A 43626-nucleotide genomic window follows, 5' to 3' on the forward strand; every position below is an offset into this window, starting at 1 on the left:
CCCCCCCCCCCCGGCCCCCCCCCCCCCCCCCCCCCCCCCCCCCCCCCCGGGGAGGCACTTTGCCGGTCCTCGCCCCTCACCCCAACCCCTCTCCCCTGAGGGGAGAGGGGCTCGTAATGTATCTCTCATCATCGGGGGTGCCTCACCACCCTGATGCATGAGAGTTAACGTGGATCAGCCCTGGGTGATCAGGGTGTTCAGGCGCTTCACGAAGCCCGCCGGATCCTCCAGCTGGCCACCCTCGGCCAGTACGGCCTGATCCAGCAGCAGGCTGGACCAGTCCTTGAACCGGGCCTCGTCCGTCTCCTCGCCCATACGCTGGATGAGACGGTGGGTGGGGTTCACCTCCAGCACCGGCTTGGTGTCCGGCAGGTTCTGACCCGCCTGCTTCAGCAGTTGCTGCATGTACAGGGCCATCTCGTCCTCGGACAGCACGATGCAGGCCGGGGAGTCGGTGAGGCGATGGGAGAACTTCACCTCCTTGACACGCTCGCCCAGGGCCTCCTGGATGCGCGGCAGCAGGTCCTTGACCTGTTCCTCGGCCTCCTGCTGGGCCTTTTTCTCTTCTTCCGTCTCGGTATCGCCCAGATCCAGGTCGCCCTTGGCCACGGACTTGAGGGACTTGCCCTCGAACTCGTGCAGGTGCGAGACCAGCCACTCATCCACCCGGTCGGAGAGCAGCAGCACCTCGATGCCCCGCTTGCGGAAGACCTCCAGGTGCGGGCTGTGCAGGGCCGCCGTGTGGCTGTCAGCGGTGATGTAGTAGATGGTGTCCTGCCCTTCCTTCATGCGGCCGATGTAGTCGGCCAGGGAGACGTTCTGGGAGGCCTCGCCGGTGTGGGTGCTGGCAAAGCGCAGCAGGCGACCGATCTGCTCCCGGTTGGCGTAGTCCTCGGCGGGACCTTCCTTGAGGACGCGGCCGAAGGCGTCCCAGAAGGTCTGATATTCCTCGGGATCCTTCTTCGCCAGGTCTTCCAGCAGCCCCAGGACCTTTTTCACTGAACCGGAGCGAATGCCGTCGATCAGCCGGTTATTCTGCAGGATCTCCCGGGAAATATTCAGTGGCAGATCGTTGGAGTCCACCACTCCGCGCACGAAGCGCAGATAGGTGGGCATCAACTGCTCGGCATCGTCCATGATGAACACCCGCTGCACGTAAAGCTTGATGCCGTGACGACGGTCCCGGTCCCACAGGTCGAAGGGGGCACGCTTGGGGATGTACAACAGCGAGGTGTATTCCTGGCGCCCTTCCACCCGGTTGTGGGTCCAGGTGAGCGGCTCCTCGAAGTCGTGGGCCACGTGCTTATAGAACTCCTTGTACTCCTCGTCGGAGATGTCCGATTTGGAGCGGGTCCACAGGGCCGAGGCCCGGTTGACCGTCTCCCACTCGTCCAGGGCCTTGCCGTCGTCGTCCCGCTTGCGCATGGCGATGGGCAGGGGGATGTGATCGGAGTAGCGGGTGATGATGTGGCGCAGGCGGAATTCATCCAGGAATTCGTCCTCGTCCTTTTTCAGGTGCAGGACCACTTCGGTGCCCCGCCCGGCCTTCTCCACCGTCTCCACGGTGAACTCGCCGCTGCCATCGGATTCCCAGCGCACGCCGTGCTCGGCGCCCATGCCGGCGCGGCGGGTGGTGAGGGTCACCCGGTCGGCGATGATGAAGGACGAGTAGAAACCCACACCGAACTGGCCGATGAGGTGAGCATCCTTCTTCTGGTCGCCGGTGAGGCGGCTGAGGAACTCCCGGGTGCCGGAGTGGGCGATGGTGCCGATGTTGTTGATCACATCATCCCGGCTCATGCCGATGCCATTGTCGCGCACGGTCACGGTGCGGGCGTCCTTGTCGTACTCCACCTGGATGCCCAGTTCGCCCTCGCCTTCCATCAGGGCATCGTCGGAGAGGGCCTCGAAGCGCAGCTTGTCGCAGGCATCGGCGGCGTTGGAGATGAGTTCGCGCAGGAAGATCTCCTTGTTGGAGTACAGCGCGTTGATCATCAGGTGCAGCAGTTGGCTGACCTCGGTCTGGAACTGTCGGGTTTCCTTGTGCGTGTCGACGCTCATGGGGGCTCCGCGGTTGATAGGTGAATTGACTCGCGGAGTGGTATGGGGGTGGGTGGGGAGGATTTCAAGAGGGTGAGGTGAATTTCAGAGGGGACCGGGCGAGTTGTGGGGTTTTTGTGGGAGCGGGCCTGCCAGCGAATCGCTGCGGTAGCAGCGACCTGTCCAAGCTTTGCGCCTGCCGCCTTCGCGGGCAAGGCCCGCTCCCACAGGGGTTGCCAGGGATCAGAAACCGGTACCCTCGGACGGGGCGGCCGCCGGATCCACTTCAACATCCGGGTCCTTCTTGCGGGCATTCACCGGTGACTCGGCATCCAGCAGGTAGGCCATGATGTGGGAAATGGAATCCTGGGTGATGAACTCGTTATAGCCCATGCGCGGCATGGAGGTGCACGGGAAATACGCGTGGGGGTTGTAGATCATCTCGTACACGAACCGCCGCACCGCCTCGGTATTGCCCCGCAACTCGCCGTAATTGCTCAGACTGGGGCCGAGGTTGCCGTAGGCCAGCTCCTCCGGGTCCATCTGATGGCAGGCATAGCAGTTGCCGCCCACCGTGCGTTCGGGATCATCAAAGTTGTGGCCGATACGGAAACCGTAACCACTACGGGCCAGTTCGCGGCCCTTTTCCCAGTCCCCCAGTTGAATGCCGCCCTCCGGGTACTGGAAGCTCTGGCGGGCCAGGGAGACGATGCGCGTGGCGATCTCCCCATGGGGGCGGTTGCGGGTCTCGCTGCACAGGCGTTGCAGCTCATCCTGCTGCATGCGCTCCCGCGCCGTGCCGCCCTCCTGCACCTCCTGGGACAGGTTGAAGCTGCCCGATTCAAAGATCAGATACTCGGCATATTCCTCGGCCGACATCTCCGTGTAGTCCCTCTTCTCGTCGTTCTGGGACCCTGGCTGGGCGCAACCGGCCAGCAGCGCCACGGAAACGGCCACACCCACATACCCTGCTTTGGTCATCTTGATTCCCATGATGGCTTCTCCCGATCAGCGCTTCAGGTCCGGCAGGGTGGCCTCGCCGCCCCGGGCCTGGTCGGTCCAGTATGAAATGATGGCGACGGACGCCTCGGAGCCGAACTGGATACCCGCCTGGCGCATCTGGTAGTAGCAGCCCCGCACCCGGTGCTGGGAACTTCTCACCACCCCGTGACCGATGCGATAGGCGGGCCAGGAGACCGCCTTGGACCACTCCTCCTGGTTGGAGGTCACCGGCAGGAACGAGAGGCGAATGCGCTTGCGGGGTTCGCTATGGCAGGACACGCAACCAAAGTCCATGCTTCCGGCCCGGCGGTGGAACAGCACCTCACCGGCATCCCGGGTGAGCTGCTCCATGGGGTGATCCATGGGCGGGTTCCAGGCCATGCCATTGGACTGAGCCGCCACGTAGGTGTAGATGGCCACCAGGTCCGCCTCGCGCATATCCGATGAGTGCTTGCGGGCAACGGGATCGTCATCCTCGGTGAAGCCCTGCAGGGTCTTCATGCAGTGGATGATGCGGCTTTCCAGGTCCATGACCCGGCCGGTGTCCTCGAAGAACCGGGGCATCTGCACGTAGGCCCCCTCGAGCACGCCGGGGCCGAGGCCGAAGTCACACTGCTCAAGGGACACGTTCTTGGGCCCTCTGGGCTCATGATACAGATCCTCCCCCCGCCACTCGGTGAGCTCTGCCGGGTTGTCATCGGCCAGCATCATGAGCTGTTCCCGGCCGGTGAGGTAGGGCGAGTCCGACGCGACCGCCCCCCCGACCACGCTCCCGGCCAAGGCCGTAGCGATCAACACATGCTTGAACATGTTCCAAATCCTCCGCGCTTTTTTTCTGGTCATGTGGCGTCCCTCCGGCCCCCTGTGCCCGGGTGGTGATGGAAGCGCCCAGCCATAGACTGCGTCCAGCGTTGGCAAATGTCAATCGATATGGAATAAAGACATAACCATTAGTAATTTCTTATACAGGCGGGGGTGGATTCATGGGCAGCTCAGAAGGGGGCAGGAGCCATCTCGGGGGATCAGAGATTTTTTTCGTGGGCGAGGAGCCATTGCTTGATGCGAGGGCCGGCGCCCCGGGTGGCGCCGCCATAGCCGCCCAGACCGCCGTGGGCGGGGATAACCCGATGACAGGGGATGATGATGGGCAGGGGGTTGCAACGGCAGGCACCGCCGACGGCCCGGGCGCCGGAGTTCAGTTGCCGAGCCAACTGGCCGTAGGTGATTGGCGCGCCCGGGGGAATGCGGCACAGGGCCGCCCACACACGCTGCTGGAAGGGTGTGCCCCGGAGGGACAGGGGGAGATCGAAACCGAAGACGGGGTCCTGGAAATACTGCCGCAACTGTCGGATGGTCTCGGCGGCCAGGCCTGATGAGGGCGATGGTGTTGAGACGGGTGCGTCGGAAACATAATCCAGGGCCGTCAGGCCGTCGTCATCCCAGGTCAGGGCAATGTGCCCCAGGGGGGTGTCGATCACCGCCCGGGATGGCATCCGGCTACTCCACCAGCAGCAACTGCTGGAGGCGCTGACGGAGCATGATCCGTCGGCCGGGCTCGGTGGCCCGGTCCAGCAGATCTTCGTACAGAGCCCGGGCATCGTCCACCAGGCCCGCATCGGCCAGGGACTGCGCGGCCTGGAAGCGGGCACTCAGGCCCCAAAGATCGGTGCTGTTGCCGGCCATGGCCGAGCGCAGATAGTGGCGTGCCGCCTGCTCATGGGCATCCAGGGCACGATGGGAGTCCGCCTTCCAGAACCACAACTCGCGCAATTGCCGGGACTCTGCCAGCCGGGGCGCCAGGGCCCGGAACAGGTTCAGAGCCTCGTCGTGGCGGCCCACGGTCTGCAGGTCGAACATCACCTGCATGAAACGGTCGGCCCTCTCGGCATCCAGACGACGCACACCGGAGAGCACGTCATAGAGCCCGTCAATACCCGCCTGCTCCTGGCCGCTGAGGATGAGGGTGCGGGCCCGGCGCAGGCCCCAGTCGAAGGGGTCCACCCCCTCGGGAGGGCGGCGCAGACCGGCCATGAGGGCCGAGGCGGTCGCAAGATCCCCCTGCTCCAGGGCCTGCTCCACAAGCAGGTGCCGTACCGGACCCGGTACCCGCTCGGGACTGCCAAAAGGCCCTTCCCCCAGATACAGGGCATGGAGCAGTGCCTGGCCATGGCCCTCCACCCGCACCAGTTGCTCGCCCAGGTGACGGTGGGCCTGTTCCCGGCCCGAAGCCGAAGGGGATCTCAAGGCCACCAGGGCCAGCAGCCCGCGAGACAGATGGGGTTCGCGGTTCTGCAGTTGCGCGGCGCGTTCAAACCAACCTGCGTCATCACCCAGCAGCCACTGCCGACGGTTGGCCTCGCGCTCGCCCAGTCGGGCGTAGCGCTCCCAGAGCAGATCGGCAGAGAGGCGAAAGGCATCATCACTCTCCCCCAGGTATCGCTGGGACGCCAGGGCGCGCTCCATGATGGCCAGAGCCTCGGCGCTGTCACTGACGGACCGGGCAGCAAGTGCGGCCACAGCCTGATACCGGGCCCCGTCCCGGGTATCCCGTCCCACGTCCCGGGCACGGGCGAGGGCCCGCGCCTGGGAGTCTGCGGCGGAAAGGTCGCCAGCACGCAGACGGGCCAGCAGGCGCAGCGCATCGGCCTCATGACCGTCACGGCCATCCAGGGCATCCACCGCCTCGCGGGGCCTTCCCAGGCTCAGCAGCAGGCGGGCCTCCATCAGGGCCACCCGCGCCACGTCATCGGGATAATCAAAGCGGTAGCGCTGCAGGGCGGTGAGGGCATCCTCGGGGCGGTCGTCGAGAATGTAGGATTCGGCCACCAGTCGACGCCAGGACCGAAACCAGCTCTCACTGGCGTTGTGGCTGCCGAACCAGATCAGGGGCCGCAACACATCGCGAGCCTCCTCACCACGCCCCAGTGAGACGAGGGCGTGGGCCTGCCGGGTGCGGGTCCAGATGACGAAGTCCACCGGCATCTCCACCGGGACCCGGGCGGTGCGTTCCACCACCTGCTCCCAGCGACCGTTCATGCCAAGGATTTCGATGCGGGCCTGCTCCCGTTCCATCCAGCGCACGGGTTCGGCGCGGGGGTCCGGCGTCTCCCGTGCCAGCAGGTTCAGGGCCAGTTCCGCAGCACCCACACGGGCCATGGCCATGGCCTCGTCGACAACCCGGTCGGCCTGTGCCGGCGTGATGCATACCAGCAGGAGACACAGCACCACCAGACCACGCGGCATGGCCGTCACCACACGCACGACAAAGCGTCCCGGCAAGCCGGGACGCTTTGAACGAGCCATGCGGATGTAACCCAGGAGGGCCGGACTTACTTGACGTCTTCCTTGATGCGAGCGGCCTTGCCGGTGCGACCACGCAGGTAGTACAGCTTGGCACGACGCACCTTACCGCGACGCTTGACCTGGATCTCCGCCACCGACGGGCTGTAGGTCTGGAAGACACGCTCCACACCTTCGCCGTGGGATACCTTGCGCACGGTAAAGGCGGAATTGATGCCGCGGTTACGCTTGGCGATGCACACGCCTTCAAAGGCCTGCAGACGCTCGCGGTTACCTTCCTTCACCTTCACCTGGACGACCACGGTGTCGCCGGGGGTGAAGTTGGGCACCTCGCGGTTCATCTGCTCGGCGTCCAGTTGCTGGATGATGTTACTCATGGTTTGACCCCTGTCAGTCACTGCTCGGCGCGGCCTGCCCCTCGGCATGCTCGCGTTGATATTCTTCCAGCAGGCGGCGATCCGCCTGACTCAATTCCTGACGCGCCAGTATGTCCGGGCGGCGCTCCCAGGTACGCCCCAGGGCCTGCTTGCGACGCCAACGCTCGATCCGTCCGTGATCGCCGCTGCGCAGAACCCGGGGCACTTCCAGCCCGTCGATCACCTCCGGGCGGGTGTAGTGCGGGCAGTCCAGCAGGCCCGTGGCAAAAGAGTCCTGGGCGGCGGAATCCTCGCCTCCCAGGACCCCCGGCAACAACCGGGCACAGGCATCCATCAGGACCATGGCTGCCAGCTCGCCGCCGGACAGCACATAATCACCGATGGACCATTCCTCATCCACTTCCAGCTGGACAAGGCGCTCATCAATGCCTTCATAGCGACCCGCCAGCAGGATCAGCCTGGACCGGCTGGCCATCTCATGGACGGCGGCCTGATCCAGGGGGCGCCCCTGCGGGCTCATGAACAGCACCCTGGCCGGCCGGGGGTCGGCCTCGCGAGCCGCGCGAATGGCGCGACGCAGCGGCTCCACCTTCATCACCATCCCCGGACCACCGCCGTAGGGGCGATCATCCACGGTGCGATGGCGATCCTCGGTGAAGCATCTTGGATCCCAGCACTGCAGGGACAGCAATCCCCGCTCCCGGGCCCGCCCGGTCACACCGCAATGAGTCACTGAAGCAACCCATTCGGGAAACACGCTGATGACATCGAATCGCATGGGGGATCCTAGAAATCCGGATCCCAGTCCACTCGCATCCGGCCGGCGTCCAGGTCGATCTCATGGATCACCTGCCCCCGCAAGTACGGAATCAGGCGTTCCCGGTCGCCACGAACCACCAATACGTCGTTGGCACCGGTCTGGATCAGGTTTTCCACCCGACCCAGGGAGATGCCACCCACTGTCTCCACTCCCAGGCCGACCAGGTCTGCCCAGTAGTACTCGCCTTCGGGCAGCGGCTCGAGCTGTTCCGGCCGGATGGCCAGCTGGCAGCCCACATAGGTCGCCGCCACATCCCGATCGTCCATGCCCGCAAACTTGGCAACCACCCCCTTACCCTGGGGGCGTCCGTCTTCCAGTGTGACGGACTGCCATTGCCCATTCCGCTCCATGAGCAGGGGCTCGTACTGCAGGATGCGATCACGCGGGTCGGTCTCGGAGAAGAGCTTGACCCAGCCACGAACGCCGTGAACGCCCGAGATCCGGCCAACAACAATCGGGTCCGAGCCCACGTGCCTGCCCCGTGCTGCCTTAGGCGGCAGCCTGGTTCTGCTTCTGGAATTCCTTCAGCAGCTTGGCCACGCGTTCGGAGGTCTGGGCACCCTTGGACAGCCAGTGCTCCATGCGCTCGCTGTCCATGTGCAAACGCACTTCCTGGCCACGCGCCACCGGGTTGAAGTAACCCAGGCGCTCAATGTAGCCGCTATCACGGCGACTGCGGGAGTCGGTGACCACAATTTTGTAGAAGGGCGCCTTCTTGGCGCCACCGCGAGCAAGTCGAATCGTTACCATCTGCGCTTAGCCCTGCTTGTCAGGTATTCCGAGCGGGGGTTTCCCCGGAGAAACGCGGCATTATACACACGCCGCCCCCGGGCACAAGTAGGGGCGCCAGGGCGCCCCCTGCCATCTCGGGATCAAAAGGGCATGCGGCCGCCCGGCATGCGGCCCTTCAGGGACTTCATCATCTTGTTCATGCCGCCCTTGGAAAACTGTTTCACCATCTTGCTCATCTGCATGTGCTGCTTGAGCAGCCGGTTCACGTCCTGCACCTGCGTGCCGGAACCGGCGGCGATGCGCCGCTTGCGTCGCCCCTTGATGATCTCGGGATGACGACGCTCCTTGGGGGTCATGGAGTTGATGATGGCCACCATGCGGCCCATGTCCTTGTCGTGGGCCTTGTTCTTGATGGCATCCGGCAGATCCCCGGTGCCGGGCAGCTTCTCCAGGAGGGAATTCACACCCCCCATCTTGGACATCTGCCCCAACTGATCCCGCAGGTCCTCCAGGTCGAAGCTCTTGCCTTTCTTGATCTTGCGGGCCAGCTTTTCCGCCTTGTCCTGATCCACCTGGCGGGTGGCCTCCTCCACCAGGCTCACCACATCGCCCATACCCAGGATGCGCGAGGCCACCCGGTCCGGGTGGAAGGGCTCCAGGGCCGTGGTCTTCTCCCCCATGCCCAGGAACTTGATGGGCTTGCCGGTGATGTGCCGCACCGACAGGGCAGCACCGCCACGGGCGTCGCCATCAGCCTTGGTGAGCACCACCCCCGTCAGCGGCAGGGCATCATTGAAGGCCTTGGCGGTATTGGCAGCGTCCTGACCGGTCATGCTGTCCACCACGAACAGGGTCTCGGCAGGATCCAAAGCCTCATGCAGACGCCGGATCTCGTCCATCATCTCGGCATCCACGTGCAGCCGGCCGGCGGTGTCAATGATGAGTACATCCCGGTGCTGCTTGCGGGCCTGCTCCAGAGCGGCCTTGGCGATATCCACCGGGTCTTGCCCCGCGTCGCTGGGGAAGAAATCGGCGCCCACCTCGCCTGCCACGGTCTGCAGCTGGCGGATGGCGGCGGGCCGGTAGACGTCACAACTGGCCACCATCACCTTCTTGTCCTTGCGCTCTGCCAGCCAGCGGGAGAGCTTGCCTACGGTGGTGGTCTTGCCCGCCCCCTGCAGACCGGCCATGAGGATGACCGCCGGGGGCTGGACATTCAGATTGATTTCATCGTTGCCATCCCCCATGACGGCAATCAACTCGTCGTTGACCACCTTCACCAGGGCCTGCCCCGGGGTCAGGCTGGCCAGCACCTCCTGGCCCACCGCCCGCTCCTTGACCCGGGCAATGAACTCCCGCACCACCGGCAGCGCCACGTCCGCCTCCAGGAGCGCCTTGCGCACCTCCCGGATGGTCTCCTGGACGTTTTCCTCGGTCAGTCGCGACTGCCCGCGCAGGCGCTTGATAGTGCCCTGAAGGCGATCTGAAAGGCTGTCAAACATGGAAACCTGCCTGGAACGTCAGTAAAGGCGCGGATTATATCTTGAATACATCCCCGCTGCCGAGGCGCACCAGATCCCGCTCGGGCAGTCGCCGCCGCAAATCCTCGAAGGTCTCGGACTCTGCACCGGGCTTGAGATGACTGATGCCCACCCGTGGCCGGTGCCGCAGCTTGACCAGGTCCTGGGCCAGCAGGCTGGGGCAGTAATGGCCGGCACGACGCCCCAGGTCACGTTCCGACTCGGGGAACGCACATTCCACCATCAGCAAGTCCAGGCCTGCGTGATCATTCAGGGCGGTCCATAAATCGTCATTGCTGGTGGTATCACCGGTGAAGGCGAAAGCGCCACGGTCATCCTCCACCCGGTAACCCACCGCCGGCACCGTATGCGTGGCTGGCAGCATGTGCACCCGCCGACCCTCGATATCCAGGGGGCGGGCAGCATCCATCTCCTCGAAACGGACCACAGGGCGCTCACGCTCCGGCAGCTCGAAAAAATCGGGCCAGATCTGCCAATTGAAGATGTGGTGATGAATGATGCGCATGCAATCGGAGCGGGTATGGATCACCAGGGGCCTGGATTGCAGGCGGCTGAACAGGGTATCCACCAACAGCGGCAGGCAGGCGATGTGATCCAGATGGGTGTGGGTAATGAATACGTGGCGCAGGCGCGCCATGGCTTCCAGGGACAGATCCGCCACCCCCGTACCGCAGTCGATGAGGATGTCATCATCCACCAGCAGCGCCGATGTGCGCCGACCCGCGCCGATCCCGCCACTGCATCCCAGCACCTTGATCTCCATGGTCTGCGCATCTCCCGTCCGCGGCACTGAACGCCATGGGCCATGATCGTAGCATGGCTGCAAAGGCGCTGACCAAGCCAAGGAGAGGTTGCGAGACGCATGCACCTTCACCGGACTCCGATTTTGTGCAATGATTCTCGGTCGAAATTTAAGGTTTGGAATCCCCGCATGCTCGTAGCCGCCTTCGGATTACTCGCCACCGTGTTCTACTTCATGAGTGGAGCCCTGCTGATGCAGCGGCTTCGCCGTGCTGCCGGCGGGGAGCCGCCCTCGGACAAGGGCCGGCTCCTGCTGTTCTCCGCGTGGGGCGCCGCCATCGTCCTGCACGCCCTGGTGCTCTACCACTTCATGTTCGGAGCCAACGGCTTCGGTATCGGGGTCTTCAGCGTTGTATCGATGACGGCCTGGATCATCGCCGTGTTCCTGTTTGTCTGGTCACTGCGACACCCCATCCATGTGCTGGGCATCATCCTGCTGCCATTTGCCGGGGTGACCGTAGCGCTGGAGATGGCCCTGGCCGGCGGCGCACCCACCGCCACGGTGGCCGACCCCGGGCTGCGCGCCCACATGCTGCTGGCCATGATCGCCTTCAGTCTGCTCACCATCGCCGCCATCCAGGCGGGTCTGCTGGCCCTACAGAACTACAGCCTGCACAACCATCGTCCCGGCGGGCTGATCCGGGCGCTGCCACCGCTGTCGATGATGGATTCCATGCTGTTCCACATCATCGGCTGGGGCTTCATCTTTCTCACCGCGGCACTGGGAACGGGCCTGTTCGTGCTGGAAGACATCCTCGCTCAGCAACTGGCCCACAAGGTGGTGTTTGCCCTCATCGCCTGGGTGGTGTTTGCCATCCTTCTATTCGGGCGCTTCCGCTTCGGCTGGCGTGGTCGCAAGGCCGTGCGCTGGACGCTCATGGGATTTGCCTGGCTCGTGGTGGCCTACGTGGGCACCAAGCTCGTCATGGAAGTGATGCTGGGCATCGCCTGAACCCTCCCGCACGCCTCGCCCAGGCACACGGGGACAATGGCAGCCCTTGACAGGTCGGCCGGCGTCTCCGTGTAATGCCGGTGGTGCGAAACCTCCCCCTGAGGTGCTGAAGCGACCTTGGAAAATATTCCCTTAGGCGCACTGGCTGCCGTGCTGGTGGTGCTGTTCATCTGTTCGGCCTTTTTCTCCGGGTCGGAAACCGCCTTGATGGCGTTGAACCGCTATCGCATGCGCCACATGGCGCAGGCGGGCCATGGCGGTGCACGCCGCGCCCAGAAACTGCTGGACAAGCCGGATCGACTCATCGGCCTGATCCTGCTAGGCAATAACTTCGTCAACATCCTGATTACCCAGCTGGCCACCTATATCGGCTTCAGGGTGTATGGCGACGTGGGGGTGGCTGTAGCCACGGGCCTGCTCACCCTCACTTTGCTGGTGTTTGCCGAGGTGGCCCCCAAGACGCTGGCCGCCCTGCACTCGGATCGCGTGGCCTACCCGGCCGCGTATGTATTCACTCCCCTGCTGGTAGTGGCCTATCCGCTGGTATGGACCGTCAACCTCGTGGCCAATGGCGTATTGCGTGCCGTGGGTGTGCGTGCCGAGAACCGTGCCCATCAGGCACTGTCCAGTGAGGAATTGCGGGTGGCCGTGAACGAGGCCGGCAGCCTGATCCCGGCCCGCCACCAGCGCATGCTGGTGAACCTGCTGGACCTGGAAAAGGCCACCGTGGAAGACATCATGGTGCCGCGCAACGAGATCGTGGGGATCGATCTGGAGGATGACTGGGAAGAGATCGAGGACCAGATCATCCACAGCCAGTACACCCGTCTGCCGGTTTTCAAGGGCAATGTGGACAACATGCTGGGTTTCATACACCTGCGGCGAGTGTTGCCCATGGTGTACCGGCATGAATTCTCGGCAGCCCAGCTGCGCGCCAGCCTGCGCGAGCCCTATTTCATCCCCCAGGGCACCAATCTCAATCGCCAGCTACTCAACTTTCAGCGCGAGCAGCGACGCATCGGCCTGGTGGTGGATGAGTACGGCGACATCGAAGGCCTGGTCACCCTGGAAGACCTGCTGGAGGAGGTGGTGGGCGAGTTCACCACAGACCCGTCCGCGGTCTCGCCCGAAGTACTCCCTCAGGAGGATGGCAGCTATCTGGTGGATGCCACCATCCACCTGCGGGAGCTCAACCGCATCCTCGGGTCCCGGTTCCCGGTGGACGGCCCACGCACCCTCAACGGCATGTTGCTGGAGTATCTGGAGACGATCCCCGATGCCAATACCAGCGTACTCATCGACCGCTATCCCATCGAAATCGTCCACGTGAAAAGCAACGCCATCAAGACCGTGCGCGTCAGCCCGCGCCTGCCCACCAGGGCCGGGGGCCAGGACAGCACCAGTCCTTGATTCCGCCCACGGCGACACACGGAACCAGGATCATGGCCAAGCCCCGCGTACAGCATCAATGCACCGCCTGTGGAGCCCTGTCCCCCAAATGGGCTGGCCAGTGCCCCGACTGCGGCGCCTGGAACACGCTGGAGGAAGTCGCGTCCCGATCGGCACCCATTGCCGCCACCGGCAGCCGTTTCGCCGGCTATGCCGGCGGCCCGGCCCAGGTGAAGCGCCTGGGCGAGGTGACCACCGAGGGCGACGCCCGCAACACCACCGGCATCTCGGAACTGGACCGCGCCCTGGGCGGCGGACTGGTGCAGGGCTCGGTGGTGCTCATCGGCGGTGACCCGGGGATTGGCAAGTCCACCCTGCTCCTGCAGGCCCTGGCCACCCTGCCCGACCTGGCCAGTCTCTATGTAACCGGCGAGGAATCCCCCGAACAGGTCTCCCTGCGCGGACGCCGCCTGGGCCTGCCCTGCGACGATCTGCGCCTGCTCACCGAGACCTGCGTGGAGCGCATCATTGAACACGCCCAACGGGAGAAGCCCCAGGTCATGGTGGTGGACTCGATCCAGACGATCCACTCCGAACAACTGCAATCGGCCCCGGGCTCGGTGGCCCAGGTGCGCGAGAGCGCGGCGGTGTTGGTGCGCTATGCCAAGCAGACCGGAACCGCCGTGTTCATCGTCGGCCACGTGACCAAGGAGGGTCAGATCGCTGGCCCACGCGTACTGGAGCACATGGTGGATACGGTGCTTTATTTCGAGGGGGATCCCGGTGGCCGCTACCGGGTGCTCCGGGCGGTGAAAAACCGTTTTGGCGCGGTGAACGAGCTGGGGGTCTTCGCCATGCTGGAGACCGGCCTCAAGCCGGTAAGCAACCCCTCGGCCATCTTCCTGTCACGTCACGAGGAACCGGTACCCGGCAGCGTGATCATGGTGACCCGCGAGGGTACGCGACCACTGATGGTGGAGGTGCAGGCCCTGGTGGCCGAGAGCCACGCTCCCCAGCCCCGGCGGGTGACCGTCGGCCTGGAACAGAACCGCCTTGCCATGCTCCTGGCGGTGCTGCATCGTCACGGCGGCCTCGCCCTCTATGATCAGGACGTCTTCGTCAATGTGGTGGGTGGCGTGCGGGTCACGGAAACCGCCGCCGATCTGCCCATGCTGCTCTCGGCCCTGTCCAGCTTCCGCGACCGCCCCCTGCCCCATGAACTGGTGAGCTTCGGCGAGGTGGGCCTGGCCGGCGAGATCCGCCCGGTGCCCAATGGCGAGGAGCGCCTGCGGGAGGCGGCCAAGCACGGCTTCACCCGCGCCGTGGTGCCCGCCGGCAATGCGCCGCGCAAGCCCATCCAGGGCATGGAGGTCACTGCCGCCAGCCGCCTTTCCCAGGTTCTGGACGTGATCTGAGACCGGCCACCGCAGCAACCACGACAGCGCTTCGTGCTACCCTTTGTTTCGCGTATCATTCCACCCCAGCCAGAGGCACAGAATGACCACAAGCGACACACCCGACAATCCGGCCGAGTTTGAAAAGGACCTGGAGTCCCTGGAGGCCCTGGTGGGCCGCATGGAACAAGGGGAACTGTCGCTGGAGGCCTCGCTGAAGGAATTCGAGCGCGGGATCGCGCTCACCCGCCGCTGCCAGAAGGCCCTGACCGAGGCAGAACAGAAGGTGCGCCGACTCACCGAGGATGGCACCGAGATCGATCTCGACATGCCCGAACCAGCGGGCCCGGACGGAGAAGACTGAGTGGAATCACGTATTTCCGAGCTGCAAAAACGGGTTGAAGCCGCCCTGGCTGGCTGGCTGCCCGAGTCAAACATCCTGCCTGGCCGGCTGCATGAAGCCATGCGCTACTCTGCCCTGGACGGTGGCAAGCGCATTCGGCCGGTACTGACCTACGCCACCGGAACCGCTCTGGGCGTTCCCCTGGATCAACTGGACGGCCCCGCCTGTGCCGTGGAACTGATCCACGTGTATTCCCTGGTGCACGACGACCTGCCGGCCATGGATGACGACGACCTGCGCCGCGGCAAGCCCACCTGCCACAAGGCCTACGACGATGCCACTGCCATACTGGTGGGAGACGCCCTGCAGGCCCTGGCTTTCCAGATCCTGGCCACCGACCCTCACATGGTGGATGACCCTTCTGCCCGTCTGCGCATGGTGGAACAACTGGCCCGGGCCTCTGGCTCCCGGGGCATGGTGGGTGGTCAGGCCATCGACCTGGGCTCCGCCGGCAAGCAACTGGACATTGCCGAACTGGAAGGCATGCACGTGCACAAGACGGGCGCCCTGATCCGGGCCGCCGTGCTGATGGGGGCGAACAGTCGCCCTGACGTGGATCCGCACACCCTTGATGGCCTGGACCGCTTCGCCAAGTGCATCGGCCTGGCCTTCCAGATTCGCGACGACATTCTGGACGTGGAAGGCGATACCCAGACCCTGGGCAAGACCCAGGGGGCCGACCAGGCTCTGGGCAAGGCCACCTACCCGGCCATCATTGGCCTGGAATCCTCCAAGCAGCAGGCCCGGGAACTGGTGGACCGCGCCCTGGAGGGCATTGCCGGCCTGGATGAGCGAGCCGATCTGCTGCGCTGGATCGCCCGGTTCATCGTCGAGCGCATCAATTGAGGGGGGATTCGGGTTGCACACCCGGCCACCCGTCACGATAATGAAAGTTTTCCTCCGAATGGCAGTGAGATGACCCAGACTGATTCGTATCCCCTGCTCTCGCGCATCCACAGCCCGGAGGATATCCGCGGCTGGTCCACGGATGAACTCTCCTCCCTGGCCGAGGAGATGCGAGCCTTTCTGCTGGAATCCGTTTCCCGCACGGGCGGCCACCTGGCCGCCAACCTGGGTACGGTAGAGCTCACCATCGCCCTGCACCATGTATTCAACACACCCGAGGACCGCCTGGTCTGGGATGTAGGTCACCAGAGCTACCCCCACAAGATCCTCAGTGGCCGCCGCGACGCCATGAAGTCCTTGCGCCAGAAGGGCGGGCTGGCCGGATTCCCCAAGCGTGACGAAAGCTGTTTCGACTGTTTTGGCGTTGGCCATTCCAGCACTTCCATCAGCGCCGCCCTGGGTATGGCCCTGGGGGCGCGCCAGCAGGGCGAGCGACGCAAGTCCGTGGCCATCATCGGCGATGGTGCCATGACCGCCGGCATGGCCTTTGAGGCCCTCAACCACGCTGGCGACGAAAAGGCCGACCTGGTGGTCGTGCTCAATGACAACAACATGTCCATCTCGGCCAACGTGGGCGCTTTGAACCGTCATCTGGCGAGCCTGCTTTCCGGCCCCATGTATTCCAGCATGCGCGAAGGCAGCAAGCGGGTGCTGAACCACATGCCCCCCATGCGCGAATTCATGCGCCGCGCCGAGGAGCATGTGAAGGGCATGATCGTCCCCAGCACCCTGTTCGAAGAACTGGGACTGAACTACTTCGGCCCGGTGGACGGCCACGATGTGAATGGCCTGGTCAAGATGCTGCGCAACATCTACACCATGGAAGGGCCGATCCTGCTACATGTGGTCACCCATAAGGGGCGCGGTTACGCGCCGGCCGAAGAGGATCCCTGCACCTACCACGGGGTAGGCAGCTTTGACCCCAACCAGGGCATTCAGGGCGGCAAGGGCGGCGGCTCACCCACCTACACCCAGGTGTTCGGCCAGTGGTTGTGCGACCAGGCTGAAGCAGACGAGCGAATGGTGGCCATCACCCCCGCCATGAGCGAAGGCTCGGGCATGACTGCCTATGTGGAGCGCTTCCCGGACCGCTACCACGACGTGGGCATCGCCGAGCAGCATGCCATCACTCTCGCCGCCGGCATGGCCTGCGAGGGCGTCAAGCCGGTGGTGGCCATCTACTCTTCTTTCCTGCAACGGGGTTATGACCAGCTGATCCACGACGTGGCCCTGCAGAACCTTCCCGTGCTGTTCGCCGTCGACCGTGCCGGCGTAGTGGGCCCCGATGGCCCCACCCACGCCGGGAGTTTCGATATCTCTTTCCTGCGCTGCATCCCCAACATGGTCATCATGGCCCCGGCAGACGAGAACGAATGTCGGCGCATGCTCTCCACCGGTTTTCTTCTGGACCAGCCCGCCGCCGTGCGCTACCCCCGTGGCAAGGGCCCTGGCGTGCTGCCCGAAGCGGGCCTCATCCCCTTGCCCGTGGGTCAGGCGGAGGTGCGCCGCCGCGGCAAAGGCGTGGCCATCCTGGCCTTTGGCACCCCGCTGGCCCAGGCGCTGGATGTGGGCGAACGACTGGGCGCGACCGTGATCAACATGCGTTTCGTGAAACCCCTTGACGAGCAGCGGGTGCTGGAAGCGGCCCGGGAACATGACCTGCTGGTCACCGTGGAGGACAACGTGGTCGCCGGTGGCGCGGGCAGTGCCGTGGCCGAGTGCCTGGCCTCTCATGACATCGCTGTGCGCCTGCTGCATCTGGGTCTGCCGGATCGTTTCCAGAGCCACGGCACCCGCGAGGAACTGCTGACCGACGCCGGCCTCGACACAGACAGCATCGAGTCGGCCATTCGCAAACGCCTGGGCCCCCAGGCTTGTGCCGGCGCCGCCGGTGGCGTAATATCCGACAAAATTGGTCAAGTTTAATCGCGGTGTCCAAATATACTCTCAAGGTGCTGACCGATTTCGCGTCAGCGCACACCCTGCGGGACTACCCCGGAGATTGCGCTCGGCTGCACGGCCACAACTGGAAGGTGGAAGCCGAGGTGGAGGCGTCTCGGCTGGACAGGTTGGGCATGGCGGTGGACTTCAAGACCATCAAGGGGTTGGCGCGCGAGATTGCCGGCCAACTGGATCACCAATATCTGAATGACCTGGAGCCCTTCCGGGACCTGAACCCGACCGCCGAGAACATTGCCCAGTGGTTTTTCCGCGAAATGGCGGCGCGACTCGATGCCCCCAACGTCAGGGTCAGCGCCATCACCCTGTGGGAAACCGAGAGGGCCTGTGTGCGGTACTCGGAAGACCAGTCAAAGGACTCAGCCCCATGAGCACAATCGTTCCCAAGTTGATCACGCCGGCCATCCCCGACGTTCAGGCCAGCGCCGATACCCGCGAGATCCCCATCAACAAGGTCGGCATCAAGGACATCCGGCACCCGGTGCGGGTAACCGATCGTACTGGTGCCGACCAGCACACGGTGGCGCGCTTTTCCATGTATGTGAACCTGCCCCATGACTTCAAGGGCACGCACATGTCACGTTTCGTGGACATCCTCAATGCGCACGAGCGAGAGATCACGGTGGAAACCTTCAAGCTCATGCTGCATGAAATGGCTGAGCGCCTGGAAGCCGCCGCCGGGCACATCGAGATGAACTTCCCGTATTTCGTCAACAAACCTGCCCCCGTCACCGGGGTGTGCAGCCTCATGGACTACGATGTCACGTTCATTGGTGTGATCCAGGATGGCAAGCCGCAGATGAACATCCAGGTGCTGGTACCCGTCACCAGTCTGTGTCCCTGCTCGAAGGGCATCTCCGAGTACGGCGCCCACAACCAGCGCTCGCACGTGACCGTGAACGTGCGCATCAAGGATTTCATGTGGGTGGAGGAGCTCATCGACCTGGTGGAGAAGGAGGCCTCCTGTGAACTCTACGGACTGCTCAAGCGCCCGGATGAAAAATATGTCACGGAGCGGGCTTATGACAATCCAAAATTCGTGGAAGATCTGGTGCGGGATATTGCCGTGCGTCTGAACCGGGATGAACGAGTGTCCGCCTACTCCGTATCGTCGGAGAACTTCGAATCCATCCACAACCACTCTGCCTACGCCCTGATCGAACGGGACAAGGAACTGGAAGCATTGGCACTGGCCAAGGTCTGAGCCCGGGGATCAGCCCGGTCATCTGAACTCGGACCCGAGCTCAGCGCCCATCATCAGGCGGCCGGATGGCCGCCTGATGCGTCATGCGTATCATTCAATCCCTTCGAACTGTTCCCGAATGCGTTCCAGCACGGCCTCGGCCTCCTGGGCATCCAGCATCTCACCCTGCTGATCGCGCGCCACCACCCGCACACGCTCATCCACTTCTCCGAGCAGGATGCGGTATTGGGTGTCCCGGCGCAGGGTGGGCGTTTCGTCCCGACCGAACAGGCGGCTCAGGAAGCCACCTTCCCTCTCGCCCCGTTCCGGACGGTAGGTCACGAAGTAGGTGCCGGCGCTGCGGTCCTGATCGTCCACCAGCAGGGAGGCGCGATCAAGCATCACCCCCAACCGACGCCATACGCCCAGGAATCGATCCTGAATCTCCAGCACCGGCTCGCCGTCCATCTGCGTGATCCGCAGCGAGGGGGTCACATCCTGCGCCTCGGCCACCGCCTGCACGGCCCGTTCTTCCTCCGGGCCCAGATAGCTCATGATCTGCACCAGCATACGGGCCTCGGCTTCGGGATCCGCCGGTGCCATCTGCCAGCGCACGTCATCCTGGCTCACCGCCACCTCGCGGGTACTGCGATGACTGACGAAGACCGTGGCGGCCGACTCACCCTCCGGCTCCACCCGCACCCGGAATTGATCCCGCGTGCTGGCATCATAGGAATCCCCGAACACGCGACCAATCAGCTGGCGAATGCCACCCTCGATGGGTACGCCAGCCTGCATCTGCATCCATTCGGTCTCCAGCAGCCCCTGACGCGGCTCGTCCCGGGCCAGGGGCACATCCTGCTCGTTGAAGAAGGCGCGCAGACGCGGCCAGAGCTCGTCCGGGGGCATATCCACTTCCAGCCAGCGCACGGGCCCATCACGGAGCACGCGAATTCCCTCCGGAAAGGTCAGCACCTGCTCGCTGCGTGCTCGAGTGTCCCGCGGCGCTTCTTCTACCTGGGTGCCGACATCGCTGGGGGCCTCCCGGGCGCTCACACGGCCGCTCGGGGCTTCCGGGATTCGAAACGCGGGGTCCACCTCCGGCGCCACCAGATCAGGTGGCACTTCCAGCGGGCGTGTTTCACCCCGATTGGCGCTGTCGCGCTCACCCAGCAGGCCACAGCCACTGATCAAAAGGGCACCAGCCAGGACCGGCAGCAGGTGCCGGGGCTTTGGGAATACCGATGATGCTTTCATGAATGCGAGGAACTCAGGGGAATGTGTGCAGCCAGAAGGGCTTCGCGCAAGGGCTCGCGCAGGTGCTCGGACAGGGGCGTCAGGGGCAGGCGGATCCCCGGCGGAATCAGCCCCATCTCATGGAGTGCCCACTTCACCGGGATGGGGTTGGACTCCACGAACAGGGCCTGGTGCAGGCCCCTGACGGGTGCCTCGGCAGCCTCGGCAGCGGCCGGATCACCGGCCAGGGCCGCCTTGCACATCTCATGCATCGCCCGGGGGGCCACATTGGCGGTCACCGAGATGATCCCCCGCCCACCGGCCAGCATGAAGTCCCGGGAGGTGGGATCATCTCCGCTGTAAAGATCCAGCCGGTCGCCACACAACCCGAGCACATCCCGTGCCCGCTGAACATCGCCAGTGGCCTCCTTGAGGCCAATGATGTTGGAAATGCTGGACAGACGCTCCACCGTCTCGGGCAGCAGATCCACCGCCGTGCGGCCGGGCACGTTGTAGAGAATCTGGGCGATGGGCACTGCATCGGCGACGGCCTTGAAGTGGCGGTAAAGCCCTTCCTGGGTGGGCTTGTTGTAGTAGGGCGTCACCAGCAGGCAGGCGTCAGCGCCGGACTGCATGGCCAGGCGGGTGAGCTCAATGGCCTCCGAAGTGGAGTTGGCCCCCGTGCCGGCGATCACCGGCACCCTACCCTTGGCGAACTCCACCACCTGGCGCACCACCTGACAATGCTCACGCACATCCAGGGTGGCGGACTCACCGGTGGTACCCACAGCGACGATGGCATCCGTGCCATTGTCCACGTGGAACTCCACCAGCGCCTCCAGCGCCGCCTCGGCGAGGGAACCGTCCTCGTTCATGGGCGTGGCCAGAGCCACCATGCTGCCGTGAAACATCGAAACCTCCACACTCGATACAGGCCCACATAGTAATGTCCACCCCCTCCCCCATCAAGCGTGATGGCATGCCTGGCCCGCCAAGCCCCACCACCACGGTGGCTTTACCCACGGGCTCCTTGATAATCTCAGGGATCAGCCGCACCGGACTCCCCCAGGATGCCCCAATCCCCGCGTCACTCCCGTAGTACCCATCTACTCATCTCGGCCATGGGCGAACAACAGCCCGGGCTGCTCGACCACCTCACGCGGGCGATACTCGACAGTGGATGCAGCGTGCAGGACAGTCACATGGCCGTACTGGGGAACGCTTTCACCGCTACCCTGCTGGTCTCCGGCAACTGGAACACCCTCAGCAAGCTGGACGGCGCCCTGGTCACCCTGGCCCGACAGCAGAGCCTGGACGTGCATACCCGACGCACCGGCCCCGGGCAACGGGAAGGGCACAGCCTGCCGTACTCCGTGGACGTCATCGCCCTGGACCAGCCGGGGATCGTTCACCAGTTGGTGGGCTTCTTCTCCTCCCGTGGGGTGACCATCCGCGAGATGAACAGCCAGGCCTACACCGCCGCGCATTCCTCCACCCCCATGTTCACGGCCCACCTGTCCGTGGAGATCCCCGCCACCGAGCACATCGCCTCACTGCGGGAGGATTTTCTGGATCTGTGCGATGAACTGAACCTGGATGGCGTGATCGAACCGATCAAGGGGTAACCGCCCCGCCACCCCACGCTCTGGAGGAACAGCCCATGTCCCAGCCCACCCCCCAGGTCGCCGTCGACCAGCCCGTGCCGGATTTCGAGCTGCCCGCCACCGGCCATGACCAGCCGGTGCGCCTGTCGGACCTGCTGAGCGACCGGCACCTGGTGCTGTATTTCTACCCCCGGGACGACACACCGGGCTGTACCACCGAGGGCAAGGACTTCACCGAACAGTACGCACGCCTGGAACAGGCCGGGGCCCGGGTACTGGGGATCTCGCGGGACTCCCTCAAGTCCCACGACAAGTTCAAATGCAAGTATGGATTCCCCTTTGAGCTGCTATCGGACGAGGACGAACGGGTCTGCGAACTGTTTGGCGTCATGAAACTGAAAAACATGTACGGTAAACAGGTGCGCGGCATCGAGCGTTCCACCTTCCTCATCGACCGCCAGGGCGTGTTGCGCCAGGAATGGCGCAAGGTCAAGGTCCCCGGGCATGTGAACGCAGTCATCGAGGCCCTGGAATCGCTGGACCGGTAACCGGGCTCGCCAGACCGGGACGAAACCAGGGCCTTCCTGTCATCAACTCCTTCCAGGGCGCATCCATGGTAAAGACGGCATGGTGAAAAAAGAGATCCACGGCAAGCGTCTGTTCGTCCTGGACACCAACGTGCTCATGCACGACCCCACCGCCCTGTTCCGCTTCAAGGAACACGACATCTACCTGCCCATGGTGGTACTGGAGGAACTGGACCGGGGCAAGAAGGGTATCTCCGAAGTGGCCCGCAACGTGCGGCAGGTGAGCCGCTTCATTGACGAACTCATGGGCGACGCCCGCCAGGAAGACATTGCCCGCGGCCTGCCCCTGACGGGTGTCGGCTTTGCCGATCAAGCCGACCTCAACGGTCGGGGGAGGCTACTGTTCCAGACCCACGCCATGGCCAGCAGGCTGCCGGATACCCTGCCCGGGAACACCCCCGATCACACCATCCTCGGCACCGCCCTCACCCTGCAGCAGGAGCGCCCTGACCAGAGCGTCACCCTGGTCTCCAAGGACATCAACCTGCGCATCAAGGCCACCGTCCTGGGCATCCATGCGGAGGATTACTACAACGACCAGGTACTGGACGACGTCAACCTGCTCTACGCCGGTACCCACGAGCTGCCCCCGGACTTCTGGGACAGCCACGTCAAGGCCATGGACTCCTGGCAGGAAAGCGGGCGCACCTTCTATCGCATCACCGGCCCCATCACCGAGCAATGGCACCCCAGCCAGTTCCTGTATCGCACCGACGAGCCCACCTTTCTGGCCATGGTCCGTCAGGTGAAGACCAGCACGGCGGTGGTGGAAATGGTGCGGGACTACACCGGACCGCGTCACACGGTGTGGGGCATCAACGCCCGCAACCGGGAGCAGAACTTTGCCCTGAACCTGCTCATGGACCCGGAAGTGGACTTCGTCAGCCTGGTGGGTGCTGCCGGCACGGGCAAGACCCTGCTCACCCTGGCCGCCGGCCTGGCGCAGACCCTGGAGGAGAATCTCTACAAGGAGATCATCATGACCCGGGTAACAGTGCCCGTGGGCGAGGACATCGGCTTTCTACCGGGTACAGAGGAGGAGAAGATGGCCCCCTGGATGGGGGCGCTGATGGATAATCTGGAGGTGCTCACCCAATCCGACAGCGGCGGCGACTGGGGTCGTGCCGCCACGCAGGAACTGCTCAAGAGCCGGGTGAAGATCCGCTCACTGAACTTCATGCGCGGCCGCACCTTCCTCAACCGCTACGTCATCCTTGACGAGGCCCAGAACCTCACCCCCAAGCAGATGAAGACCCTGATCACCCGCGCCGGCCCGGGCACCAAGGTGGTCTGCCTGGGCAATGTGGGCCAGATCGACACCCCCTACCTGACCGAGACCAACTCCGGCCTCACCTTTGTCGTGGACCGCTTCAAGCACTGGGAGCACAGCGGCCACATCACCCTGCAGCGCGGCGAACGCTCCCGCCTGGCAGATTTTGCCTCCACAAACTTGTAAGCCAGGCTTTCGCGGGCGAGGCCCGCTCCCACAACTCCCAGAGCTGTCCCGATCAGGCGGCTTCGTCCTGGGCTTCTTCTTCCGGGATGTTCTCGTAGCGGGGCCAGGAGCGGATGACGGCCTGGATCAGGGTGGCCAGCGGGATGGCGAAGAACACCCCCCAAAGGCCCCAGATGCCACCAAAGATCATCACCGCTGCAATGATGGCCACCGGATGCAGGTTGACCACCTCGGAGAACAACAAGGGCACCAGCACATTGCCATCCAGGAACTGGATCACCGCATAGGCGATCAGCACATAAGTGAATTCGCTGCTCACCCCGAACTGGAAATAGGCCACCAGGGCCACCGGAATGGTCACCACCGCAGCCCCCACATAGGGGATGATCACCGACACACCCACCGTGAAGGACAACAGCAGGGCATAGTTCAGGTCAAAGAAGATGAAGGTGAGATAACTGGCCGCCCAGACGATGAGGATTTCGATGAATTTGCCGCGCACGTAGCTGGCGATCTTCAGGTTCACCTCCTGCCACACCTCCGTCGCCAGTGCCCGATCCCGAGGCAGAAAGCCGGTGATCCACCCCAGGATGGCGTCCCTGTCCTTGAGCAGGAAAAACACCATCAGCGGCACAATCACCAGATACACCATGATCGTGGCCACATGCACCGCCGAAGCCAGCGTGATATTCACCATGCGCTGCCCCAGGGCCACCGACTCGGCCCGGATGGAACCCATGATCTCCCGCACCTGCTCCTCGGTGATGAACTGGGGATAACGTTCCGGTAACTGCAGCAGGATGTTCTGCCCCTGGGCCACCATCGTCGGCAACTCACGCACAAGCTGGGTGATCTGCTGACTGAGCACCGGCACCACCAGCAACAGCGTGGCCACCAGCACGGTGAGGAACAGCAGAAAGACAATCACAACGGCCGGCATCCGCGGGATACGCCAGTTCTGCAGCTGGCGCACCGCGCCCTCCAGCAGATAGGCAAAGATCACGCTGGCCAGCAGGGGCGCCAACAACTTGCCGGCGAAGATGACGATGGCAAATCCCACCGTGAGCAGGAACGCCAGGATCACCACCTGCGGATCGGAGAAATGCCGGTCATACCAGCGTTTCAGCACCGGAATCATCATTGCCCGCCCTCGCGCAACTCACGATAATGACGCGCGAACACTGCCTCCAGGTCATCAATGACCTCCCGTGCCTCGCGCCCCTGGAGCATGTGTTGACTCATCAGCATGGAGGTCTCGTTGAGCAACCGGGCCTTGTCCAGCATGGGGTAGGTACTCGACAGACGCTTCATGGCCTTGATCACTGTCTCCTCTTCCGGCCGCGGTATGGCCTGAGGCTCGGGCACCGGCACATCCTCACGGCCACCACGGGTGGCCAGAAACTCGGCAAAGGCCAGCAGCATTTCCCGTTCCGCGTCGGGCAAATCCCGGTACAACCCCATCAGGCGTTGCTGTGGATCCTTGCGAAGAGGGTTCATTCCAGACATGTTCAAGCAGTTACTCCATCTTCAGGCTGAACACGGGCATCTTGCGACGCTCCTGCATCAGTTGCAGTTCGGTGACCAGCGCCATCACCACCTGGTCAGTGATCTTTTGCATGCCGGTCCACTCCCGCCGGGCCTCCACCAGCAGTTCCGTGATCCCCGGGGGTGGATTGTGCCCCTGCTCCATGATGATGTCTTCCAGCATGCCGGGCTTCATCTCGGGGCGGAACAGCAGACCATAGGTGAGCGGATCCGGCCTCACGGCCAGCCAGCGGCCCTCGTCGTCCACCAGAATGGGCTCCAGCCCGTCGGGCAGGGCGACAGCACCATGATACAGGGTCAGAACCCGCTGGCCATCCAGTACCTCTGCCAGGGCATCTCCGGCCCCGGCAGAGGTCTTGCGGGCAGTCACAAAGCCGCTGGTATAGGCAGGCTCCATGGCGGCCTTGCCACCAGCCACCTGAGCCACCAGCAGCCCTCCCATTCCCAGGCCCACCACCGGTCGCCGGGCCTTCTGAAAGATGCGGATGAGCTGCAACTCATCCGGCACCTGGGGATTATTGTCCTGATCCGCCGTGGGCCAGGCGCCACCCAACAGCCACAGACCATCGAACTGGCCGGCAGACCCGGGCAGGCCCTGCCCCACAAAGGGTCGATAATAACTGAACCCGATGTCCCGTTTTTCCAGCTGAGTCTCGATCAGGCCGAGAAACTCCGAATAGGTGTGCTGAACAACCGCGTAGTTCTTCATCATCGGCTCCTGGCGCAGATCGCGGGCCAAGGCCCGCTGGATCAGACGCTGACGCTGGATGGGTGTCCGGTGGGGCCCCCGTCATCGGAGGCCTGCCCGTCACAGTAGTTGCGGGCAAAACTGAGAAGTTCCTCCACGGCCCGCAAACGAAACTTCTGGCGCTGATGCACAAAGGCAAACTGCCGGGTCAGACCGGGCTCCAGAGGAATCCCTTCCAGACGTTTGAGGGCCAGTTCCTTGTCCAGGGTTGCGCGGGAGAGGATGGAGAGCCCCATGCCCGCCTCCACGGCCCCCTTGATGGCCTCCGGACTGCCCAGCTCCAGGCACACGGTCAGCGCATTGCGGCCCATCCCCAGCTCGTTCAGGTAATCCGTGATCACCTCCCGGGTGCCAGACCCCTCCTCCCGGCAGATGAACGGATAAGGCAACACCTCCTCCATGGTCACCGACACCTTGCCCGCCAGGGGGTGCCCCGGGGGCACGATCACCACCAGTTGGTCCATCTGGCAGACTTCCACATGCAGATTGCGGTTGGAAACGGGCCCTTCCACCACCCCCAGGTCGATGATGTTGTTCTCCACCATGGAGACGATACCCTCGGAATTGGCCACCTTCAGACGGATGTTCACCTCGGGATGCTTGCGCTTGAAATTGCCCAGCAGTGCGGGAAGCATGTACTCGGCGATGGTGGTGCTCGCTCCCAGGGTGAGGGCCCCGGAGACATCCCCGGTGATCTCGCGGATGGCGTTCTCCATCTCCCCGTAGGCCTCGAAGATGCGCTCGGCATAGCGAAAGGCCGCGCGACCCGCCTCGGTGAGGCTCACCCGGTTGTGGGTACGATCGAACAGCCGGGTGTTGAAATGCTCCTCCAGCTGACGCACCTGGAATGTCACTGCGGGCTGCGTCATGTGCAGGGCCTCGGCCGCCTTGGTGAAGGAGAGCAGCCGGGCCACGGTATAAAACACTTGAAGTCGTCGGTCAGCCATTTTGCAAATTACCTATCGAAGCCTTACGGTGCCCATGGTACTCACTAATGTACCTTGGGGCACTTCATCACCACCACGGGGGAGCCTCCCGCATGAGCAAGGCCTGGAAACAACTGGATCTGGAAGGGGCGGGGCTGCAGACGATGAATGCCCGGCTCACCCGGGAGATGCGTCGACGCCCGCTGGCCTATGGACTGGCGCTGGCCTTTCCCCTGGGGCTGCACCGTTTTTATCTGCGCGAGCCCCTGGGCGGATCGGCCTATGTGGCGCTCTCCCTGCTGACCCTCACCCTATGGACCTGGGGCGGCGGCGCCTGGGCCCTGGTACCGTTGGGCGTGATGCTGGCCGCGGTGGTCTTTGATCTGTTCTGGATGGACGGTTACATCACCCGTTACAACAAGGCCCTGCGCATGCGCCTGTTCCTCAGGCCCGGGCATGAACCGCCCAAGGATTACCGCGGCCGGGTACACAAAACGGGAATGCTGAAAACTTATCAGAAGGAGAAGGAACAGGAGCGGGCCGGCCATCAGCCGGTGAACATGGAGGACCTGCAGGCCAGGGGAACACAGGCCCACGGGGACCCGAGACGCATGCCCTCCTTCAACGAACAGGAGGCCATGCTGCGGGAACTGGCCAAGGCCCGGAAGGCGCACCGAAGCCCGACCCAGAATCGGGAAGACGCCAGCGACGGCGATGAAGGGGGTGGGAAACAGCCCCGGAAATAGGCGGCCATCCCCCGCCGGTCAGGGATCACCGGGACGCCAGACGCCGAAGGCTTCCTGGGGTGATTGCTGAGGCGAGGCAACCTGTTGCGCCTGCTGCTGGCGCACCACATCGTCATGCACGTGACGCATGAACGCCGCCAGCTGCTCGAGAAACTCCTGCCGCTTGGCTTCGGGGATGGGTTGGGAACCCAACAGGTAACCACTGATGGCCGACATGTACTGCACGGTCACCAGGGGGTCGTGACAACGCTCGTCGTGCTCCACCAGGACATCCTGGAGTTTGTGGACGAGTTCACCGGATAGTTGCAGGGATTCAGACATGGTGCCAAGGATACTCGGGGTGAATTATGCCGGGCAAGATGCTTGAGGCATCAGCCCGGTCTGCGGGCCGTTCGCAAACGGCCCGCAGCGTCGAATTCAGGCGAAACTCAATTGTCCATCCGTCACATCCACCCGGATCACGTCCCCGGGACCGTAGTCCCCCTTGAGGATGCGCTGTGCCAGGGCGTTTTCCAGCTGCTGCTGGATGGCCCGCTTCAGCGGCCGCGCCCCGTACACCGGGTCGAAGCCCGCCTCGCCCAGGCGATCCAGGGCGGCATCGCTCACCTCCAGGGACAGATCCCGCTCCGCCAGCCGCTGGCGCAGATAGTCCAGCTGGATCAGGGTGATGGCGCGGATCTGTTCGCGGCCCAGGGGATGGAAGACCACCACCTCGTCCACCCGGTTGATGAACTCGGGGCGGAAGTGGGTGCCCACCACCTCCATCACCGCCGACTTCATCTGGTCATAGTGCTCCTCGCCGGCCATCTCCTGGATGAGCTGTGAGCCCAGATTGGAGGTCATGACGATCACCGTGTTGCGAAAATCCACGGTGCGCCCGTGGCCGTCGGTGAGCCGGCCATCATCCAGCACCTGCAGCAGCACGTTGAAGACATCCGCGTGGGCCTTCTCCACCTCGTCCAGCAGGATCACCGAGAAGGGCTTGCGGCGCACGGCCTCGGTGAGATAGCCCCCTTCCTCGTAGCCCACATAGCCCGGGGGTGCCCCGATCAGACGGGCCACCGAATGTTTCTCCATGAACTCCGACATGTCGATGCGGATCATGGACTCCTCGGTATCGAACAGGAAATTGGCCAGCGCCTTGGTGAGTTCCGTCTTGCCCACCCCCGTGGGGCCCAGGAACAGGAAGGAGCCGTTGGGCCGATTGGGGTCCGAGAGCCCTGCCCGGGCGCGGCGGATGGCGTTGGAGACGGCCTTGACCGCCTCGTCCTGCCCCACCACACGATGGGTGATATTTTCCTCCATGCGCAGCAGCTTGTCCCGCTCGCTTTCCAGCATCTTGGAGACGGGGATGCCCGTCCAGCGGGACACCACTTCCGCGATCTCCTCATCGGATACCTTGTTGCGCAGCAGGCGCATCTCCGACATCTCCGCCTGGGCAGCCATCTCCAGGCTGCGCTCCAGGTCCGGGATCTTGCCGTACTGGAGCTCCGACATGCGCCCCAGGTCGCTGGCGCGGCGAGCGGTATCCAGCTCCACCCGGGCCCGCTCCAGTTCCTCCTTGATGGCCGCGGTGCCGGACAGGGCGGCCTTCTCCGACTTCCAGACCTCCTCCTGGTCGGAGTACTCCCGCTCCACCCGATCGATCTCATCCTGCAGGGCCTCCAGGCGCTTGCGGGAGGCCTCGTCGGATTCCTTCTTCAGGGCCTCGCGCTCGATCTTGAGCTGGATGAGGCGCCGCTCCAGGCGGTCCATGCTCTCGGGCTTGGAGTCGATCTCCATGCGGATGCGGCTGGCCGCCTCGTCCACCAGGTCGATGGCCTTGTCCGGCAACTGTCGGTCGGTGATGTAGCGATGAGAGAGGGTGGCGGCGGCGACGATGGCCGGGTCGGTGATCTCCACCCCGTGATGCACCTCATAACGCTCCTTGAGGCCACGCAGGATGGCGATGGTGTCCTCCACGTTGGGTTCCTCCACCAGCACCTTCTGGAAGCGCCGCTCGAGGGCGGCATCCTTCTCCACATACTTGCGGTATTCATCCAGGGTGGTGGCACCGATGCAGTGCAGTTCGCCCCGGGCCAGGGCCGGCTTGAGCATGTTGCCGGCATCCATGGAGCCTTCGGCCTTGCCGGCACCCACCATGGTGTGCAACTCATCGATGAACAGGATCACCCGCCCCTCCTGCTTGGACAGGTCGCTGAGCACCGCCTTGAGGCGCTCCTCGAAGTCCCCCCGGAACTTGGCGCCGGCGATCAGGGCCCCCATGTCCAGGGAGAGCACGCGGCGGTCCTTGAGGCCCTCGGGCACCTCGCCGTTGACGATGCGCTGGGCCAGGCCCTCGACGATGGCGGTCTTGCCCACGCCGGGCTCGCCGATCAGCACCGGGTTGTTCTTGGTGCGCCGCTGCAGCACCTGGATGGTGCGACGGATTTCCTCGTCGCGGCCGATCACCGGATCCAGCTTGCCCTGCTCGGCCCGTTCGGTGAGGTCGATGGTGTATTTCTCCAGAGCCTTGCGCTGGTCCTCGGCATTGGCATCGTCCACTCGCTGACCGCCGCGCAACTGGTCCACCGCCTTGTTCACCGCATCCTTGGTGGCACCGGCCTTGTGCAGCAGGTCCGTGAGGGCCCCCTTGCCTTCCAGGGCGGCGAGGACGAAGAGCTCCGAGGAGATGAACTGATCCTTGCGGGACTGGGCCAGCTTGTCGCACAGGTTGAGCAGTCGCCCCAGATCATTGGAGATGTGCACATCCCCGCCGGCACCTTCAACCTGGGGCAGGCGCTCCAGGGCCTCACCCAGTTGCGAGCGCAGCAGATTGACGTTCACACCCGCTTGGGACAGCAGGGGTCGCACCGAGCCACCCTCCTGGTCCAGCAGGGCGATCATCAGGTGCACCGGCTCGATCATCTGGTGATCACGGCCCACGGCCAGCGACTGGGCGTCGGCCAGTGCCGTTTGAAACTTGCTGGTGAATTTATCCATGCGCATAGTGGCAAAACCCCTTGGAGATGTGTCAGATTACAACTGTACATGGGGCCACATGCCGGGCCTTTCAAGCACCGCCTTGGCCAAGGGGTGATCTTGGGGCTTCATAACTGATCACCACTTTTCGGAGCCAAAAAAGCGGTGACGGAACATATCGAACTGATTTACGTCATAGCCCTTGGGGTCGGCGCTTCTTACACTGGGCCCGTCTCCTCAAACCTCCCGGATGGGCCGAGGTCATGCTCGCACGGCCGGCCAAGGCAAGCGACCCAGGCCATGACCACTGCAGGCGCCACGTTTTCAGAGGATTACCCGTGTCATCAGCCAGCCAGCATCCGGCATCTCCCGAGCAGTCCATGGGCCAGGACCGCCCGGGGCTGAGTCGTGATGTCGGCCGTGACTGGGCCCGCGAGACCTGGACGCCCGCGCCGCGCTCGGGACTCCCCGCCCCCGCACGATCCCCGCATGAGCGGGCCGTGGGTCAGTTGCTGGACGAGATCAAGAACTGGCGCTTTCGCGAGGGCGAGTTGCTGCACGCAGCCACGCCCGTGCCCGCCGTCGATCCCTTCCACTGGCTGGAGAGCAACCCCGGCGCCTCCCGGTGCCTGTGGCAGAATCGGGAACAGACCCTGACCCTGGCCGGTATCGGTGCCGCGGCGGAACTGAGTGCCGATACCGCCGAGGATTACGATCACCTGCTGGAGCGCATCAACGACATCATCGGCCAGCAGGACACCGCCTTCGTGGGTGGTTTTGCCTTCGATGGCCGCTCCGGCGAGCGGGAATGGCATGAGTTCCCAGCGGCCCGCTTCGTGCTGCCTTCCATCGAGTTGCGCCAATGGGATGGCGGCTTTCGGCTGGCGGTGAACCTGCGCGCCAGCACCCGCCGTGAATTCGTGCGCCGCAAGACCCGGCTGATCGCCGAACTGTGTCGCCTGCGTTTCACGCCGCCCAGGCCGGCGAGCGCCCCCTGGCCCATCCGCGTGACCCGGCGCGTGGATGACATGAGCTTTGACGAGTGCCAGGGACATATCCGGCATATTCTGGAACACATCCAGCAGGGGCGTATTCACAAGGCCGTGCTGGCCCGCCGCGTGGAATTGCAACTCAATGACCCGCTGCCCGGTTTTGCGACCCTCAAACGCTGGCACCACACCAACGGCGGCAGTTTCTGCTTTGCCCTGGAGCATGGGCACAAGCTCTTCATGGGCTGTTCGCCGGAGCGCCTGTTCAGCCGCGAGGATCGTCGGGTGTGCACCGAATCCCTGGCGGGCACCGTGCGCCGCGGCCGCAGCCGACAGGAAGACGCCCAACTGGAGCATACGCTGCTGCGGGATCCCAAGCTGATCCATGAACACGAACTGGTCACCCGTTATGTACGCGATCGCATCGCCCCCTGGGTGACCTGCACCGACTGCCCCACCGAGGCCGGCGTGGTGAAGCTGGATCGCATTCAGCACCGTTACCTGCCCATCCGCGCCACCCTCAGACCCGGTGTGATGGATGATCAACTGCTCAAGGCCCTGCACCCCACCCCCGCGGTCTGTGGCTTCCCGCGCCGGGAGGCCCAGGAACTCATCGCCCGGCGGGAGACCACCCATCGGGGCTGGTACAGCGGCGTGGTGGGGATGATCTCACCGCGGCGTTCGGAGTTTGCCGTGGCCATCCGTTCGGCCCTGGTGGAGCGCAATCGGGTGCTGTGCTATTCCGGCGTGGGTATTGTGGAAGGCTCAACACCAGAGGCGGAGTGGAACGAACTGGAGGCCAAGATCGAGTCCTTCCTGGCCGTGCTGGGGTCCTGACGGCGGGGATGCGAGCACCCTTCAGTCACGTCAACGAAGCCTGGGCGAGGCTGATCCTGGAGCGCCTGCATGCCCATGGTGTGCGGGATTTCTGTATTGCCCCGGGGAGTCGCAGTGCCCCGTTGGCCCTGGCGGCGGCGCGTCTGGGGCAGCGCCGGGACGACCTGTCCCTGCACACCCATTTCGACGAACGCGGCCTGGGCTTTCTCGCCCTGGGGCTGGCCCGGGCCAGCGGACGGCCCACGGCCCTCATCACCACGTCCGGCACGGCCGTGCCCAACCTGCATCCCGCCCTGGTGGAGGCCTTTCAGACTCACCAGCCGTTGATCGCCCTCACCGCCGACCGCCCACCGGAGTTGATCCACTGTGGTGCCAATCAGGCCATCGAGCAGCCCGGCCTGTTTGCCCTGCATGTGCGCGCGCAACTGAACCTGCCACCGCCAGACACCGCCATCAGCGCCGGCTGGCTGGGCGCGGAACTGGACCAATGCCTGCAGGCACTGCGCGGCGCCGATGGTGGTCCGGTACATATCAATGCCCCGTTTCGCGAGCCCCTGTACGGTACCTCGCAGCTGGCGGACTTCGGCCCCTGGCTGTCGGATCTGCGTCACCCTCCGGACCCGACGCCCGCCCCTGAGGTCATGGCCCTGCCCCGCCTGCATGGCCCGCTGGCGCTGGTGGCAGGGCAGCTGGACACCGATGAGGCCGAGGCGGTGCTGGAACTGGCCCAACGGTCCAACCTACCCGTCCTGGCAGACATTGGCAGCCAGCTCAGGCTGGTCGACCATCCCTGTATCGTGCCCTACCCGGACCTGCTGCCCGCCAGCCCCGATGGCCAGAGGCTACTGGCGAGTCTGAGGCAGGTGATTCAGTTCGGCGGGCGCATCACCAGTAAACGGCTCAACCAGTGGCTGGCCAGGTTTGCAGGCGAATACTGGCTCGTCAGCCCCCATTCCGGCTGCCTGGACCCGGAGCGTCGCGCCATCGCGATCCAGGCGGATATTCCTGCCCTGTGCGCACAGCTGACCCTGTCCCCGCAGGAGGACACCGGCCTGGTGGCTGCGGCCCGGGCACTCGCTCCGCGCCTGGACGCGGCCACCCGGGCGCCCTTCTCGGAACTGTCGGTGGCCCGACGACTCAGCCAGGAGCTCCCCAAGGACATGGCCCTGTTCCCGGGCAACAGCCTGAGCATCCGGCTGCTGGACGCCGTCGCCGAGCCGGGCCTTGGCCAACGCTGCGTGACCAGTCGAGGCGCCAGCGGCATCGACGGTCTGGTGGCCACGGCGGCAGGCTTTGCCCGGCACCACACCGGTGGCCTCACCCTGCTGCTAGGGGATCTGTCCCTGCTGCATGATCTCAACAGCCTGTCCTTGACCCGGGGCAGTCCGTCCCCTCTGGTGATCATCGTGCTCAACAACGACGGTGGCGCGATCTTCAACCTGCTGCCGGCCCAAAGCCAGGGCGAGCACTTCCAGCCTCTGTTCCAGTTGCCCCATGGCCTGGGTTTCCAGCACGCCGCAGCCCAGTTTTGCCTGAACTATGCTGCCCCCAGGGATATCGAGGCCTTTGCCGAGTCCTACCAGGCGGCCTGCCAGCGCCCCGGCGCCACGCTCATCGAACTCACCTTCCCACCCGACCGGGGCAGCCGGGCCTTGTCGGGGCTGATCCAGTCCATCCGTGATGATGCAGCCCCCCAGCCCTGAGCCCTCAGGAGCAGCCCTTGTGGGAGCGGCCCCTGGCCGCGAAGGGGGTTGGGGCCATTCGGATGAGGGGGCTTCGATCTTCGCGGGCAAGGCCCGCTCCCACGGGTATTGCTGTGGGTTGGAGGTCATTATCTGATGAGTGCATTCACCCTGGTGCTGTTGCATGGCTTCATGGGCCGCGGAGATGACTGGAAGGCACTGATCAGTCATCTGCCTGCCGGGGTTCAGTGCATCGCCCCCGATCTGCCCGGGCATGGCGACGCCCCCCTGGATCCCATCGGGTCAAACCCGCCATTCGGGGCCTACTGTGAACAGGTCTGGACCGGACTGCATGCACAACTGCCGGAACGGTTCGCCCTGGCCGGGTACTCCATGGGCGGGCGTATAGCCGCCTGGCTGGCCGCCCGACATCCCGAGCGGGTGACAGCACTCGTCCTGGAGGGCGCCCACCCGGGACTCAGCAGCGCCGCCGACCGCCAGGCACGCCTGGACAACGACGAGACCTGGGCCCGACGCCTGGAACAGGGCCCCTGGCCCGATGTGCTGGATGCCTGGTATCGCCAGCCGGTCTTTGCCTCGCTGGACGATGCCCGCCGCCGGGCCTTCATCCAGGCACGCGCCCCCCAGGATCCGCAACGGCTGGCCCATGCACTGCGCGCCGCCAGCCTGGGTCATCAGCCCTCGCTGATCCCGGGCGTGGCAGGATTGGACATCCCGCGCACCTTCATCGCCGGGGCCCAGGACGAAAAATTCACCGTCCTGGGCGAGCGCTGGGCCCGGGATTGCCCCGGCCTTGAACTTGTCAAACTGGATGGTCTGGGGCATAACTGCCACGCCGAGGCCCCGGAAACGGTGGCCCGCATCATTCATCGCACCTGCTGCGGCCAGCAGAACGTTACCAAGAGCATTCACAGCCCATGAGTACAGCAAGCACCTCCAGCATCATCCCCGCCGCCGACTGGCAGGATCACAGTGACTCCTTCCAGGATGTCCTCTATCACAAGGCCGAGGGCATCGCGAAGATCACCATCAACCGCCCCCAGGTGCGCAACGCCTTCCGTCCGCTCACCGTCAAGGAGATGCAGCAGGCCCTGGCCGACGCCCGCTTCGACGAGAACATCGGCGTGATCATTCTGACCGGCCAGGGGGATCTGGCCTTCTGTTCCGGCGGCGATCAGCGGGTGCGCGGCGACTCCGGTTACAAGGATGACCAGGGCGTGCACCACCTGAATGTGCTGGACCTGCAGAAGGACATCCGTTCCTGCCCCAAGCCGGTGATCGCCATGATCGCGGGGTATGCCATCGGTGGCGGGCATGTGCTGCATCTGATCTGCGACCTGAGCATCGCCGCCGAGAATGCCCGCTTCGGTCAGACCGGACCCAAAGTGGGTTCCTTCGACGGCGGTTTCGGTGCCAGTTACATGGCCAGCGTGGTGGGCCAGAAAAAGGCCCGGGAGATCTGGTTCCTGTGCCGCCAGTACAACGCTCAGGAGGCCCTGGACATGGGGCTGGTGAACACCGTGGTGCCCCTGGAGCAGCTGGAGCAGGAGACCGTGGCCTGGTGCCGTCAGATCCTGGAGCACTCACCCATCGCACTGCGCATGCTCAAGTCCGCCTTCAATGCCGGCACCGATGGCCAGGCGGGCATCCAGGAGCTGGCCGGCAATTCCACCATGCTCTTCTACATGACCGAAGAGGGGCAGGAAGGCCGCAATGCCTACCTGGAAAAGCGCAAGCCGGACTTCGGCAAGTTCCGTCGCCAGCCCTGAGTGCTCCCCTCTCTGCATGGTAACTCGCCACTGCGAAAACCCCCTCCCATGCAGGGTGACAGACACAACCCCTGGATCGACCCATGTGGGAGCGGGCCTTGCCCGCGAATGGCGGCGGGCACAGGCCTGAGGGCACCACTCCGCAGCGCATCGCTGGCAGGCCAGCTCCTACAGAGGACAACTCACACAGGGGAGGCAACGCCTACAAATGAACGCCAATTCCAATCAGGCCCTGGCCAGCCTCACCCTCTGGCGCTACCGCCTGCCCCTGCGGGAACCCCTGGCCCTGGGCCCGTGCACCCTGTCCCATCGGGAGGGACTTCTCCTGGAGTGGCAGGGTGAGCAGCAACCGGTGATCTGGTCCGAGATCAGTCCCTTGCCAGGTTTTAGCGATCATGACCTGGAGACCTGCACTGAGCATTTGAAGCGACTTCTGCAGGCCCCGGGGGGTGCACTGAAGGACCGACTGGACCCGGGGCAACCCAGTCTTCCTGCCGAAGTGCGTTTCGGCCTGGAGAGCGGCCATCTGCAATGGTCCACCCCCCTGCCCGATGCCCGCCCACTGCCCCGCTGCCGTTTGTTGCGCCACAATGCCGATCTGGAGGTTGCACCGCATGACGCCTGCATCAAGCTCAAGGTGGGCCGAGCATCGGCAGCGGAGGATGCCCGGCGCATTCAGCATGTCAGCCGACAGTTACGGGACGGCCAGCAGCTGCGCCTGGATGCCAATCGCAGCTGGACGCTGGACACCGCCCGGGATCTGAGCCAGCGGATCGATCACCGCCACGTGGCGTTCATCGAAGAACCCCTGCTGCCCGGCAGCGACTACGCAGAATGGTTTGCCGCCACCGGCCTGCCCCTGGCCTGGGACGAGACCCTGCGGGAAATCCCCCCCGAGGCCGTGGAGGACCACCTAGACACCCCCGGCCTGGCGGCCCTGGTGATCAAGCCCATGCTCACCGGCCTTGGGCGTGCCGAGAGCTGGGTCCAGGCCGCCCGGGCGCGGGGGCTGGGCGTGGTGCTCAGCGCCGCCTACGAGAGCAATCTCGCCCTGGATCTGTACACCCGCCTGGCGGTCCACTGGGGGCTGACGGGTCCCCAGGGTCTGGACACCTTCGATCCCTTCACCCATGCCCTGATCGAACCCATCCGCAGCCAGCCCGAACATGCCGACCGGCCGGTGCTGGGACGTGAGCACCTGCATTGCCTGGGGCACTGGACATGACGCCTGCCGCCAATGACACACTGCCCTGCCTGCTGGATGAAGCGGCCCGCCGCTGGCCCGGTCAGGCGGCCCTGATCCTTCCCGGGCAGCCCCCCCTGACGTTTGCCCGATGGTCGGCGCGGGTGACCGAGCGGTCACGATCACTCCAGGCCCAGGGGGTAGCATCCCTTCAATGGGTTGTCCTCAGCGCGGACCGGAATCTGGACACCCTGGTGGATGTCTTCGCCGTGCTGCGCGCGGGCGCACGCCTGCTGCCAGTGAACCCGGCCCTGCCGTCGGCGGCCGTGGATGACCTGATGGAGGCGCATGCCCTGGACTGGCGCATTCCCGAACCTGGAGGGGCGGTGGTGGCCGGACCTGGCAGGGTCGATGGCCCCGGGCCCCCTCATCCTTCCCCGCCCCCCGTCCGCACTGGGCTGCACGGGCGATTCCCGGCCGATGACGTCCGCACCGGCGTGCTCACCTCCGGCTCCACCGGTCAGCCCAAGGTGGCCATGCACAGCCATGCCAACCACGTGTTCAGCGCCGAAGGGGCCAATCGGGCCATTGCCCTGGGACCGGGAGACCGCTATCTGCTCTCGCTGCCCCTGTTTCATGTGGGCGGACTGGCCATCCTGTTCCGTTGTCTGCTGGGGGGCGCCTCCCTGGTGCTGGGCGGGCGGGCCGAGGATGCGGATCACCTGGCAGCCACCGGCGTGACCCATCTCTCCATGGTGGAGACCCAATTGCAGCGTCTGCTGGCGCAGGCGCGGCCGCTGCCCCGGCTCAAGGCGATCCTGCTGGGCGGGGGCCCCGTGCGCCCCTCCCTGCTCGAGGCGGCGCGGGCCCGGGGGCTGCCCTGCTGGATGAGCTACGGGCTCACTGAAATGACCTCCCAGGTGCTGAACCAGGGCCCCGATGGCCGGGTTCAGGTGCTGGATCATCGGCAATGCCGGGTGGACGGCAAGGGCGAGATCCTGGTGCGTGGCGCCACCCTGTTCAAGGGCTATCTGCGGGGCGGGGAAACGGACCCGGGCACCGATGACGACGGGTGGTTCCGTACCCGGGATCTGGGCTGCTGGGATGAGCGGACCCTCAGCATCACCGGGCGCCTGGACAATCAGTTCATCAGCGGTGGCGAGAACATCCAGCCGGAGACGGTGGAGCAGGCCCTGCATCAGCACTCGGATGTGGCCAGGGCCGTGGTGGTGCCCCGTCCCGACCCGGAGTTCGGGCAACGCCCCGTGGCCTTCGTGGCGGTCCGCGCCCCGGTGGAGAGCCGCGTGCTGCGCGCCTGGTTGCGGGAGCGGTTACCGCCGTTCATGGTGCCCGTGGCCTTTCAGGCGCTGCCCGCCCAGGCCGGCCTGAAGGTGAGACGGCGGGAACTGGCCCAAAGGGCAGGGGCCATAGGCGCCGAGGTGCTGTATCCTGAGGGTGAGACACCGTGAGAGAGCCGTCCATGTGGAAGCGTCCTGTCGATCTTGATGCCCTCAACGACATCACCCGCGACACCCTGATGCAGTCCCTGGGGATCCGTATCACCCAAATCACCGATGATGCGATCTATGGCACTCTGCCCGTGGATGAGCGCACCCGCCAACCCTTTGGCCTGCTCCATGGCGGCGCCTCGGTGGCCCTGGCCGAGACCCTGGGCAGCGTGGGGGCGCACCTGGCCTCGGCGCCCGGATACATGGCCGTGGGCCTGGAGATCAATGCCAATCACCTGCGACCGGCCCGCCAGGGTGTGGTGACCGGTTGCGCCCGTCCGGTGCACGTGGGCAGTCGCACGCAGGTGTGGGAGATCCGCATCCGGGATGATCAGGACCGGGAGATCTGCATCGCCCGGCTCACCACCATGCTGACGGAGGCACCGGCCGGCAGCAGGAGTGCATGATCCGGGCGCCAGACCGCCTGTGGGAGCGGCCCTTGGCCGCGATGGGGGGTAGGGTCACCTCTTGTGGCCTCACTGGCATGGGCTTCGCGGGCGGGGCCCGCTCCCACAAAGGGAGGCTTATCTACCATGGTAATGGGAGGTTTTCATGGCCACAAACATCGAGCAGACTCAGGACGGGGGTCACCCGGATGCACGCCCCATCACGCTGGTTTTCGGGGCCAGCGGCTACATCGGCTCCAATCTGGTTCCCCGGCTGCTGGCCTCCGGCAAGGCCCGAGTGCGGGCCTGCTCGCGGCGCCTGAGCGTACTCCAGGCGCGAGGCTGGGACGAAGCCGAGCTGGTGGCCGCCGACGCCCTCAAACCCGAAACACTCGCCCCGGCACTGGAGGGCGTGAGCACGGCCTATTATCTGGTGCACTCCATGGGGGCCGGGAAGTCCTTCGGCCAACTGGATGTTCAGGCTGCCCGCCACTTCGCAAAAGCTGCCGCCGATGCAGGCGTGCAGCGCATCGTCTATCTGGGCGGGCTGGCCCCGGCCTCCGCCCGCAGCGAACACATCGTCTCACGGCGTCAGACCGGGGATGAACTGCGCCGCGGCCCGGTGCCAGTGACCGAACTGCGGGCCGGCATCATCGTGGGCCCCGGCTCCGCCGCCTTCGAGGTGATGCGGGATCTGGTGCTGCACCTGCCGGTGATGATCACACCCAAGTGGGTCTCGCGCACCTCACCCCCCATCGCCCTGGACAACCTGCTGGAATACCTGCAGCGGGCCCCGGATGTACCGGAAGCCGCCGGTCGCATCCTGGACACTGGGGGACCGGAGTACCTCACCTACGGACGCATGATGCAGATCCTGGCCGAGGAGGCGGGTCGCAAGCCACCGCTGATCATTCCCGTCCCCCTGCTGTCGCCCAAGCTTTCCTCCTACTGGCTGCGTCTGGTCACCTCGGTACCCACCTCCATCGCCCGAGCCCTGGTGGAAGGCCTCAAGGAGAACTACGTGGCCGAGGATGAAGAGACCCGACGCCTCATGCCCCAGGACCTGCTGGATTTTCGCAGCGCCGTGCGCGCGGCCTTCGAAGCCGAAGCGGAAAATGCCCTGGCCGCCCGCTGGACCGAGGGCGCATTCATGTTCCGGGACTACCGGCTGGACTACAGCTATTACGCCAAGACGGCCGGCGGCTCCGCTGTGGCCGATGCGCCCGTGGAGTCGGTCTGGTCCGTGGTGACCGCCATTGGCGGCGGAAACCGGTATTTCGCCTACAACCCGCTGTGGAAGATCCGCGAAGTCACCGACTGGATGCTGGGTGGCCCCGGTCGCAATTACGGCCGTCGCCATCCCACGGAACTACGGGTGGGCGACATGGTGGACTCCTGGCGCGTGGTTGGGCTGGAACCAGGGCGGCGCCTCACCCTGGGCTTCGGCATGCGGGTGCCGGGGGCCGGCGTTCTGGAAATTGATCTGGCGCCGGAGGGGAACGGTACCCGCATCAACGTGACCAACTACTGGCACCCCGCCGGAGTGTGGGGGCTGCTCTACTGGTATGCCATGGCCCCGGCACATCTTTTCGTGTTCACCGGCATGGCTCAAGGCATCGCCCGGCAGGCGGAAACCGCAGCCCGTGCAAGCACTTGACCCCCGGGGCCGTCTTTGACATAACCCTTGCGTCATCGTGCATACTCGGCCGCTACCGCACCACAAGCAAGCCCACGGGGGTAATCACCATGCCGGTCATCGATCACGACATGATCTTCCCGGCGGAACCGGATGAAGTCTTTGCCCTGATCCGCCGGGTGGACGAGTTTCCGCGTTATGCCGACGCGGTGGAGTCGGTCACGCCGCTCAATGACACCACCTACCGTTGGAAGGTCCGGGCCAATGGCATGGTGTTCAGTTGGGATGTGGCCATCGTTGAAGAAGAGCCTCCCCACCGACTGACCTGGAAGTCGCTCAGCGGCATCCGCAACACCGGCCGCTACCGTCTGAGCCCCGTCCCCGGGGGCACGCGGGTGAAACTGTCGATCGAGTATCATCTGCACAATCGTCTGCTGGACAAGACCGTGGGGCGGGCCGCCCGCCCCCTGGTGCATCACATCAGCGGTCAGGCCTTCGAGCGCGTGCGCCGGGCACTGATCGAGGATCAAGCCAAAAACACATCGGCCCAGGCAGGGAACATCGAAACACCCCGGCAAAACTGAAGCCTCTCCGGGCCAAGATCCCAAGGGATACCCCTGAATGGAAAAGCAGCAACGCATCATCCAGATGTTCAATGACATCTCGCCGACCTATGACCGGCTCAACCGCATCCTGAGTTTCGGGGTGGACCGTCGCTGGCGCCGCAATGGCTGCCTGGCGGCCCTCAAGGCCCACGGCCGGCCGGTGAAGCACCTGGTGGACGTGGCCACGGGCACGGGGGACCTGATCCTGTTCTGGCGGGAAGCGGGCAAGGCCAGCGGTACCCCCATCGAACGCGCCACCGGCCTGGACCCCGCCATCGGCATGCTCACCCTTGCCCGCCGCAAGGTGAAGAACGCCGACTTCCAGGAGGCACAGGCCAACGCTCTGCCCCTGGAGGACAACAGCGCCGACATGGTGAGCATCAGCTACGGCATCCGCAACGTGGTGGACGTGGATGGTGCACTGAAGGAGTTCCATCGGGTGCTGGAACCGGGCGGCCATGTCCTCATCCTGGAATTCATGAGTCACCCGGAATCCACCCTCATGGATCGCATGAGCCGCCTGTACATGAACAAGGTACTGCCCAAGGTGGGCGCCATGATCTCCAAGGACAACCAGGCCTACACCTACCTGCCGGAATCCATCCAGGCCTTCTTCAGCACGGAGCAACTGGTGGAAAAACTCACCACCGCTGGCTTCGAGATCGTGCAGGTCAAGGACGACACCTTCGGCATCTCCACGCGCTTCATCGCCCGCAAGCCGGGCTGAGTGTCCACACCGGCCTGCCTTTCTGAATCACCTCATCACCGATTCAATCATCCACGGAGAATTCGCTCATGCGAGTGGCAATCATCGGGGCCGGCATCAGCGGCCTGAGCACAGCCTTCTACTTCAATCGCTCCAGAAGCGATGCGGAACTGCACATCTTCGAAGCCAACAACCACCTGGGCGGCACGATGCACACGGTGAACAAGGAAGGCTTCCTGTTCGAGGAGGGCGGTAACGGCTTTCTCAGCAACAAGCCGGACATGCTCAAGCTGGTGGAAGACTGCGAGGGCTCGCACCTGCTCATGCGCAGTGAGGACGCCGCCCGCAAGCGCTTCATCTACACCGACGCCATGCATCCCTTCCCCGACAGCCCCGGCAAGTTCCTCAAGTCCGGCCTGCTGACCGCCCCGCAGAAACTGCGCGTGGCCGGCGAGGTGTTCACTCCCGCCAAAAAGGACGACAGTGACGAGACCCTCCAGTCCTTCGGCTATCGCCGCCTCGGCAAGGCCTTCACCGATGTCTTCCTGGATGCCATGACCGCCGGCATTTACGGCACCACCGCCGACCGAGTTTCCGTGCAGGCCGCCTTTCCTCTCGTGGCCTCCCTGGAAAAAGAGCATGGCGGGCTGTTCAAGGGCATGATCAAGCGCCGCAAGCAAAGCGCCGGTCCTGGCGGCGTGCTGATGAGCTTCAAGGGGGGCATGAACACCATCGTCGACCACCTCCAATCCAGGATCAAGGCCCAGTGGCATACGGGACACCCCGTGGACAAGGTCACCGCCACAGAGACCGGCTATCAGCTCGCAGTGGGCGGCCAGACACACGATTTCGACCAGATCATCATGGCAGTCCCCGCCTATGCGGCGGCCCCCATGCTCTCCGACCTGGATCCTGAATTGTCTCGTCAGCTGGACGCACTGGACTATTCACCGATCGCTGTCGTCGGCTTCGGCTGGAAGGAACTGGATCACCCGCTGGACGGCTTCGGCCTTCTCACCACCGCCAAGGCGCCGCTGCCTTTCCTGGGCGTACTCTGGGATAGCAGCATTTTCCCTGATAGGGCACCCAAAGGCATGAAGAGCATTCGCGTCATGCTCGGTGGCCAGCGCGCGCCCCACAAGGTCGACCAGGATCCCGAGACCCTCATCCAGGAATCCCGCGAGGGGCTGGTCAAAGCCCTGGGCATCGACAAGGCCCCGGACGCCACCATCGTGAAACGCTGGCCCAAGGGTCTGCCCGGCTATCCGGTGGGGCATATCGCCGCAGTGGATCGCATCATGGAACGCGCCGGCCAGCACCGAGGCCTGCACCTGACAGGCAACGCCTTCCGTGGCATCGCCATGAACGACTGCGTCCGCAATGGTCGCCTCACCGCCGAGACAGCGGCTCTGGTAGGTCGAGCCACCTAATCGGAGGCCAGTGCCCCCCCGCCCCTCACCCCACCCCCTCTCCCCCAAGGGGGAGAGGGGCTTATTCTGGCTCCCCCCTCAAGGGGGGCAGGGGTTTATTCTGGCCCCCTTGAGGGGGGAGAGGGGCTTATTCTGGTTCCCTTTTCCCCGTGGACGGAGAGTGGCTTGTTCCTGGCGCCTTTCTCCTCCCGGACGGACAGTAGCCTATTCTGGCTCCCTTTCTCCGTGGACGGAGAGTAGCCTATTCTGGCTCCCTTCTCCCCTCG

The 43626-nt window shown here is 64.7% G+C and carries 42 protein-coding genes; 23 read left to right on the forward strand and 19 right to left on the reverse strand.

Annotated elements, in window-relative coordinates; translation table 11 throughout:
- Positions 1-174: 174 nt before the first annotated feature.
- The 11 genes from htpG to LPW30_RS13365 all read right to left on the reverse strand — a co-directional run bounded on the left by htpG (position 175) and on the right by LPW30_RS13365 (position 10575).
- On the reverse strand, positions 175-2061 hold the full coding sequence (htpG, locus tag LPW30_RS13315; RefSeq protein WP_239681104.1) for a molecular chaperone HtpG: 1887 nt from the start codon (positions 2059-2061) through the stop codon (positions 175-177).
- Positions 2062-2283: 222 nt separating this feature from the next.
- A complete protein-coding gene (soxX, locus tag LPW30_RS13320; RefSeq protein WP_239681105.1) occupies positions 2284-3021 on the reverse strand; it encodes a sulfur oxidation c-type cytochrome SoxX in 738 nt (245 codons plus the stop codon).
- Between the two features lie 27 nt (positions 3022-3048).
- Complete coding sequence (gene soxA, locus LPW30_RS13325; protein WP_239681106.1) at positions 3049-3852, reverse strand: sulfur oxidation c-type cytochrome SoxA; 804 nt, start codon at positions 3850-3852, stop codon at positions 3049-3051.
- A 212-nt stretch (positions 3853-4064) separates the two neighbouring features.
- Positions 4065-4535 carry a methylated-DNA--[protein]-cysteine S-methyltransferase gene (locus tag LPW30_RS13330; RefSeq protein ID WP_239681107.1) on the reverse strand — a complete coding sequence of 157 codons (471 nt, stop codon included), beginning with the start codon at positions 4533-4535 and terminating at the stop codon, positions 4065-4067.
- A gap of 4 nt (positions 4536-4539) precedes the next feature.
- Positions 4540-6345, reverse strand: coding sequence for a hypothetical protein (locus tag LPW30_RS13335; RefSeq protein ID WP_239681108.1), 1806 nt, complete (start codon positions 6343-6345; stop codon positions 4540-4542).
- A gap of 26 nt (positions 6346-6371) precedes the next feature.
- Positions 6372-6719, reverse strand: a complete 348-nt coding sequence (gene rplS, locus LPW30_RS13340; protein ID WP_090254252.1) for a 50S ribosomal protein L19 — start codon at positions 6717-6719, stop codon at positions 6372-6374.
- A gap of 13 nt (positions 6720-6732) precedes the next feature.
- Positions 6733-7497 carry a tRNA (guanosine(37)-N1)-methyltransferase TrmD gene (trmD, locus tag LPW30_RS13345; RefSeq protein ID WP_239681109.1) on the reverse strand — a complete coding sequence of 255 codons (765 nt, stop codon included), beginning with the start codon at positions 7495-7497 and terminating at the stop codon, positions 6733-6735.
- Positions 7498-7505: 8 nt separating this feature from the next.
- A complete protein-coding gene (gene rimM, locus LPW30_RS13350) occupies positions 7506-8009 on the reverse strand; it encodes a ribosome maturation factor RimM (RefSeq protein ID WP_025280705.1) in 504 nt (167 codons plus the stop codon).
- A gap of 19 nt (positions 8010-8028) precedes the next feature.
- Positions 8029-8289 carry a 30S ribosomal protein S16 gene (gene rpsP, locus LPW30_RS13355; protein ID WP_238625416.1) on the reverse strand — a complete coding sequence of 87 codons (261 nt, stop codon included), beginning with the start codon at positions 8287-8289 and terminating at the stop codon, positions 8029-8031.
- A 122-nt stretch (positions 8290-8411) separates the two neighbouring features.
- Entirely contained in the window at positions 8412-9773 is a 1362-nt protein-coding gene (gene ffh / locus LPW30_RS13360) for a signal recognition particle protein (RefSeq protein WP_026623660.1), read from the reverse strand.
- 34 nt (positions 9774-9807) lie between these two features.
- On the reverse strand, positions 9808-10575 hold the full coding sequence (locus tag LPW30_RS13365; protein WP_025280703.1) for an MBL fold metallo-hydrolase: 768 nt from the start codon (positions 10573-10575) through the stop codon (positions 9808-9810).
- A gap of 168 nt (positions 10576-10743) precedes the next feature.
- On the opposite strand from LPW30_RS13365, the gene LPW30_RS13370 reads away from it, so the two are divergent.
- From LPW30_RS13370 to folE2, 8 genes are all read left to right on the forward strand, one after another.
- Entirely contained in the window at positions 10744-11565 is an 822-nt protein-coding gene (locus LPW30_RS13370; RefSeq protein ID WP_025280702.1) for a cytochrome C assembly family protein, read from the forward strand.
- A 117-nt stretch (positions 11566-11682) separates the two neighbouring features.
- Positions 11683-12975, forward strand: a complete 1293-nt coding sequence (locus tag LPW30_RS13375) for an HlyC/CorC family transporter (RefSeq protein ID WP_239681110.1) — start codon at positions 11683-11685, stop codon at positions 12973-12975.
- Between the two features lie 32 nt (positions 12976-13007).
- Positions 13008-14369 (forward strand): DNA repair protein RadA, encoded by a 1362-nt coding sequence (gene radA / locus LPW30_RS13380; RefSeq protein WP_025280700.1) that lies wholly within the window; start codon positions 13008-13010, stop codon positions 14367-14369.
- 82 nt (positions 14370-14451) lie between these two features.
- Positions 14452-14712, forward strand: a complete 261-nt coding sequence (locus tag LPW30_RS13385; protein WP_025280699.1) for an exodeoxyribonuclease VII small subunit — start codon at positions 14452-14454, stop codon at positions 14710-14712.
- Positions 14713-15597: a (2E,6E)-farnesyl diphosphate synthase gene (ispA, locus tag LPW30_RS13390; RefSeq protein WP_025280698.1), complete on the forward strand. Its 885-nt coding sequence runs from the start codon at positions 14713-14715 to the stop codon at positions 15595-15597. It abuts the gene before it with no gap.
- A gap of 69 nt (positions 15598-15666) precedes the next feature.
- Complete coding sequence (dxs, locus tag LPW30_RS13395) at positions 15667-17583, forward strand: 1-deoxy-D-xylulose-5-phosphate synthase (protein ID WP_239681111.1); 1917 nt, start codon at positions 15667-15669, stop codon at positions 17581-17583.
- Positions 17584-17588: 5 nt separating this feature from the next.
- Positions 17589-17987: a 6-carboxytetrahydropterin synthase QueD gene (queD, locus tag LPW30_RS13400; RefSeq protein ID WP_239681112.1), complete on the forward strand. Its 399-nt coding sequence runs from the start codon at positions 17589-17591 to the stop codon at positions 17985-17987.
- Positions 17984-18820, forward strand: coding sequence for a GTP cyclohydrolase FolE2 (gene folE2, locus LPW30_RS13405; protein WP_063464653.1), 837 nt, complete (start codon positions 17984-17986; stop codon positions 18818-18820). The genes queD and folE2 overlap by 4 nt, the downstream gene beginning before the upstream one ends.
- 90 nt (positions 18821-18910) lie before the next feature.
- On the opposite strand, the gene bamC is transcribed toward folE2, so the two are convergent.
- Complete coding sequence (gene bamC / locus LPW30_RS13410) at positions 18911-20056, reverse strand: outer membrane protein assembly factor BamC (RefSeq protein ID WP_238625413.1); 1146 nt, start codon at positions 20054-20056, stop codon at positions 18911-18913.
- On the reverse strand, positions 20053-20946 hold the full coding sequence (dapA, locus tag LPW30_RS13415; RefSeq protein WP_025280693.1) for a 4-hydroxy-tetrahydrodipicolinate synthase: 894 nt from the start codon (positions 20944-20946) through the stop codon (positions 20053-20055). The genes bamC and dapA overlap by 4 nt, the downstream gene beginning before the upstream one ends.
- 159 nt (positions 20947-21105) lie before the next feature.
- Here dapA and LPW30_RS13420 point away from each other — a divergent pair, with 159 nt between their 5' ends.
- The 3 genes from LPW30_RS13420 (at position 21106) to LPW30_RS13430 (ending at position 23682) form a co-directional block, all read left to right on the forward strand.
- Positions 21106-21660 (forward strand): glycine cleavage system transcriptional repressor, encoded by a 555-nt coding sequence (locus LPW30_RS13420; RefSeq protein ID WP_025280692.1) that lies wholly within the window; start codon positions 21106-21108, stop codon positions 21658-21660.
- Positions 21661-21695: 35 nt separating this feature from the next.
- On the forward strand, positions 21696-22187 hold the full coding sequence (locus LPW30_RS13425) for a peroxiredoxin (RefSeq protein ID WP_239681113.1): 492 nt from the start codon (positions 21696-21698) through the stop codon (positions 22185-22187).
- 79 nt (positions 22188-22266) lie between these two features.
- On the forward strand, positions 22267-23682 hold the full coding sequence (locus LPW30_RS13430) for a PhoH family protein (RefSeq protein ID WP_239681114.1): 1416 nt from the start codon (positions 22267-22269) through the stop codon (positions 23680-23682).
- A 52-nt stretch (positions 23683-23734) separates the two neighbouring features.
- On the opposite strand, the gene LPW30_RS13435 is transcribed toward LPW30_RS13430, so the two are convergent.
- From LPW30_RS13435 to LPW30_RS13450, 4 genes are read right to left on the reverse strand one after another with little or no spacing between them, the layout of a single operon-like run.
- Positions 23735-24820 (reverse strand): AI-2E family transporter, encoded by a 1086-nt coding sequence (locus LPW30_RS13435; RefSeq protein ID WP_025280689.1) that lies wholly within the window; start codon positions 24818-24820, stop codon positions 23735-23737.
- A complete protein-coding gene (locus LPW30_RS13440; protein WP_338018744.1) occupies positions 24820-25188 on the reverse strand; it encodes a Crp/Fnr family transcriptional regulator in 369 nt (122 codons plus the stop codon). Before LPW30_RS13440 ends, LPW30_RS13435 begins: the two co-directional genes overlap by 1 nt.
- 10 nt (positions 25189-25198) lie before the next feature.
- Positions 25199-25936 (reverse strand): type 1 glutamine amidotransferase, encoded by a 738-nt coding sequence (locus tag LPW30_RS13445; RefSeq protein WP_239681126.1) that lies wholly within the window; start codon positions 25934-25936, stop codon positions 25199-25201.
- 41 nt (positions 25937-25977) lie between these two features.
- Positions 25978-26922, reverse strand: coding sequence for a LysR family transcriptional regulator (locus LPW30_RS13450; RefSeq protein ID WP_025280686.1), 945 nt, complete (start codon positions 26920-26922; stop codon positions 25978-25980).
- A gap of 92 nt (positions 26923-27014) precedes the next feature.
- Here LPW30_RS13450 and LPW30_RS13455 point away from each other — a divergent pair, with 92 nt between their 5' ends.
- A complete protein-coding gene (locus tag LPW30_RS13455; RefSeq protein WP_239681115.1) occupies positions 27015-27647 on the forward strand; it encodes a TM2 domain-containing protein in 633 nt (210 codons plus the stop codon).
- Positions 27648-27665: 18 nt separating this feature from the next.
- Here the strand turns inward: LPW30_RS13455 and LPW30_RS13460 are convergent, their stop codons facing one another.
- A complete protein-coding gene (locus LPW30_RS13460; protein ID WP_238625405.1) occupies positions 27666-27968 on the reverse strand; it encodes a hypothetical protein in 303 nt (100 codons plus the stop codon).
- 96 nt (positions 27969-28064) lie between these two features.
- A complete protein-coding gene (gene clpB, locus LPW30_RS13465; protein WP_025280683.1) occupies positions 28065-30629 on the reverse strand; it encodes an ATP-dependent chaperone ClpB in 2565 nt (854 codons plus the stop codon).
- A gap of 317 nt (positions 30630-30946) precedes the next feature.
- Here clpB and LPW30_RS13470 point away from each other — a divergent pair, with 317 nt between their 5' ends.
- From LPW30_RS13470 to hemG, 11 genes are all read left to right on the forward strand, one after another.
- The gene (locus LPW30_RS13470; RefSeq protein WP_239681116.1) at positions 30947-32434 is read left to right on the forward strand and encodes an isochorismate synthase; all 1488 of its coding nucleotides are present in this window, start codon (positions 30947-30949) and stop codon (positions 32432-32434) included.
- An 8-nt stretch (positions 32435-32442) separates the two neighbouring features.
- The gene (menD, locus tag LPW30_RS13475; RefSeq protein ID WP_239681117.1) at positions 32443-34137 is read left to right on the forward strand and encodes a 2-succinyl-5-enolpyruvyl-6-hydroxy-3-cyclohexene-1-carboxylic-acid synthase; all 1695 of its coding nucleotides are present in this window, start codon (positions 32443-32445) and stop codon (positions 34135-34137) included.
- Positions 34138-34272: 135 nt separating this feature from the next.
- Positions 34273-35058: a 2-succinyl-6-hydroxy-2,4-cyclohexadiene-1-carboxylate synthase gene (gene menH, locus LPW30_RS13480; RefSeq protein WP_239681118.1), complete on the forward strand. Its 786-nt coding sequence runs from the start codon at positions 34273-34275 to the stop codon at positions 35056-35058.
- Positions 35055-35906: a 1,4-dihydroxy-2-naphthoyl-CoA synthase gene (gene menB / locus LPW30_RS13485; RefSeq protein WP_025280680.1), complete on the forward strand. Its 852-nt coding sequence runs from the start codon at positions 35055-35057 to the stop codon at positions 35904-35906. The genes menH and menB overlap by 4 nt, the downstream gene beginning before the upstream one ends.
- A 208-nt stretch (positions 35907-36114) precedes the next feature.
- Positions 36115-37131: an o-succinylbenzoate synthase gene (gene menC, locus LPW30_RS13490; protein ID WP_239681119.1), complete on the forward strand. Its 1017-nt coding sequence runs from the start codon at positions 36115-36117 to the stop codon at positions 37129-37131.
- On the forward strand, positions 37128-38558 hold the full coding sequence (locus LPW30_RS13495) for an AMP-binding protein (RefSeq protein WP_239681120.1): 1431 nt from the start codon (positions 37128-37130) through the stop codon (positions 38556-38558). The genes menC and LPW30_RS13495 overlap by 4 nt, the downstream gene beginning before the upstream one ends.
- A gap of 11 nt (positions 38559-38569) precedes the next feature.
- Positions 38570-39004, forward strand: coding sequence for a hotdog fold thioesterase (locus LPW30_RS13500; protein WP_239681121.1), 435 nt, complete (start codon positions 38570-38572; stop codon positions 39002-39004).
- A gap of 145 nt (positions 39005-39149) precedes the next feature.
- Positions 39150-40640 carry a DUF2867 domain-containing protein gene (locus LPW30_RS13505; protein ID WP_239681122.1) on the forward strand — a complete coding sequence of 497 codons (1491 nt, stop codon included), beginning with the start codon at positions 39150-39152 and terminating at the stop codon, positions 40638-40640.
- Between the two features lie 89 nt (positions 40641-40729).
- Complete coding sequence (locus tag LPW30_RS13510; protein WP_238625394.1) at positions 40730-41203, forward strand: SRPBCC family protein; 474 nt, start codon at positions 40730-40732, stop codon at positions 41201-41203.
- A gap of 37 nt (positions 41204-41240) precedes the next feature.
- A complete protein-coding gene (gene ubiE, locus LPW30_RS13515) occupies positions 41241-41951 on the forward strand; it encodes a bifunctional demethylmenaquinone methyltransferase/2-methoxy-6-polyprenyl-1,4-benzoquinol methylase UbiE (protein ID WP_239681123.1) in 711 nt (236 codons plus the stop codon).
- 68 nt (positions 41952-42019) lie between these two features.
- A complete protein-coding gene (gene hemG / locus LPW30_RS13520; RefSeq protein WP_239681124.1) occupies positions 42020-43360 on the forward strand; it encodes a protoporphyrinogen oxidase in 1341 nt (446 codons plus the stop codon).
- Positions 43361-43626 lie beyond the last annotated feature (266 nt).

The organism is Ectothiorhodospira variabilis (genome assembly GCF_022227625.1).
In the GTDB taxonomy this organism is placed as follows: domain Bacteria; phylum Pseudomonadota; class Gammaproteobacteria; order Ectothiorhodospirales; family Ectothiorhodospiraceae; genus Ectothiorhodospira; species Ectothiorhodospira haloalkaliphila.

What these genes read in the sequence shown, in the direction of transcription:
- htpG (WP_239681104.1), bottom strand. Translation starts at nt 2,061, where the DNA reads ATGAGCGTCGACACGCACAAGGAAACCCGACAGTTCCAGACCGAGGTC.
- soxX (WP_239681105.1), bottom strand. Translation starts at nt 3,021, where the DNA reads ATGACCAAAGCAGGGTATGTGGGTGTGGCCGTTTCCGTGGCGCTGCTG.
- soxA (WP_239681106.1), bottom strand. Translation starts at nt 3,852, where the DNA reads ATGTTCAAGCATGTGTTGATCGCTACGGCCTTGGCCGGGAGCGTGGTC.
- LPW30_RS13330 (WP_239681107.1), bottom strand. Translation starts at nt 4,535, where the DNA reads ATGCCATCCCGGGCGGTGATCGACACCCCCCTGGGGCACATTGCCCTG.
- LPW30_RS13335 (WP_239681108.1), bottom strand. Translation starts at nt 6,345, where the DNA reads ATGGCTCGTTCAAAGCGTCCCGGCTTGCCGGGACGCTTTGTCGTGCGT.
- rplS (WP_090254252.1), bottom strand. Translation starts at nt 6,719, where the DNA reads ATGAGTAACATCATCCAGCAACTGGACGCCGAGCAGATGAACCGCGAG.
- trmD (WP_239681109.1), bottom strand. Translation starts at nt 7,497, where the DNA reads ATGCGATTCGATGTCATCAGCGTGTTTCCCGAATGGGTTGCTTCAGTG.
- rpsP (WP_238625416.1), bottom strand. Translation starts at nt 8,289, where the DNA reads ATGGTAACGATTCGACTTGCTCGCGGTGGCGCCAAGAAGGCGCCCTTC.
- ffh (WP_026623660.1), bottom strand. Translation starts at nt 9,773, where the DNA reads ATGTTTGACAGCCTTTCAGATCGCCTTCAGGGCACTATCAAGCGCCTG.
- LPW30_RS13365 (WP_025280703.1), bottom strand. Translation starts at nt 10,575, where the DNA reads ATGGAGATCAAGGTGCTGGGATGCAGTGGCGGGATCGGCGCGGGTCGG.
- LPW30_RS13370 (WP_025280702.1), top strand. Translation starts at nt 10,744, where the DNA reads ATGCTCGTAGCCGCCTTCGGATTACTCGCCACCGTGTTCTACTTCATG.
- radA (WP_025280700.1), top strand. Translation starts at nt 13,008, where the DNA reads ATGGCCAAGCCCCGCGTACAGCATCAATGCACCGCCTGTGGAGCCCTG.
- LPW30_RS13385 (WP_025280699.1), top strand. Translation starts at nt 14,452, where the DNA reads ATGACCACAAGCGACACACCCGACAATCCGGCCGAGTTTGAAAAGGAC.
- dxs (WP_239681111.1), top strand. Translation starts at nt 15,667, where the DNA reads ATGACCCAGACTGATTCGTATCCCCTGCTCTCGCGCATCCACAGCCCG.
- folE2 (WP_063464653.1), top strand. Translation starts at nt 17,984, where the DNA reads ATGAGCACAATCGTTCCCAAGTTGATCACGCCGGCCATCCCCGACGTT.
- bamC (WP_238625413.1), bottom strand. Translation starts at nt 20,056, where the DNA reads ATGAAAGCATCATCGGTATTCCCAAAGCCCCGGCACCTGCTGCCGGTC.
- dapA (WP_025280693.1), bottom strand. Translation starts at nt 20,946, where the DNA reads ATGTTTCACGGCAGCATGGTGGCTCTGGCCACGCCCATGAACGAGGAC.
- LPW30_RS13420 (WP_025280692.1), top strand. Translation starts at nt 21,106, where the DNA reads ATGCCCCAATCCCCGCGTCACTCCCGTAGTACCCATCTACTCATCTCG.
- LPW30_RS13425 (WP_239681113.1), top strand. Translation starts at nt 21,696, where the DNA reads ATGTCCCAGCCCACCCCCCAGGTCGCCGTCGACCAGCCCGTGCCGGAT.
- LPW30_RS13430 (WP_239681114.1), top strand. Translation starts at nt 22,267, where the DNA reads ATGGTGAAAAAAGAGATCCACGGCAAGCGTCTGTTCGTCCTGGACACC.
- LPW30_RS13435 (WP_025280689.1), bottom strand. Translation starts at nt 24,820, where the DNA reads ATGATTCCGGTGCTGAAACGCTGGTATGACCGGCATTTCTCCGATCCG.
- LPW30_RS13440 (WP_338018744.1), bottom strand. Translation starts at nt 25,188, where the DNA reads ATGTCTGGAATGAACCCTCTTCGCAAGGATCCACAGCAACGCCTGATG.
- LPW30_RS13445 (WP_239681126.1), bottom strand. Translation starts at nt 25,936, where the DNA reads ATGAAGAACTACGCGGTTGTTCAGCACACCTATTCGGAGTTTCTCGGC.
- LPW30_RS13450 (WP_025280686.1), bottom strand. Translation starts at nt 26,922, where the DNA reads ATGGCTGACCGACGACTTCAAGTGTTTTATACCGTGGCCCGGCTGCTC.
- LPW30_RS13455 (WP_239681115.1), top strand. Translation starts at nt 27,015, where the DNA reads ATGAGCAAGGCCTGGAAACAACTGGATCTGGAAGGGGCGGGGCTGCAG.
- LPW30_RS13460 (WP_238625405.1), bottom strand. Translation starts at nt 27,968, where the DNA reads ATGTCTGAATCCCTGCAACTATCCGGTGAACTCGTCCACAAACTCCAG.
- clpB (WP_025280683.1), bottom strand. Translation starts at nt 30,629, where the DNA reads ATGGATAAATTCACCAGCAAGTTTCAAACGGCACTGGCCGACGCCCAG.
- menD (WP_239681117.1), top strand. Translation starts at nt 32,443, where the DNA reads ATGCGAGCACCCTTCAGTCACGTCAACGAAGCCTGGGCGAGGCTGATC.
- menH (WP_239681118.1), top strand. Translation starts at nt 34,273, where the DNA reads ATGAGTGCATTCACCCTGGTGCTGTTGCATGGCTTCATGGGCCGCGGA.
- menB (WP_025280680.1), top strand. Translation starts at nt 35,055, where the DNA reads ATGAGTACAGCAAGCACCTCCAGCATCATCCCCGCCGCCGACTGGCAG.
- menC (WP_239681119.1), top strand. Translation starts at nt 36,115, where the DNA reads ATGAACGCCAATTCCAATCAGGCCCTGGCCAGCCTCACCCTCTGGCGC.
- LPW30_RS13495 (WP_239681120.1), top strand. Translation starts at nt 37,128, where the DNA reads ATGACGCCTGCCGCCAATGACACACTGCCCTGCCTGCTGGATGAAGCG.
- LPW30_RS13500 (WP_239681121.1), top strand. Translation starts at nt 38,570, where the DNA reads ATGTGGAAGCGTCCTGTCGATCTTGATGCCCTCAACGACATCACCCGC.
- LPW30_RS13505 (WP_239681122.1), top strand. Translation starts at nt 39,150, where the DNA reads ATGGCCACAAACATCGAGCAGACTCAGGACGGGGGTCACCCGGATGCA.
- LPW30_RS13510 (WP_238625394.1), top strand. Translation starts at nt 40,730, where the DNA reads ATGCCGGTCATCGATCACGACATGATCTTCCCGGCGGAACCGGATGAA.
- ubiE (WP_239681123.1), top strand. Translation starts at nt 41,241, where the DNA reads ATGGAAAAGCAGCAACGCATCATCCAGATGTTCAATGACATCTCGCCG.
- hemG (WP_239681124.1), top strand. Translation starts at nt 42,020, where the DNA reads ATGCGAGTGGCAATCATCGGGGCCGGCATCAGCGGCCTGAGCACAGCC.